Consider the following 57,671-nt stretch of genomic DNA (forward strand, 5'->3'; position numbering starts at 1 on the left):
TCGCCGCGGTCGAGGTCCACCGCGGCCACCGTCGTCTCATTGCCCAGATTGTCAACCACGTACTCGTACAACTGGTTTCCCCGGTCATCGGCGATGCCGATGTGCGGTGCCGGATAGTCGCCGAGGCGACCCTCGCGGTCGTCGAGGGTCATCACGATCCGAATGTGCGCCACCCCCTGCGGTACCGCGGCCAGACTGACGGCGACGGCGTTCTGACCGGGCACGAGTTGTACGCCGGGCCCGGCGGGTTGGTTGTAGAAGATCAGATCATTGTCACCACGGACCATGCCGCGGTCGGTGAGCATCAGCGCGGACAGGTCGATACCCGCGCTGAAATGCACCGTCACGGTGACGTCCGCGACGCCTAGTTCCCCGGTCTGCCCCTGGGTGAGAAGTGCGGCCACGCTCCCACTCTATGGGAATGCTGGATTACCCGACCGAAACGAAGCCATATCGCTTTAGAGCGCCGCGTACGAGAGACCTCAATTTCCGGGGCTTGTGTCTGATCACAGTATTGGTCGACAACGGCCGACGAGGACTGTCTGAGTCAATTCACTTGGGCGACAACGTGAGTCGACGCGGCACCGTAGGTGATGACCCCTCGCAAATCAATGCCGGGCGAAATGGAATACCGCACAAAACTAAGCAAGCGTCCATCTCTACCCTCAGGTAAGCTACTCGCCAGTATTCGTTCCAAGTAACGGTCCAGCGTGGGCACGGTGGACAGTCCGACGGGGAGGTCGGGCGAAGCAAGGCAGGGTAGGGTGCAGGTGTTGATCAGCCAGTCGGGGTTGTCATTTGCCGTGCGGCGCGGCGTGATAACGATCAGCCGCGCCAGACTGGACTTGAATGTTGTTGCGCGCGAATAGGTGTGTGGCGTCACATCTAGCCGAAATCGCGGGGTGCGTTCCCGCACATCACTTCTCGGGGGGATTCGAGTTACCGAGGAGACTCTGTGCATGACATTGCCACTGCCGTAACGGACCGCTGGGCAATCTCGAACAATCCCTGAATCTTGTGGTTGCAGTACCCATTTCACACATGCGCGGTGACGAGATGCGCAGGTGCGTGCTCGTCGTGAGAGAGGTTCTCGAGTGGTGACCCGGTCGGATTTCCCTGTAGCTGTCGTAGGAATGGCGTGTCGGCTGCCGGGAGTTGCTGATCTCGACGATTTCTGGCGGCTGCTCGGCGCGGGACGCGCCACCGTCGGCTCCGCCCCGGCGGCGCGGGCGAATCTCGGTGAGCGCGCGAGTTTCCTGGATTCCGTGAGCGATTTCGACGCGGAGTTCTTCGGTATCGCCCCCACCGAGGCCCGCTCGATCGATCCCCAGCAATTGCTCGCATTGGAGCTGAGTTGGGAGGCGCTCGAAGACGCGGGGCTGGCCGGGGTGGCACGCGAATCGCGGCGGGGCGGCGTATTTCTCGGTTGTACCGGCGGTGACTTCGCGGAACTCGTCACGGCCGCCGAAGGGCCCGGCATCACGCGGCATTCGCTATGGGGCGCGACGCGCGGCATCATCGCCAATCGGGTTTCGAACTATTTCGGATTCACCGGCCCCAGCCTCCTGGTCGACAGCGCTCAGGCCTCCTCGCTCGTCGCGGTGCACCTGGCGTGTGAGAGCCTGCGGGCGGGCGAGACCGATATCGCGTTGGCCGGTGGCGTCAATCTGATCCTCTCGCCGACCAGCGGTGAACGAATCGAGCACTTCGGTGCGCACTCGGCGCAGGGGCGCTGCTTCACCTTCGATGCGCGCGCCGACGGATTCGTGCGCGGCGAGGGCGGCGGCATGATCGTGCTGAAGCCGCTGGCACAGGCGATCGACGATGGCGACCGGATTCACGCGGTCATCCGCGGCAGCGCGGTCACCACCGGCAACGAGCGGCGGGTGCTGAGCGCGCCGAGCCGCGAAGCCCAGGTCGCCGCGATTCGCTCCGCGCTCGAGTCTGCCGACGTGCCCGCCGATTCCGTGCAGTACGTCGAATTGCACGGCACCGGAACGCCTGCGGGCGACCCGGTCGAGGCCGCCGCACTCGGCGCCACTTACGGCGTCGACCGCGCCCCGAACTCGCCGCTGGCGGTGGGATCGGTCAAAACAAACGTCGGCCATCTGGAGGGTGCCGCCGGAATCATCGGCCTCATCAAAACCGCACTGTCCCTACGACACCGCGAACTCGTAGCCAGCCTCAACTTCGAACGCCCCAACCCAGCGATTCCCCTCGATGAACTACGCCTACGAGTAGTCACCGCCCCCGAGCAATGGGCCGCCCCCACCGTCCGACGTGCGGGCGTCTCCGCCTTCGGCATGGGCGGTTCGAACGTCCACCTCATCCTCGACGAGGCCCCGATCACGGACTTCGCGCCAACGACCCTCGCGCCCGAAGATGCCGACGGGGTACCGATCCTGATCTCCGCACGCGATGAGGTCGGCCTCCGCGAGCAAGCGAGCAGGCTGCGGGACTGGCTGGTGCACCACCCGGAATCAGCCCTCGCCGATGTGGCGCATTCGCTACTCACGGCACGCGCCCATATGGACTGGCGTGCAGGCTTTTTCGCGTCCGACCGGGATCAGTTGCTCGTCGATCTCGAGGCGCTCGTCGGTGGCGGCTCGGCGGCGGTCGCTCAGCAGGACGGCAGCCCCCGGCACTCGCGCCGATCGCTGCTCGAGGCCTACCTCGCCGGCGGACCGCTGGATCCGAAGGCCTGGGCGATCTCCGGTGGCCGGGTGGAGTTGCCTCCCTATGCGTTTCGCCGCCGGGACAACGCCGAGTCGCGCGCGTCGGTCGAGTCGCCGCCGGTTGCCCCCGCCCCGGCGGACCTGGCTCGCGATGCCGGTGACGACACCGAACGCGGCACGCCCGCCGACAGCGTCTTGGCCCACCGGCTGCGGGCGCTGCCCGAGTATCAGCATCGCGCAGCGGTTCTCGGCGTGGTCCGTGAGCAGGCGGCGGCGGTGCTCGGGTACGAGTCGGCCGAGTCGATTCGCGGCGACCTGCCGTTCACCGATCTCGGGTTCGACTCGCTCAGTGGCGTGGAGCTGCAGAAACGCCTGAGCCGGGCGACGGGTGTGGAATTGCCGCCCTCGCTCATCTTCGATCACCCCACTGCCGCCTCGGTGGCGGACCTGCTGATACTCCGCGCCACCGCGGCCGGTGTGAAGCGCGGCCGGGTCGCGCGGCGTACCTCGTCGGAGGAGCCGATCGCGATCGTCGGTATGGGGGCGCGGTTTCCGGGCGGGATCTCGTCCGCGGAGGAGCTGTGGGAGCTGGTCGCGGCCGGACGGGATGCGATCGGGGACTTTCCCGAGGATCGCGGGTGGGATCTGGATCGGCTCTATGATGCCGATGCCGACAAGGCGGGGACCGTGTACACGCGGCGGGGTGGGTTCCTCGGCAGCGCAGGGGATTTCGATCCCGGGTTCTTCGGGATCAGCCCGCGTGAAGCGCTGGCGATGGATCCGCAGCAGCGGGTGTTTCTCGAAACCGCCTGGGAGGCACTCGAAGACGCTGGGATTGATCCGACCACGCTGCGGGGCACGGATACCGGAGTCTTCGTCGGAGCCTGCGCGTCCGGGTATTCCGGTCTCGTCACCGGCGAGTTGGAGGGTTTCCGGCTGACCGGCACCTCGCACAGCGTCATCTCGGGACGGCTCGCCTATGTCCTCGGCCTGGAGGGTCCGGCGGTGACGGTGGATACCGCGTGCTCGTCCTCGCTGGTGGCGCTGCATTCGGCATGTCAGGCCCTGCGCCGGGGCGAGAGTTCGCTGGTGCTGGCCGGAGGCGTGACGATCGCCGCGACTCCCGACCTGTTCGTCGATTTCTCCCGGCAGCGTGGGCTGTCGCGCGACGGCCGCTGCAAGGCTTTCTCCGCCGCTGCCGACGGTGTCGGCTGGTCCGAGGGCTCGGGAGTGCTCGTGCTGGAGCGGCTCTCCGATGCTCGCCGACTCGGGCACCAGGTCCTGGCGGTGGTGCGGGGTAGCGCGGTCAACCAGGACGGCGCGAGCAACGGTCTCACCGCACCCAATGGGCCGTCGCAGCAACGTGTGATCGAACAGGCCCTCGCCGACGCCGGTGTTTCGGCGGCCGAGGTGGATGCCGTCGAGGCGCACGGCACGGGGACCAGGCTGGGCGATCCGATCGAGGCGCAGGCACTGATCGCCGTCTACGGACAAGATCGCGGCGATCGGGAACCCCTGCGGATCGGTTCGCTGAAATCGAATATCGGCCATACCGTGGCCGCCGCCGGTGTCGCCGGTGTGATCAAGACCGTCCAGGCAATGCGGCATCGACAACTGCCGCGCACCTTGCATGCGGAAACGCCGTCGCCGCATGTGGATTGGCATGCGGGTGCGGTACGGCTGCTGGCCGAGGCCGAACCGTGGGAGCACGGGGATCGGCCGCGCCTGGCGGGGGTGTCGTCGTTCGGGATCAGCGGAACGAACGCCCACGTGATCCTCGAGGAAGCGCCCGTCGACACGGCGACCTCGGAGACGCCCGGCGACGGCCGGGATCTCCCGCACGAGGTGCCGCTGGTCGTCTCGGGTAGGAGCGAAGCCGCGCTGCGCGCACAGGCCGCCCGCCTGCGCACGTGGTTGTCGGCACGCCCGGAGCTGAACGTCGCCGAAGTGGCCGCTGCGCTGACTTCGACTCGGGCACAACTGGATTCGCGCGCGGTGGTGTTCGGAAGCGATCGGGACGAGCTGCTCGAACGATTGCACGCCCTCGCCGAAACGGGCAGTGGCGCAGCCGATGCGGGCGTTGACGTCGTCACCGGAACCCCTGTCGCAGGACAGACCGCGTTCCTTTTCACCGGACAGGGTGCGCAGCGTGTCGGCATGGGTGCCGATCTCTACAACGCTTTCCCCGCCTTCGCGACCGCGCTGGACGAGGTGTGCGCACACCTCGATCCGCTCCTCGGGGCATCCCTGCGCGAGGTGATGTTCGCCGATGCGACCGGCGTGCTCGATCGCACCGAATGGACGCAACCCGCGCTCTTCGCCTTCGAGGTCGCGCTGTTCCGACTGCTGGAATCCTTCGGTGCCACACCGGATGTCCTGGTTGGTCATTCGATCGGCGAGCTGGCTGCGGCACACGTCGCCGGAGTGCTGTCGCTGCCCGACGCCTGCGCGCTCGTGGCTGCCCGAGGCCGGTTGATGGGCGGGCTGCCCGAGGGCGGAGCCATGCTCGCCGTCGGGATCGACGAGTCACGCACGAACGACATCATCGCCGGATTCGATCTCGATACCGGACGCACAGGCCGCCTTTCGCTCGCGGCGGTCAATTCCCCTGGCGCGACGGTGCTTTCCGGTGACTCCGACGCTATCGACGCCGTCGAACGAGAGCTCTCCGCCGAAGGAATTCAGACCACCCGACTACGCGTCAGTCACGCTTTCCATTCGGCACGCATGGATCCGATGCTGGCGGAGTTCCGCACGATCGCGGAGCGCCTCACCTACCACCCGCCGCGGGTGCCCATCGTTTCCACCGTCTCCGCGGACCTCGCGGGCGAGACCATCGCGACCCCCGAATACTGGGTGCGGCAGGTGCGGGACACCGTCCGCTTCGCCCCCGCGATCGGTGCGCTGCTCGCGAGCGGCGTGCGGCGATTCGTCGAAGTGGGACCGGATGCCATCCTCAGCGCGGCGACCAACCGGTACCTGGCGACCGACCCGGCCATCGAGTCATCGACGTCGGTCGTGGCCACCTCGCGACGGTCGAATGATCCGGTACCGCAGCTGCTCTCGGCCTTGGCTCAGTTCCATGTCACCGGCGGCTCGGTCGACTGGCGGCCGCTGCTGCCCGCCGCCGAGCGACGAATCCCATTGCCAACCTATGCGTTCCAACATCAGCGCTTCTGGCTGCGCCCGGCTCCCGCCGCGGGCACGTCCGGCGCCCACTCGATACTGACCGGTGTCGTCGGTGTCGCGGGCACCGAGGAGTGGCTGTTCACCGGCCGGCTGTCCCTGCGCGAACACCCGTGGATCAACGACCATGCGGCGCACGGCGTCGTGGTCGTCCCGAGCGCGGTCCTGGTGGAATTCCTGCTCGTCGCGGGCACGCGGATCGACTGCGCCGTGCTCGACGAGCTCACCTTGCAGGTGCCGATCGTGCCCGCCGACGACGATGAGATCGAATTCCAGGTCGCTGTCCGGGCTTCCGAGTCCGGGCGTCGGCCCTTCGACTTCTACTTCCGGAAGTCCACGGATGCTCCGTGGGTGCTGAACGCGACCGGCGCGCTCGCACAGCAAGATTCGGGCGAACCGGAGGCATTGCGGTTGCTCGGCCAGGCGTGGCCGCCCGCCGCCGCGCAAGCGCTCGACGCGACGGAGATTCCGCGACTGATGACAGAGGGCTCCGGGCTCGAATACGGCCCGGCGTTCGGCGGCATCGATGCCGTGTGGCGACAGGCCGACGCCGTCTTCTCCGAGATCTCCCTGCGCACCGAGCCGGGTGACGCGGCCGACGCCTTCGGTCTGCATCCCACGCTGCTGGATATGACGGTGCACGCCGGACTCGCCGAATTGCTTTGGCGTGGAGCGGATCACGAGCCTGGCTCGGGCAAATTGCTGTTCCGCTGGGGCGGTGCACGATTCCACCGGCCGATGGCCGACCGATCGCCGCTGACCTCGCTTCGAGTCGCCGCGGTTGCGACGGGGCCGGAGACCATCTCGGTCGCCGCAGTCGATTCCGCCGGCCGGCCGATCGTTTCAGTGGATGCCGTCGTCATGCGCCCCTATGACGTGCGACGGTTCTTCGAAGGGCTGTCCGAGAACACGGCCGATCTGTATCGGGTGCGCTGGGAGCGTGCGGGCGACGAGGTGCTCGGTGACCCGATTCCGACCCCGGTGGCACACCGGGTGGAGGTCCCCAGCGGCGCAGCGGCCGATATCCCCTCGACGATCCGACAGGTCGTGAACGAGACGCTCGCCCTGCTGAATTCGTGGCTCGCGGAAGAACGGCCCTCGGAGGCCCGGCTGGCCGTCATCACCAGCGGCGCGGTGGGAGTCGCCGACGAGACCCCCGATCTCGTCGCGGCGGCGGTGTGGGGTGTGGTGCGCACCGCGCAGTCGGAGAATCCGGATCGCTTCGTCCTCGTCGACGAGGACCCGGCGGCGCCACTGGATGCCGAAGCGCTTGTCGCCGTGGCCCGTACGGGGCAACCGCAGGTCGCGATTCGCGGTTCCGAGGTGCTCGTACCGCGATTGGTTCGCGCCGAGACCTCCGCCGCCGAGGCCGACACCACCCCGTTTGGAACCGGAACGGTGCTGATCACCGGCGGGACAGGCGGATTGGGCGCCTTGTTCGCCCGGCATCTCGTGACCGAATACGGCATCCGGGACCTGGTATTGACCTCGCGCCGCGGCCTCGACGCTCCCGGTGCGGCGGCCCTGCTCGAAGAATTGGCCGACTTGGGGGCCAAGGCTCGGATCATCGCCTGCGATATCGCCGACCGGGAATCGGTACGCCGGCTGGTGAATAGCCTGGAGCTGAGTGCGGTGATCCACACCGCGGGTGTCCTCGACGACGGCACCATCGGTTCCCTCACGACCGAGCAGGTCGACCGGGTATTGGCGCCGAAGGTCGCGGGTGCGTGGAATCTGCACGAAGCGACCGAAGGTATCGACCTCTCCGCCTTCGTGCTGTTCTCCTCGGTCGCGGGAGTGATCGGTTCGGCCGGACAGGGCAACTATGCCGCCGCGAACAGCTTCCTGGATGCGCTGGCCGAGCAGCGACGCGCGGCCGGATCGGCCGCGATGTCCTTGGCGTGGGGGCCGTGGGGTGAAGCGGGCGGAATGACCGGTGAGCTCGACCGCGTTGCCGTCGCGCGGTGGGATCGCCTCGGGCTCGGGCAAATTGCACGCGCCGAGGGATTGCGCCTGTTCGATGCCGCACTCGCACATCGGGCAGCGCGGCTGGTTCCGCTGCGTTTCGATGCCACCGCACTGCGTCGCGGATCCGACGGTCGCACGCTGCCGGCGGTCCTGCGCGGGTTCGTGCGCCGTCGAGCCGCGATCGTGAAATCCGTCGGTGCGGTGCACCGTAGTACCGAGGTGACCCTCGAGACGGTGCTCGCCCAGGTCGCCGCTATCCTCGGACACGACTCCGGGGACACCATCGATGCCGGGACGCCGTTCCGGGAATTGGGTCTCGATTCGCTGGGTGGAGTGGAGCTGCGGAATCGGCTCGGTAAGGCCACCGGTCTGTCCCTGCCCTCGACGCTGGTCTTCGATTATCCGACGCCTGCGGCGGTGGCGAAGCTGGTCCGGTCGAGAGTCGCGCCGGAGCCGTCGGCGAAACGAGCCCCGAAGCAGGTGGTTTCGAGCCAGTCGCGCACCGACGAGCCGATCGCGATCGTCGGTATGGCCTGCCGCTACCCGGGCGGTGTCGAATCTCCCGACGCACTCTGGGATCTGGTGTTCACGGGGACGGACGCGACCAGCGACTTCCCCGCCGACCGCGGCTGGGAGCTGGACCGGCTGATCGACCCGGACCCCGATCACCCGGGCACCACCTATTCGGGCCGTGGCGGATTCATCAGCAACGCCGCCGATTTCGATGCGGGCTTCTTCGGCATCGGCCCTCGCGAGGCGGTCGCCATGGATCCGCAGCAGCGATTGCTGCTCGAAGTGTCCTGGGAGGCACTCGAACACGCGGGAATCGACCCGACCTCGTTGCGCGGCAGCGATACCGGCGTCTATGCGGGCGTGATGTACCAGGACTATGAAACGTTGACCCGCAACGCGGGTCCGGAGGTCGAGGGTTACGCGCTCACCGGATCGCTGGGCAGCGTGGTCTCGGGGCGGATCGGCTACGCCCTGGGACTGCAAGGCCCCGCGCTGACGGTGGACACCGCGTGTTCGTCCTCGCTGGTGGCGCTGCATCTGGCGTGCCGTGCGCTGCGGGACGGGGAAAGTTCCCTGGCCCTGGTCGGCGGGGCCACGGTGATGGCCACGCCCGCGGTCTTCCTCGACTTCTCCCGGCAGCGTGGTCTCGCCTCGGACGGGCGGTGCAAGTCGTTCTCCGCGGCCGCCGACGGCGTGGCGTGGTCGGAGGGCGCGGCCGTGCTGGTCGTCGAACGGCTCTCGGACGCACAGCGGCTCGGGCACACCGTGCTCGCGGTCGTCCGGGGCAGCGCGGTCAATCAGGACGGTGCCAGCAATGGCCTGACCGCGCCCAACGGACCGGCGCAGCAGCGGGTGATCGCCGAGGCGCTGGCCGCGGCCGGTCTGACGCCCGCCGAGGTGGACGCCGTCGAGGCGCACGGCACCGGAACCACCCTGGGCGACCCGATCGAGGCGCAAGCGCTGATCGCCACCTACGGGCAGGATCGAGCCGAGCCGCTGCGGATCGGCTCGCTCAAATCCAATATCGGGCATGCGCAGGCGGCCGCGGGCGTCGGCGGCATCATCAAGATGGTGCAGGCCATGCACCATGGCGTCCTGCCGCGCACCCTGCACGCGGAAGAGCTTTCACCGCATGTCGATTGGTCGGCAGGGGCCGTGCGCGTGCTCACCGACGCCGAGCCGTGGACCGGCGGTGACCGGGTGCGCCGCGCCGGTGTCTCGTCGTTCGGCATCAGCGGGACCAACGCGCACGTCATCTTGGAGGAGCCGCCGGCCACCGCCGAACCCGCTGTCGCCCCGGCGAACCCGACCGTCGCCGGCCTGATGATCTCCGGGCGCTCCGAGGCGGCCCTGCGCAGCCAGGCGGATCGGTTGCGGCAGTGGATGATCGAACGCCCGGCACTCGCCGCGCGGGATATCGCCTCGGCACTGGTCGCCACCCGGGCACGACTGGACTGGCGCGGCGGGGTCATCGGCCACGACCGTGCTGAACTGCTGGCCGGATTGGCGGCCCTCGCCGACGGGCAGGCCACCATGACCGCCGTCGCGGGCACGGCGACACCGGGGCGAGTGGCGTTCCTGTTCACCGGACAGGGTGCGCAGCGCCGCGGCATGGGCGCCGGGCTCTACCGCGACTACCCGGCCTTCGCGAGCGCCCTCGACGAGGTGTGCGCCGAATTCGACGGCCGGCTCGGCGGATCGCTGCGCGCGGTGATGTTCGACGCGCCCGAAAGCGGTTTGAATCGAACGGAATTCACGCAGCCCGCGCTCTTCGCCTTCGAAGTGGCGCTGTTCCGGCTGTTGGAGTCCTTCGGTGTCGTGCCGGACGTGGTCGCCGGACATTCCATCGGTGAGCTCGCCGCGGCGTATGTCGCGGGCGTGTGGTCACTGCAGGATGCGTGCGCCCTGGTGGCGGCACGCGGACGGTTGATGGGTGGCCTGCCCGAAGGCGGGGCCATGCTCGCAGTTGCCGTTTCCGAGGAGGAAGCGGTCGCGGTGATAGCCGATCATTCCGATCGTCTCTCGGTGGCCGCAGTGAACGGTCCTGCCGCCGTGGTGCTCTCGGGCGATGAGGACGCCGTCGCCGAGGTCGACCGGCTGTTCGAGCAGCGCGGTGTCCGGACGAGTCGGCTGCGGGTCAGCCACGCGTTCCATTCGGCGCGCATGGACCCGATGCTGGCCGAATTCCGCACCGTCGCCGAAGGATTGAGCTATCGACAGCCGCTGCTGCCGATCGTCTCGAATGTCACCGGCACCGAAGCGGGCGACGCCGTCCTCGACCCGGAGTACTGGGTGGCGCAGGTGCGCGGCTGTGTGCGCTTCGCGCCGGGCGTGGACACCCTGATCGCCGGCGGCGTAAGGAAGTTCATCGAGGTCGGCCCCGGCGCGGTGCTCACCGCCATGACGGCGGCCTGCCTGGCGCAGCACCCCGAGGTGGAGTCGAGATCCCTTGCGGTGGCGGCCTCGCGGCGATCGACGGACGAGCCGACCGCGTTCGTCACCGCGCTGGCGCGGGTGGACGCCGCCGGTGTTCCCGTCGACTGGTCGCAGGCTCACGAACAGCCTGCGGTCCGTGTCGGCCTGCCCACCTACGCATTCCAGCGTCAGCGCTACTGGGCGCGGCCCGTCGTGGCCAACGACGTCCGGGGTTCCGGACTCGAAGCCGCCGGACATCCGCTGCTCGGCGCGATCGTCCGGGTGCCGGGTTCGGAGCAGGTGGTGTTCACCGGCAGGCTGTCGCGCAGCACGCAGCCCTGGCTCGAAGACCACATGGTCGCGGGCACGGTGCTCTTGCCGGGAGCCGCCCTGACAGAGCTCGCGCTCCACGCCGGTGCGGTCACCGGACGGCCGCGTCTGGCCGAACTGGTGATCGAGGCACCACTGCCCATACCGGCTGCTGCGGGGATCCAATTGCGCCTGGTGGCGGGCGCACCCGATGACTCGAACAGCGTTACTGCACAGGTCTATTCACGCATCGAGAACGCCGGACAAGACGAATCGCAGTGGGTGCGCCACGCCACCGCGACCCTCACCGACGCTGTGGCACCGTCGACCCCGGGCGGCTCGCATGAATGGCCGCCCACGGACACGATTGCGATCGCCGTCGAGGACGGATACGCGGCGCTCGAGGAACGCGGCTACCGATACGGCCCCGCCTTCCGAGGTGTGCGGTCGTTGTGGGCGCGCACCGGGGAGGCGTTCGCCGAGATCGCCCTCCCGGATTCGGTGCGCGACCAGGCCGGGGAGTACGGAATGCACCCCGCTCTCCTGGATGCGGCGCTGCACACCATCCTGCTGGGCGGGCTGATTCCCGCGCCGCCGAATGGTGCTGTCGCCGTGCCGTTCTCCTGGGAACGCGTCGACCTGCGCGGCACCGGATCGACCGCATTGCGGGTGCACGCCAGGGTTTCCGACTCTGGCACCGAGCGCATCACCTTGTCCTTCACCGATCAGGCGGGCACACCCATAGGTGAGGTGGGGGCACTGAGCCTGCGTGCCATCGCGACCGGCGCGCTCACCGAATCCCAGCGCGACCGCCCGGGCTACCACGTCGATTGGGTGGCCCCGACGCAAGCGGACGGCGGCACAGTGGATGTCGTCTGGGAGGACACCACGCCCGACGCGGACTATGAGATCGCCACGATCGGCGGGCGCAAGCATGTGGTCGCCTACGTCGCACCGGCGACCGGGCCGAGCGTGCCGGATTCGGTGTACCAGAACATCATCGGCGTCGCCGCGCGCATGCGGCGGCTGCTGGAGTGTGATGATCCCGTTGTGGTGGTCACCCGGCGAGCAGTCGCGGCCGAGGCGGGCGAGCACATCGATCCGGCGAGTGCCGCGGTGTGGGGCCTGCTGCGCACCGCGCAGAGCGAGAACCCGAACCGGATCAGGCTCGTGGACGTCGGCGGGGACCGTGCCCATCGCGCGGGCGTGGAGTCGGCTGCGGCGATCGCCGACGAATCCCAGCTGGCCGTGCGGGGTTCGACGGTCTACGTCCCGCGAGTTACCCGCGAATCCGGTGCCCTGACCGCCCCCGACGGTGCGGCCTGGGCGCTGACCCTCCGTGACCAGGGCACCCTGGCCGCGGAGAACTTCGGACTCGACGAAACCACCGGCGCGACAGCCGCTCTCGAACCGGGCCAGGTACGGGTGAGCATGCGGGCGGTGGGCCTGAACTTCCGCGATGTGCTGATGGCGTTGGGCACCTATCCGGATCCGCTCGGCCGCATCGGCGGCGAGGGCGCGGGCGTCGTGCTCGAAGTCGCGGCCGATGTCACCGAATTCGCCATTGGTGATCGCGTTTTCGGCTTCACCCCCGGTATGGGTTCGGTGGTCGTGGTGGACCGGCGACTGCTGGCACCGATGCCGCAGGGCTGGTCGTTCGCACAGGCCGCCGCGGTTCCGATCGTGTATGCGACCGCCTACTACGGTCTGGTCGACCTCGCCGACGCCCGCTCGGGTGAGACGCTGCTGCTACACGCGGCGACCGGCGGCGTCGGCATGGCCGCGGTGCAACTCGCCCGACATCTGGGGCTGCGCGTCCTGGCGACGGCGAGCAAACCCAAGTGGAGCGTACTGCGCGACATGAATTTCGACGATGCGGATATCGCCGACTCCCGAACCCTGGACTTCGAGAAGGAGTTCCTGGAGCGCACCGACGGCGCGGGCGTGGATATCGTGCTCGATTCGCTGGCCGGTGAATTCGTGGACGCCTCGCTGCGCCTGCTCCCCCACGGCGGCCGATTCGTCGAGATGGGGATGATCGACCGGCGCGATCCGGTCGAGGTCGCCGCGACGCACCCCGGCGTGCGCTACGCGAGCTTCATGCTGATGGAAGCGGGACCCGAGCGGCTGCGGGAGATCCTCACAGCCCTCGTGGACCTGTTCGACCGCGGCGAGCTGACGGTTTATCCCATCACCGCATGGGACCTGCGGCGAGCCCCCGACGCCTTCCGCTACCTCAGCCAGGCCCGCGGTGTCGGCAAGAACGTGCTGACCGTCCCGGCACCGCTCCACGTCGACGGCACCGTGCTGATCACCGGCGGCACCGGCGGTTTGGGTGTGGTGGTCGCACGCCACCTCATCACCGCCCACGGTGCGCGCAGGCTCGTGCTCGCGAGCCGGCGCGGGGCGGAGACGCCCGGTGCGTCGGAAACGGTCGCCGAACTCACCGCGCTCGGCGCGCACGTGGAGGTCGTCGCCTGCGATGCCGCCGATCGGGCTGCGCTCGACCGGCTGCTCGCCACGATCCCCGCGCGGCATCCGCTGACCGCGGTCGTGCACGCGGCCGGTGTGCTGGCCGACGGCCTGCTCGCCACCATGACCGACGAGCAGATCACTCGGGTCCTGCGCCCCAAGGTCGATGCCGCCTGGAATCTGCACGAAGCGACTGCGGGCCTGGACCTCTCGGCCTTCGTGCTCTACTCCTCGATCGCGGGGGTGCTCGGTACGGCGGGCCAGGCCAACTACGCCGCCGCCAACACCTTCCTCGACGCACTGGCACACCAACGGCACGGCGAAGGACTGCCCGCGACCTCCATCGCTTGGGGGCCGTGGCAGCAGAGCAGCGGCATGACCGGCGATCTGACCGAGGCCGATCTGGCGCGGCTGCGCCGAGAGGGCCTGCTCCCGCTCGACGCGGAGCAGGGCATGGACCTTTTCGATGCGGCGACGACTACCGGCCGTCCCACCTTCGTGGCGGTCCGAATCGATCGCGACGCGCTGGGCGAGGGCGATCCGGCCGGTGTCCGCCCGATCATGCGGGCACTGTCCAGGCCCACGGTGCGCCGCGGGCCGGTCGCCGAACCGGCGACGGCGGAGACCGCCGCCGGCTCGGATCAGTTGGTCGCTCGCCTGCTGGGTCGGTCGGCCGAGGAGCAGAAGCGGGTCCTGCTCGGCGTGATCGGCGTGCACGCCGCGGCTGTCCTCGGACACTCCGGTGACGGGACCTTGGAGCCGGATAGACCGTTCAGCGCGATCGGGTTCGACTCGCTCGGGGTGATGGAATTCCGCAACCGGCTGAAATCGGCTGCGGGAGTGCACCTGTCGGCCACCGCGATGTTCGACCACCCGACACCGGCGGCGTTGGCCGAGTTCCTGCGTCAGGAGCTGGTGCCCGCCGACGCGGCCGCGCGAGCGCTCGCCGCCGAAGTCGACTCGCTCACCCGAAGTTTCACCGATGCGGCACTGACCACGTCGGAACGTTCCGACCTGGCCAAGAAGGTGTCCGCGCTACTACGCAAGCTCGAGGACGTAGCGGCCGATCGAACCGATCCCGGCGATCACGCCGACGATCTCGAATCCGCCGACGACAACGAGCTTTTCGATTTCATCGACAGCCTCTGAGCTGATAGACCAGGAGTTTCACCGATGGCTGACGACGACGAACTGCGCCGGTACCTCAAGAAGACGGCGAAGGAGCTGTACGACACCAAGCAGCGGTTGCGCACGCTCACCGATCGCCTGCACGAACCGATCGCCATTGTCGGTATGGCGTGCCGGTACCCGGGCGGGGTGCGCTCCCCCGAGCAGCTGTGGCAGCTGACCGCCGACGGCGTCGACGCCATCGGCGGCTATCCGACCGATCGCGGCTGGGACCTCGCGCGGCTGTTCGACCCGAACCCCGACGCGGCGGGCACCATCTACACGCGCGACGGCGGATTCCTCGACGACATCGGCGATTTCGACGCCGCCTTCTTCGGCATCGGTCCGCGCGAGGCGGCGGCCATGGATCCGCAGCAGCGGCTCATGCTGGAGGCCGCCTGGGAGGCCCTCGAGGACGCCGGGATCGACCCGATATCGCTGCGCGGCAGTGAAACCGGTGTCTTCGCGGGTGTCATCCATCAGCACTACGGTCCGCGCATCGGTTCGGCCACCATCGGTGCGGAGACCGAAGGCCATGCCTACCTGGGTGTTTCGAACAGCGTCCTGGCCGGGCGCATCGCCTACACCTTCGGGTTCACCGGCCCGGCGATCGCGGTCGACACCGCGTGTTCGTCATCGCTGGTGGCGATCCATCTCGCCTGCCAGGCATTGCGTTCCGGCGATACGGACGTGGCGCTGGCCGGTGGCGTCACCGTGATGTCGGACCCGTCGCTGTTGATCGCCTTCGCCCGGCAGCGGGCCCTGTCCGGCGACGCCCGGTGCAAGGCGTTCGCGGCCGCCGCCGATGGCACCGGCTTCTCCGAGGGACTCGGAATGCTGGTGCTGGAACGACTCTCGGACGCCCAGCGCGCGGGCCACCAGGTGCTGGCGGTCATTCGCGGCAGCGCGGTCAATCAGGACGGTGCGAGCAACGGTCTCACCGCGCCCAACGGCCCGTCGCAGGAGCGGGTCATCGTCCAGGCGCTGGCCAATGCCGGATTGGATCCCGCCGACGTCGACGCGGTCGAGGCACACGGAACCGGCACGATGCTCGGCGATCCGATCGAGGCGCAGGCGCTGATCGGCGTCTACGGCGCGGGTCGCCAGGGTGAGCCGTTGCGGCTGGGCTCGCTGAAATCCAATATCGGTCACACCTCGGCCGCCGCGGGCGTGGGCGGCGTGATCAAGATGGTGCAGGCCATGCGTCACAGTGTGCTGCCGAAGACGCTGCACGTGGATGAGCCGACGCCGCACGTGGATTGGTCCGCCGATACCGTCCGGCTGCTGCAGGACAGTCACCCGTGGCCGCAGGGGGAACGGGTGCGCCGGGCGGGCGTGTCCTCCTTCGGTGCCAGCGGCACCAATGCGCACCTCATTCTCGAGGAAGCTCCGGCCCCGATGGAGATCGAGGCCGAGTCCGTTGCCGCGCCGCGTGTTTCGGCCGACAGTGTCGCGCTCGTGGTCTCGGCCAAATCCGACGCCGCCGTTCGGGCGCAAGCGGATCGGCTGCGGCACTGGCTGACCGAGCGTCCCGAGGTGAATGTGCACGAGGTGGCGCGGGCCTTGGTGAGCTCGCGGGCGTTGCTCGAGTGGCGCGGCGCGGTCACCGGGCGCGACCGGGCCGAAGTGCTGGCCGGTTTGGCGTCTCTGGCCGCGGATGCGCCGGTGGCGAAGGCTGATTCCGGTGCCACCGCATTCCTGTTCACCGGGCAGGGCGCGCAGCGCGCCGGGATGGGCGCTGACCTCTACCGCGCCTACCCGGCCTTCGCCACCGCACTGGACGAGGCGTGCGCGGTGTTCGATCGGGTGCTCGGACGGTCGCTGCGGGAGGTGATGTTCACCGATTCCGAGGGCTTGCTGGACCGCACCGAATGGACCCAGCCCGCGCTGTTCGCCTTCGAGGTGGCGCTGTTCCGGCTGCTGGAATCCTTCGGCGTCACACCGGATGTGCTGGCCGGCCACTCCATCGGCGAGCTGGCGGCGGCACATGTCGCCGGGGTGCTGTCGCTGCCGCACGCCTGCGCGCTGGTCGCGGCCCGCGGCCGCCTGATGGGCGCACTGCCCGAGGGCGGCGCGATGCTGGCCGTGGCCGTCGACGCGACGCACGCGTCCGAAATCATTGCGGCAGTGTCTGATCGCGTCTCGATCGCCGCGGAGAACGGTCCCACCTCGACGGTCGTGTCCGGCGATGCCGACGCGATCGAGGGCCTCGAGCGCGAACTCATCGCCGCGGGCGTCCGGGCCAAGCGCCTACGGGTGAGCCATGCCTTCCACTCGGCTCTGATGGAGCCGATGCTCGACAAGTTCCGCGTGGTCGCAAGGAAACTCACCTACAACGCCCCCACTCTGCCGATCGTCTCGACCGTGACCGGAGAGTCGGCCGGGGCTTCCGTGACCGATCCCGAGTACTGGGTTCAGCAGGTCCGCGTCGGCGTGCGCTTCGCGCCCGCGATCGACACCCTGCGCGCCGACGGGGTCACCCGCTTCATCGAGGTCGGGCCCGACGCGGTACTGACCGCCATGACCCGCGAATGCCTGGGTGAGAACACCGATCTCCCGGCTCCCCCGGCCACGGTGGCCCTGGCGCGACGGTCCGCCGAGGAAGTCGGGCAGTTCGTCGCGGCGTTGGCGCAGATCCAGGTCACCGGCGCGCGCGTCGACTGGCGCTCGACCTTCGCCGAGCGGGGTGCGGCACCGATCACCCTGCCCAAGTACGCTTTTCAGCGTCGCCGCTACTGGCTGAACCAAGACCACGGGGTGGCCGCGGACCTGTCGGATCATCCGATCCTCACCGGCGTGCTCGGATTGGCGGGTTCGGACGAGTGGCTGTTCACCGGCCGACTATCCGTGGCGACGCATCCGTGGATCGCCGACCACCGGTCGTACGGCACGATGGTCCTGCCGAGCGCCACACTGATCGAGTTCCTGCTCGTCGCCGGTGGCCGAATCGGTTGCCAGGCAGTCGAAGAGCTCACCCTGCAAGCACCGATTGTGCCCGCCGACGGCGATGAGATCGAACTTCAGGTACTGGTGCAGGCCCCCGATGCCACCGGGCATCGGTCGTTCGAATTCCATTTCCGCACATCGACTTCCGATGAATGGATCCACAACGCGACGGGATCGCTCGCCACGACCGCCGGGCCCGAACCGGAAGTGCTCTCCCGGCTGCGCGCCGAATCATGGCCGCCCGCCGACACCCAGCACCTCGACAGTGCCGGGCTACCCGCGCAGATCGCCTCGGACGCCGGGCTCGAATACGGTCCGGCGTTCCTCGGCGTACAGCAGGTGTGGGAGCGCGACGACGCCGTCTTCTCCGAAATCGCCCTCAACTCGGATCTCGGCACGGCCGCAACACATTCGGTGCGCCATACCCTGCATCCCGCGCTGCTCGACATGGTCATGCATGCCGCCTTCTCGCGGCTGATCTGGCGTGACGGCAACCCCGATCCGAACACCGGCAAACTGCTTTTCCGCTGGGCCGGGGCGCGATTCCACCATGCCTCGACCACCGCGCCCGTCGACGTGACCGCCCTGCGGGTCATCGCGGTCACCCAGGGGCCGGAGGCCGTGGCAGTCGCGGCCGTCGACCCGGACGGCAATCCCGTCGTCTCGGTGGACGCCGTGGTGATGCGGCCCTACGACGTCAAGGAATTCCGCAGTGGGCTGTCGGCCGACGCCGCCGCGCTCTACGAGGTGCGTTGGGAGGAGGTCTCCGATCTCGCCGCCGCTGAACTCCCGCAGGCCGAGGTCATCCGTGTCGGTTCGTCCTCGGCCACAACGGATTCCGGTGGGCCACAGGAGGTACGGGAGTGGGTGCTCTCGACCTTGGCGCACCTGCGCTCGTGGCTCACGCAGCAACGACCGGCCGACTCCCGGCTTGTAGTGGTGACCGCGGGCGGGGCCGGTCTCCCCGGGGAAACCCCCGATCCCGCAACGGCCGCGGTGTGGGGGCTGCTGCGTAGCGCGCAGTCGGAGCATCCCGATCGATTCGTACTGATCGACGAGGACCCCACCGAACCCGCGAACCCCGATCGGATCGACGCCGCACTGGCCGCGCGCGCACCACAGGTCGCGCTGCGTGCGGACCGGATGCTGGTGCCCCGGCTCCGGCGCGCCGACGAACTGACCGGTGCTGCAGGGGGATCCGTCGCCACTGCGGCGACCTTCGACGGAGCCACGGTACTGATCACCGGTGGCACCGGCGGCCTCGGTTCGCTGTTCGCTCGGCATCTGGTAGCCGACTACGGTGTGCGCGAACTGGTTCTGACCTCGCGCAGTGGCCCTGATGCGGTGGGAGCCGCCGAGCTGGTAGCGGAATTGGCCGGGCTGGGGGCGCGGGCGCGGGTGGTCGCGTGCGATGTCGCCGATCGCGAGGCGGTGCGCGCCTTGCTCGACGACATCGGGTCCGATACTCCGATTGCGGTGGTGCACACCGCCGGTGTGCTCGACGACGGAACCGTCTCCGCACTGACCGACGCGCAGATCGACCGCGTATTCGCGCCGAAGGTCGACGGCGCTTGGTATCTGGACGAATTGACCCGGGGCCGGGATGTCCGGGCCTTCGTGGTGTTCTCCTCGATCGCGGCCGTCCTCGGCACCTCGGGCCAAGCGAACTACGCCGCCGCCAATGCCGCACTCGACGCCCTGGCCCAGCGCCGCCGCGATGCGGGTCTGGCGGCGACCTCGCTGGCGTGGGGGCCGTGGAATCAGTCCAGCGGTATGACCGGCGTACTAGATCGTGGTGCGCTGGCGCGGTGGGAACGGCTGGGGTTGAGCCCACTCGCCGACGCCGAGGGTGTGCGCCTGTTCGACGAGGCCCTCGTGCACAGCTCGGCGCGACTGTCGCCGATCCGGTTCGATGCCGGTGCACTGCGCACCGCTGATGAGTCAGACCTACCCGAGGTCCTGCGCGGATTCCTCCCCCGCAAGACTCGTGCCGCCACGCCGACCACGGTCGCGGCGGCCGGGACGCTCGCTGCTCGCCTGGCCGAACTACCCGAGGCACGCCGCGGCGACCTGGTGCTGGAGACCGTGCTGTCCGCGGCTGCAGCGGTCCTGGGTCACGACTCCGCGGCCGACATCCGCCCGGATCAGCGTTTCGACGAGATCGGTTTCGATTCGCTCGGCGGCGTGGAGTTCCGCAACCGGCTGGGGAAGGCCACCGGTCTGCAACTGCCGTCGACGCTGGTGTTCGACTATCCGACTCCGGCGGCGGTGGCGAAGCTGGTGCTGGCCCGTGTCGAGCCGGCAGCAGGCGAACCCGTCAAGAAGGCGGTGCGCCGGGTCAAGGCCGATGAGCCGATCGCCATCGTCGGCATGGCCTGCCGGTTCCCCGGCGGTGTCGAATCACCCGATCAGCTCTGGGATCTCGTTGCCGCCGGAATCGACGCGACCGGCGACTTTCCGACCGACCGGGGCTGGGATCTGGAGCGACTGTTCGACGCGGATCCGGACAAGCCCGGGACCGTCTACGCGCGGCGCGCCGGATTCCTCGACAAGGCAGGTGATTTCGATCCCGGCTTCTTCGGGATCGGTCCCCGCGAGGCGTCGGCCATGGACCCGCAGCAGCGCCTGCTCCTCGAAACATCCTGGGAGGCACTGGAAGACGCCGGTATCGATCCGAACTGGTTGCGGGGCACCGATACCGGTGTGTTCGTCGGGGCGGGCGCATCCGGCTACGTCGACCTGGTGGGCGGCGATCTGGAGGGCTATCGGCTCACCGGCACCACGAGCAGCGTGATGTCGGGGCGGGTGGCCTACGCGCTGGGGTTGGAGGGTCCCACGCTCACCGTGGACACCGCCTGCTCCTCCTCGCTGGTCTCGCTGCACCTGGCCGCTCAAGCGCTGCGCAATGGCGAGAGCTCCCTCGCGCTGGCGAGCGGCGTGACGGTCGCGGCCAGCCCGTATCTGTCCGTCGATTTCGCGCGGCAGCGCGGACTCTCGCCGGACGGCCGGTGCAAGGCGTTCTCCGCGGCGGCCGACGGCGTCGCCTTCTCCGAGGGCGCCGGGGTGCTGGTGCTCGAGCGGCTCTCCGACGCGAAACGCCTGGGGCACACCATTCTCGCCCTGGTGCGCGGCACGGCCATCAACTCCGACGGCGCGAGCAACGGCCTGACCGCGCCGAACGGCCCGTCCCAGGAACGCGTGATCACCGCGGCGCTGGCGAATGCCGGGCTGTCGCCGTCGGATATCGACGCGGTCGAAGCGCACGGCACCGGCACCACGCTGGGTGATCCGATCGAGGCGCAGGCGCTGATGGCGGTCTACGGTCGCGACCGCGCACGGAACCCGCTGCGGATCGGCTCGCTCAAGTCGAATATCGGCCACACCGTCGCCGCCGCGGGCGTCGGCGGCGTGATCAAGATGGTGCAGGCGCTGCGGCACGAAACCCTGCCCAGGACACTGCATGTCGACGAGCCGAGCCCGCACGTGGACTGGACCGCCGCCGACGTCGCACTGCTGACCGAGGCGCACCCGTGGCCCGCCGGTGACCGGCCGCGGCGCGCCGGGGTGTCGTCGTTCGGTGTCAGCGGCACCAACGCGCACGCCATCCTCGAAGAGGCGCCCCGCACCCTCGTTCCGACGCAAACCGTTGCGCAGCAGCTCGGTACGGTGCCCTGGCTGCTGTCGGCCAAGAACGACACCGCACTGCGGGCGCAGGTGGCGAAACTCCAGCGGTGGCTGATCGAGCACCCCGACACCGATCCGGCGCAGGTCGCGCACGCGCTCGCCACCACCCGCGCCCAGCACGAGGTGCGGGCGGCGGTGCTGGGCGCCGATCGCGACGAACTGCTCACCCGCCTGGCGCAATTGGCGGCCGGAACGGCTACTGCCGGAGTGGTTTCCGGCACCGTGGGTGCGGGGAAGACCGCCTTCCTCTGCACCGGCCAGGGCGCGCAGCGGGCCGGGATGGGCGCGGGACTCGCCGCGACCTTCCCCGTCTTCGCCGCCGCGCTGGACGAGGTGTGCGCGCAGTTCGATCCGCTGCTCGACATCTCCCTACGGGAGGTGATGTTCACCGGAGAGCTGATCGATCGCACCCGTTTCACCCAGCCCGCGTTGTTCGCGTTCGAGGTGGCGCTCTTCCGGCTGCTGGAGTCCTTCGGCGTGACACCCGATGTCCTGGTGGGACATTCGATCGGCGAGCTGACCGCGGCGTACCTGTCCGGCGTCTGGTCCCTGGCGGATGCCTGCGAGCTGGTCGCGGCCCGCGGCCGCCTGATGGACGCACTGCCCGAGGGCGGTGCCATGCTCGCGATCGCCGCACCCGAGGACGAAGTCGTCGCCGCGATCGCCGGGTACCGTGATCGGGTCTCGATCGCGGCGGTGAACGCGCCTGCGGCCGTGGTCATCTCCGGTGACGCCGACGCCGTCGACATCCTCGACGCGCGGTTCACCGAGCGGGGCCGCCGGACGAACCGGCTGCGGGTGTCACACGCCTTCCATTCGCACCTGATGGAGCCCATGCTGGGCGAGTTCGAGACCGTCGCCGCCGCGGTCACTTTCAACCCGCCGCGGATTGCCCTGGTATCCAATGTCTCCGGCGAGATGGCCGATGACGAGATCCTGAAGCCGAACTACTGGGTGGCGCAGGTGCGTGGCGCGGTGCGGTACGCACCCGGCGTGGAGACGCTGGTGGCCTCGGGCGTGCGCCGCTTCCTCGAAATCGGACCGGACGCTGTCCTGGCGACGATGACCCGGCAGACCCTGCCCGCCGATATCGAGGCCCGCGCGGTGGTCGCGGCGGCGGCTCGCCGCGACCGCGACGAGGTCGAGCAATTCGTGACCATGCTCGCCCACGCGCACACCGCCGGACTGGCCATCGACTGGAAGCCCCTGTTCGGCGACCGCCCGGCACCGCGAACAGCCTTGCCCACCTACGCCTTCCAACGCGAGCGCTACTGGCTCGAACCCGGCGTCGGCGGGATGCCCGGGGGATCCGCCGGCCGAGGTGCTGCCCAATCGTTCGGCCTCGTCACCACCGGACACCCACTGGTTCCCGCGGTGATCGCACAACCGGACACCGGCGGGGTCATCCTCACCGGCCGCCTGTCGGTCCAGACGCATCCCTGGCTGGCCGATCACGCCGTGCTGGGCACGGTGCTGTTCCCCGGAGCCGGTCTGGTCGAACTCGCCCTGCGGGCCGGCGACCGGGTGGGCCTTTCGACGCTGACGGACTTCGTCCTGCGGGCGCCACTGGTACTGCCGGAGGCCGGTGGGGTCGCGGTGCGCAGTGTCGTCGGTGCCGAGGACGAGACGGGCCAGCGCGTGGTGCGGGTCTACTCCTGCCCCGAAGGCGAGATCGACCCGGCAGCGTCGTGGACGTTGCATGCCGAGGGCACGCTCACCGCCGACCCCTCGGCGGCTTCGGAGGCTGCCGAACTCACCGCGTGGCCGCCGATCGGAGCGCAGCCGCTGCCGGTCGGCGGCGTGTATGACGAACTCCTCGCCGGTGGGTACGAGTACGGGCCCTCCTTCCAGGGTTTGCGAGCGGCATGGCGGCGCGGCGACGAAGTGTTCGCCGAGGTCGCGCTTGCCGACCCGCGGGAAGCCGCGAACTACGGTATCCATCCCGCACTGCTCGACTCCGCCCTGCATGCCCTGCTCATCGGCGACTCGGGGCCCGCTGACGGGGCCGGACCGGCGTTGCCGTTCGAATGGTCCGGGGTCACCGTGCACGCGGCGGGAGCCGACGCCTTGCGCGTTCGGGCGACCCGCATCGGCGACCATACGGTGAGTGTGGATCTCGCGGATCCGACCGGTGCGCCGGTGGCGACGGTGCGCCGACTGGCCGCCCGGCCGATCGATCCCGCGCAGCTCGCGGTGAGCGTAGCCACCGTCGATAACGCCCTGTACCGGGTCGAATGGACACCGATGTCGGTGTCCGACAGCGAGATACGCACCGTGTCGTGGGCGGATCTCGGTGACGAGGTTCCGGCCGCGGTGGTGCTGGATGGTCCGGAAGGGAATGATCCCGACGCTGTTCGTGCGGCGACTCACGCCGTGCTGCGGGTACTTCAGGCCTGGACCGCCGACAGTCGATCCATCGACTCCACGCTGGTGATTCGGACCAGCGGCGCGGTTTCCGTTGCCGGGGAGGATATTACGAATCTCGCCGGCGCCGCCATCGCCGGCCTGGTTCGCTCCGCCCAGGCGGAGAGCGCGGGTCGAATCGTCCTGGTGGACATGGATTCCGACGCCGCCGGGCCGTTGGGCGGCATTCTGGCTTCCGGGGAACCGCAGGTGGCCGTGCGCGGCGGGCAAGTGCACCGGGCGCGACTGGTCCGGGCGGCGACAACCGGGTCGGCCCCGAGCGTCGCTTTCGGTCCGGACGAGACCGTGCTGATCACCGGTGCCAGTGGATTCCTGGGCGGGTTGTTCGCCCGGCACCTTGTGCACACCCGCGGCGTCCGGCACCTGCTGCTGCTGAGCAGGCGTGGTGGATCGGCTCCCGGAGCCGCCGAGTTGGCGGCCGAGCTACGCGGTGGTGGCGCCGAAATCGACTTCGTCGCCTGCGATGTCGCCGACCGTGCCGCGCTCGACGAGGCACTGTCCGCCATCCCCGCGAACCGCCCCCTCACCGGTGTGTTCCACCTGGCCGGTGTGCTCGACGACGGCGCCATCACCTCGCTGACCCCGGGTCGGATGGATGCGGTGTTGCGGCCCAAGGTCGATGCGGCCCTGCACCTGCACGAGCTGACCGCCGAGCTGCCGCTGAAGGCGTTCGTGCTGTTCAGCTCGGTGGCCGGAGCGCTCGGCAATCCGGGGCAGGGCAACTATGCCGCGGCCAATGCCTGCCTGGACGCGGTGGCGGCGCACCGCCGGGCATCCGGGCGCCGCGGGCAGTCCCTGGCGTGGGGGCTGTGGAACAGCGACGGCGGCATGGGCGCGGAGCTCGGTGACGTCGACCGGCGGCGCGTGGCCCGTTCGGGGCTGCTGCCGCTGTCGGCGGAGCAGGGCTTGGCGCTGTTCGACGCCGCCGCCGAAATCGACACGGCGACAACCGTTCTCGCCCGGTTCGACCGGGCAGGACTGCGCGGCGCGGGGTTCGCGACAACCCTGCTGTCCGGGCTCGTCCCCGATCGCCGCGCAACCGCGTCGGGAGCATCGGACGCCCCGGCCGCACTGCGGGCTCGGATGGCCGACACTCCCGAGGGCGAACGCCTCGGTGTGCTCACCGGCTTCGTTCGGGACCATGTGGCTGCGGCGCTGGGGCATCGGAACGCGAATGCCATTGCGGCCGACCGGGCCTTCAACGAGCTGGGCTTCGATTCGATGACCGCCATCGAATTCCGTAACGCCCTCAAAACCGCTACGGGCCTGCCCTTGCCGGCGACCCTGGTATTCGACTACCCGTCACCGGAGATGCTGGCCGAATACCTGGCCGAAGAGTTCATCGGCCACCACCCCGACGCGTCCGCGGATCCGTCGGAAAACGAGATTCGCAGTGCGCTCCAAACGATTTCGCTCACCCAGCTCCGCGAAGCCGGTCTGCTGGAGGCACTGCTGCACCTCGCTCACGGGCAGCAAAACCCCAGCGAGATCGATGAGCACGGCACCGACGAATTCATCGACGAACTCGATATCGACGACTTGATCAATCTGGCTTACAACTCCGAGGACTGACAGCGATATGACCAATACCGAGAGCACCGCAAAACTCGCCGACGCGCTACGGGCCTCGCTGAAGGAAACCGATCGGCTGCGGGCGCGCAACCGGCAGCTCGACGCGGCCCGACGTGAGCCGATCGCGATCGTGGGAATGGCCTGCCGATACCCCGGCGGCGTCGAATCACCCGAAGACCTGTGGCAACTGGTGTCCGACGGCGTCGATGCCACCACCGATTTCCCCACCCACCGCGGCTGGGACATCGACCGCATCTACGACCCCACCGGCGAACAACCCAACCGCTCCCACACTCGATCCGGCGGATTTCTGCACACCGCAGGCGATTTCGACCCGACGTTCTTCGGTATCAGCCCGAATGAAGCGGCAACCATGGATCCGCAGCAGTTCCTCCTGCTCGAAACCTCGTGGGAGGCATTCGAACGCGCCGGAATCGCCCCGGCGACCCTGCGCGGCAGCGCAACCGGCGTGTGGATCGGCAAGATGTATCACGACTACCCCGGCGACGCGAACACGGGATCGCTGGCGTCGGGCCGGGTCTCCTACACCTTCGGCCTGCAGGGGCCGTCGGTCACCGTCGACACCGCATGTTCGTCATCGCTGGTAGCCATGCATTCGGCCGCCGCCGCGCTGCGCTCGGGCGAGTGCGACCTGGCCCTGGCGGGCGGCGTGACCGTGATGGCGGGTCCGGATACGTTCGTGGAGTTCAGTCGACAACGGGGACTGTCCATCGATGGACGCTGCAAGTCGTTCTCCGACAGCGCCGACGGCGTCGGCTGGGCGGAAGGCGCCGGTGTGCTGGTGCTGGAACGACTCTCGGACGCGCAACGCAACGGCCACCGAATTCTCGCCTTGGTGACCGGTTCGGCGGTGAACTCCGACGGCGCCTCGAATGGTCTGACCGCGCCCAACGGTCCGGCGCAGCGGCGCGTCATCGAGCAGGCCCTGACCAATGCCGGAATATCCGCCATCGACGTCGACGCGGTCGAAGGGCACGGCACCGGAACGACTTTGGGCGACCCGATCGAAGCACAGGCCTTGCTGGGCACCTATGGCCGGGATCGGGCGCCGGGGCGGCCGCTGTGGCTGGGTTCGCTGAAGTCGAACATCGGGCACGCACAGGCCGCCGCCGGTGTGGGTGGCGTGATCAAGATGGTCATGGCGATGCGCCACGGAACGCTGCCGCGCACCCTGCATGTGGATCGGCCGTCGACCAAGGTCGACTGGTCCGCGGGCGAGGTGCGGCTGCTGACCGAGCCGATGCCGTGGCCGTCGGCCGATCGTCCACGCCGCGCGGGGGTTTCGTCCTTCGGCATCAGCGGCACCAACGCGCACGTCATCCTCGAACAGGCTCCCGTCCTCGAACAGGCGCCCGCCGCCGCGACCACCCCGGCCGAGCCGGTCACCCCCTGGGTGCTGACCGCCGCCAATGCACGTGCACTCGGAGAGCAAGCGATTCGCTTGCGGACGCACGTCCGCGAAAACGACCTGGCGGCACAGGATGTCGGATACTCCCTCGCCGCCACCCGCGCCACGCTCGGCCATCGAGGGGTGGTCCTGGGTGCCGATCGCGACGAACTGCTGTCGGGTCTGGAGGCATTGGGCCGCGGAGACTCCGGACCCGGTGTGGTGTCGGGTCGCGCGGTGTCGGGCTCGACGGGATTCGTCTTCTCCGGTCAGGGCGCGCAGTGGGCCGGTATGGCCGGGCAGCTGCGTACGCATCCGGTTTTCGCGGAGACGTTCGACACGATCGTCGCGGAGCTGAATCCGGCACTCGATCAAACGATTTCGCTCGATGACGCGCTGAACGACACGGACCTGATCAACCGGACGGTCTTCGCGCAAGCCGGACTGTTCGCCTTCGAGGTCGCACTGTATCGCCTGCTCGAGGCGTGGGGACTGCGCCCCGACCTGGTGGCGGGTCACTCGATCGGCGAGATCGCCGCCGCGCATATCGCCGGAGTGCTGTCGCTGTCGGACGCCTGCACCTTGGTGGCCGCGCGCGGCCGGTTGATGCAGGCATTGCCCGCGGGCGGCGCGATGCTCGCGGTGGGAGCTCCGGAATCCGAGGTCGCACCGCTGCTCACCGATGGTGTGTCGATCGCCGCGGTGAACAGCCCCAGTTCGGTGGTGGCGTCCGGCGTCGACACCGAGATCGACGCGCTGGCCGAAGTATGCGCCGAGAAGGGTTGGCGGACCAGCCGTTTGCGGGTCTCGCATGCCTTCCATTCCGCGATGATGGAACCGATGCTGACGGAGTTCGCGTCGGTGGTCGAGGGATTGAGCTTCGGTCGACCCGCCATCCCGCTGGTATCGACCGTGACCGGCGCTCGGGTGACCGATGAGATGTCGGACCCGGCGTACTGGGTGCGTCAGGTCCGCGCCACGGTGCGGTTCGCCGACGCGGTGACCACGATGGCGGCCGCGGGTGTAGTGCGCTTCGCCGAGGTCGGACCGGACGCGGTCCTCACGCCGATGGTGGCCGGGACCGTCGACGACGGTCCTGGGGAAGCCACCGTCGCCGTCGCGCGCCGTGACGAGGCGTCGACCGCCACCGTGGCGGCCGCGGTAGCGAAGCTGTTCGTGTCGGGCGCCGAGGTGGACTGGCCCGCGTTCTATTCAGGTGCGCAACCGATCGACCTGCCCACCTATGCGTTTCAGCACGAGCGGTTCTGGCTCGATGCGAAGCGGTATCTGTCGACGACGTGGCTGGGCGCCGACGGCACCGGCGCCGCGGGCTTGGATCCGGTCGCCCACCCCTTGCTGGGAGCGGCTGTCCCGCAGCCCGATTCGGGCGGGATCAGTTTCGTCGGCCGCTGGTCACTGGACTCGGTCGAATGGTTGGCCGATCACAGCGTGCTCGGCACCACGCTGCTGCCGGGAACCGGTTTCGTCGAGCTGGCTACCCAGGTGGGCGGACTGATCGGTCACCCCGTGGTGGACGAGCTGATCCTGCAGGCGCCCTTGACGCTCCCGGCGCACGACGGAGTGACGGTACAGGTGGTGGTCGGCGCGGCGAATGATTCCGGCCGACGGCGCATCAGGATCCACTCGCGCCAGCCGGATGCCGTCACCTGGACATTGCACGCGGAGGGTGACCTCACCGCCGAGGACGTCCAGCCCGATTTCGACCTCGCGAGCTGGCCTCCGGCCGACGCCGAGACGATCGACGTCGCCGACGCGTACACCGAGATGCTCGATGCCGGTTACGGATACGGCCCCTATTTCCAGGGCCTGCGGGCAATGTGGCGACGCGGTAATCACGACGCCGATGGTCACGAGCTGTTCGCCGAGGTGGCCCTGCCGGACGCGGAGGCCGCCGCGGGATATGGACTGCACCCCGCATTGTTCGATGCGGCGATGCACGCGGTCATCGTGCATCGCATGCGCACCGGCGGCGTCGACGCGCCCGAACTACCGTTCAGTTGGCGCCGCATCGCACTGCATGCGGCCGGATGTAGTGCCGTCCGCGTGCGAATCCAGTTGCACGACAGCCGTTTCGCGCTCCAGCTGGCAGACGGCACCGGCAGCCCGGTGTTGTCGGTCGACTCGCTGGACACGCGACCGGTTTCCGCGGGCCAACTGCGTGCCGACAGCGTGGCCGATGCCTTGTTCACCGTGGAGTGGACCGCCCCGACGTCGGCCACCGGCTCGGTCGCCCCGGCGCGCACCGCGATCATCGGCGCACCGGGCGGCTATCCCGACCTCGCGGCGCTGGTCGACGACCTCGACACAGCCGGCGAATCCGCCGTCCCCGAACTCGTATTGCTCCATTGCGCCGATACCGGCGTCGCCTCCCCGCACGCCGCCCGCGAGGCATTGAACAGCGTGCTGGCCACGGTTCAACGGTGGTTGGCAGACCCTCGATTCACCGAATCCCGCCTGGTGATCCTGACCAGCAACGCGGTACGCACCAGCGAGTACGAGCAGCTGCGCCCGGCGCAAGCACCGGTCTGGGGCCTGGTGCGCGCGGCCCAGGCCGAACATCCGAACCGGTTGCAACTACTGGACCTCGAGGGTTCGGCCGACCACGATCCGGCCGCCGTCACCACTGCCGCCGCAGCCCTGGCGACCGAGCCGGAGGGCGCCCTGCGCGGCGCGAAACTCCTGGTGCCGCGGCTGGTTCCGCATCAACTCACCGAGGCGAACCGCGAGCCGGTCGAGCCATTGGACACCGGCACCGTGCTGATCACCGGCGGAACCGGCGGGCTGGGTGCACTGTTCGCACGGCACCTGGTCACCGAATACGGTGTGCGGCGACTGGTTTTGACGTCCAGGCGGGGGCCGCAAGCTCCCGGTGCCGACGAATTGTGCGCCCGGTTGACCGAACTCGGTGCGCAGGTGACTGTCGCCGCCTGCGACGTCTCCGATCGCGACGCACTGAAAGCACTACTCGACGAGATCGGGTCCGAGCACCCGCTGACGGGTGTCGTGCACGCTGCGGGCGTCGCCGACAACGGCCTGATCGAATCGATGACGAGCCGTCGCATCGATGCCGTCTTCGCGCCCAAGGCCGACGCCGCATGGCATCTGCACGAACTCACCGCTGACAAGCCGCTGTCGCTGTTCGTCCTGGTGTCCTCCGCCGGTGGTTTGGTGCTGGCCGCCGGGCAGGCCAACTACGCGGCGGCCAACGTGTACCTCGATGCCCTCGCCACCTACCGCCGGGCGGCCGGGTGGACGGCCACGTCGATCGATTACGGCCTGTGGGAACGATCGAGCGGTCTGGGCACGGAACTGTCGGAAGAAGACTTCGAACGGATGCGGCGACAAGGCTTTCCGGCGCTGTCCGAATCCGACGGACTGGCCCTGTTCGATGCCGCGGTGGCCTCCGGCGCCGCCCAGGTGGCCGCGCTGCCCGTCGACCGGGCCGTGCTCCGGACGCGGGGCGAACACGCACCCGCCCTGGTCCGCGGGCTGGTACCGCTGACGGCGCAGCGTGCGGTGACGTCACCGCTGCTGCAGCTGGCCGGTCTGTCGCCCGATGAGCAGCTTTCGCGACTGGTGGAGTTCGTGCGCCAGCAGGCTGCCGCGACGCTCGGCTACGTGGACGTCGAACTCATCGAGGTCGACAATGTGTTCGGCGAAATGGGATTCGACTCTGTCACCGCGATCGAATTCCGCAACTCACTGCGCGACGCTACGGGCGTGCAGTTGCACGGCACCCTCGTCTTCGACTATCCGACGCCTCATATTCTCGCGAAGCATCTCGCGGAAAGATTGGCGGGCAACGAATCCGCTCTTGCCACCGATGTCCGCACGGCCACCGAACGAGATCGGATGGAAGGCGTCGCCGACGACTCGCTGTATGGAATGTTCCGCACCGCGGTGGGGCGGGCGCAGTACACGATCGGCTTCTTGCTCCTGTACACGGCGGCACAGACGCGCGACCAATTCCACGCCGAGGACGAGCAGCCCATCAATCCGGAGATCATCCGATTGACCTCGGGCGCAGCCACGCCGCGCATCATCTGCATCAGCCCGCCGATGGCGGCGGGCGGTGTGCGCCAGTACGCCAGAATGGCGGCCAAACTGCGGACCGCCCGCGACGTGGTCGGCGTCGCACCGATCGGGTCCCACGCGGATCAGCCGCTGCCCGCCGACCACGCCGCCGCCACCACGGCCTTGATCCAGCCCATCCTCGATGCCGCCGAGGGTGAGCCGTTCATCCTGTTCGGTTTCTCCTCGGGCGGGGTGCTCGCCCACAACGTCGCCGAGCGAATGGAAGCTCTCGGCGGACCCGCACCGGTCGGAGTGGTGCTGGTGGACAGCTACCGGGCGGACGAGGCCGCGGGAACCGAGTGGATTCTCGGCCCGGTCGCCGAGAACATGGTGACCAACGAAGCGGCGTTCGATCGATTCGACCCCGCCAGATTGACCGCCATGGGTCAGTACACCCAGGTGCTCCGTGCCATCGCACCGGGCAAGATCACCGCGCCCGTCCTGTTCCTTCAATGCGCACAACGCATTCCCGGAGTCCCCGAGGACTTCCTGGAGTGGCAAGCCCAGCCGTGGAACGACAGCCATCACGTGGTCGAGGTGGACGCCCATCACTTCACGGTGCTGCAGGAGGGCTCAGGTCAGGTCGCCGCGGCGATGGACGAGTGGCTGGAAAGCCTGGAGTGACGATTCGGCCGGGAGGGCGATTCGCCCTCCCGGTCCGATCATGCCGTCGGATCGGCTGCGTGCGTAAGCCGAACCGCCGCACACCACGGCAGCCACGAGGTGCCGGCCGGTTTCCGGGGGCCTACGGGCACGAAAGCGCACGACCACAGGACCGCGGGCAACCGGCGGAATCGGGCTGCCGCACGGAACAATCCGACTACCTCGTCCGAGGTCCAGCCCTTCCCGGCGAAGAATCGCAGCGGATCGGCCGGGCCGAACCGCCACGGTGAATTCTTCAGCAGATTCTTGTTCGCTCGATTGTTCCGATCGACAATGGATCTGTTGATCACATCCATGATCCACCAGTTGATTTCGGGCCGGGCGAGTGCCGCCGCCAATCCCGAGACCTCGTCTTCGGACAGGTAGTACACCAGCCCTTCCGTCAGTACGAGCGCCTTCTTCACGCCGTCGAGCGACTTATCCAGAAATTCCTCGCGCGCTGCCGGGTCCGCGAGATCCACTGCGACGCGGGTCAGGTCGCAGCGAGGGGTCTCGCCTTCCAGCAGACGATTCTTCTCGGCGATCAAGTCGGGGAGGTCGGCTTCGATCCAGCGGAGGTCAGCGGGCAGGTCGAGACGATACGGCCGCGCATCCAGGCCCGCCGCCAGATTGATGACCAGATCGCAACCCTCGCTGACGGTTTCGGCGATCAGATCATCGATGACCTTGGTTCTGGTGACCAAGGACCAGCGGATCAGCGCGTACCATTTCTCGTTCGCGACAATCGCCTTACCGGTTTCTCCGGCGAGCCGCTCCGCGAGCGGATCGCGAAAGAGCGCATTGGGCCGGGCGGTTTCGATCGCGCGGTGCGCGGCCACCCAGTGGGCGGTGTCCGAAACATGCGAAACAGGGCCAGCGGTCTCAGGCATAATTGCTTTCTCTCTGATCACGAATCAGTTGGGCCACACCGTGCGAATTGGCATCGATGTAGAAGTGGCCACCGGGAAACGACGTCTGCGTGAACGGTCCGGTGGTGTGCGTCCGCCACTCGTTCAGGTCGGCGATGCTGGTGGCGGGATCGCTGTCGCCGACCAGTGCGACGAGCGGCGACTCGACCGCGGCTTCCGGTGCGCACGTGTAGGTTTCGATTGCGCGGTAGTCACTTCTCGTGACCGCGAGAATGATCGACCGGAACTCGGGATCCTCCAGCAGCGCCGTCGGCGTCCCGCCGAAGTCCAGCAGGTGCCGGATCAGTTCCTGATCGCTGTACCGGTGGACACCCTGAAAGCCCTTCCGTGCCGGTGCGATTCGACCCGACACGAACAGCGTGCTCGGCGGCATCGCCCGATCCTGTTCGAGACGACGGCAAGTCTCGAACGCCACCACCGCACCCATACTGTGGCCGAACAGCGAGTAGCCCGCGGTCTGCGGAAGCAGTTCACGAAGTTCCGGCAGCACACCCTCGACAAGGTCGGCGATGTTGTCCAGCAACGGCTCCCGCCTGCGATCCTGACGCCCGGGGTATTGCACGCCGAGCACACGGAATCGCGGCCCCAGCGTTCTGGCCAGCGGTCCGTAGGAAAGGGCCGATCCGCCCGCGTGGGGAAAACAGATCAGAGTGTGGGCGTCAGGCTCCGATGCGGCAGACAACGAACGCAACCAGCCGGCGTTTCCCATGCAACCTCCTAGAGCAGGACGGGGACCGACTGGTGACCATTCGAAACGAAGCTGCCCAGTGGCCGGAGTTCGGCGGGGTCCACCGCCAGTCGCATGTTCGGAAACCGCGCGAACAGTGCCGGTAGTGCGATCCCCGCCTCGAGCCGGGCCAATGGTGCGCCGAGACAGTAGTGAGCTCCGTGCCCGAAGGCGAGGTGCTCCTTGTTTTCCCGGTGCACGTCGAACTCCCCGGCGGTGCCACCGTGAATCCCCGGGTCGCGGCTCGCAGCCCCGTAGGAGGCGAGGATCGGCTCGCCCGCGGCGATCCGGACGCCGGCGATCTCGATCTCCTCGACCGCGTATCGCAGGGGCAGGTGCGTGAACGGCGACTGGTAACGCAGCGATTCCTCGATCACCTCCGACCATGGCACCCGGCCGGCGAGTACTTCGGCCCGTTGTTCCGGGTTGGTCAGCAAAGCGACGATGGCATGGTCGAGCAGATTGACCGTAGTCTCGTGACCGGCGTTGATGATCAGAATCAGGGTGTCGATCAATTCCTTCTGCGACAGCCGGTTGGCGTCCTCGTCGCTGGCCGACAGCAGCGCACTCGTGATGTCGTCACCGGGGTTGGCGCGCCGGTAGAAGATCAACTGCCCCATCAGTCCGACCATTTTGAAGACGCTGGCCCGCATCTCGGCCGACGACAGGGAAGTGTCGAAGAACCTGTCGACGCACGCATGGATCCGGGCATCCAAATGCTCTGGCACGCCGAGCAATTCACCGATGACTCGAATCGGCACCGGGTATGCGTAGGTGGACCGCAAGTCGACGGCCGCACCGGCGGGCATGGCCTCCAGTCGGCTCAGCAGCCCGTCGACGATGGCTTCGATCCTCGGGCGCATCAAGGTGGTTCGACGATTGGTGAACGTCGGCGCCACGAGTTTGCGGAGGCGGCGGTGCTCGGGACCGTAAGCGGTGAACATACTGTCCGCCGCCACCCACGGGTGCAACGGCCACCGCTGATCGATCTCACCGTTCTTGAACGCATTCCAGTGCTGGCGTGGATCTTTGGATACCCGGGGATCGGCGAGCAGCTCTTTCAGCACCGCCGCATCGGTGACCGCCCACGCCGAAACCCCGCCGGGCAGCCCCACCAGCGCGACCGGCCCGCGCCGGCGAATCCGCTCGTTCTCGGCCTGTACATCGGCGCCGGTCGGATCCAGCACGATCGCCTCGGTATTCAAGGACCCTCCCGAGCCTCGGGGCGAACCCCGCACTGCCTCAATCTTTTCCATCAAAGGTGATGCGGGACGACCCGCCTCACCGACACCACTTCAATGGGGATCGTCGTATTACAGCGGGAACTTACCACCGAGTATCAACGGGACTTCAGCCGAACGGGCATCTGTGAGTAACCCCGCACATTGAACAGTCGGCGGCGGGCCGGCTCGCCGTCGAGGCGGATGTCGGGGAAACGTTCGAAGAGGGCGGGCAAAGCATGCAGGACCTCCAGGCGCGACAGGCTCGCGCCGAGGCACGCGTGGATGCCGCTGCCGAAGGACAGGTGTTCCCTGGCATTGGGGCGGGTGATGTCGAAACGGTGCGGGTCAGGGAATTTGACCGGATCGCGATTGGCGCCGGACAGGGAGACGAGCACCGACTTTCCCGGCACGAGGGGAGCGCCGCCATCGAATTGCACGGGTTCCAGGGCGCGACGGGCGGTCATCTGGAACGGCGGGTCGAAGCGCAGCAGCTCCTCGATCGCCAGCGGCCAGCGGTCGGGCTCGGCGCGCAGCAGCTCGAGCTGATCGGGGTGCGACAGCAGGAGCGCGACGCCATTGCCGATCAGGTCCATGGTGGTCTCGAAACCCGCGGCCATCAGCAGGTTGGCGTTGGCCATCAATTCGGCGTCGGTCAGATCGCTCGTGGAGACCAGGACGCTGAAGATATCGTCCCCCGGTTCACGGCGCAGCTTCTCGATGTGGGCGACGAGGTATGCCTGCATCGCCTCGCTCGCGGCCATGGCGCTGCGGTAGGTCCGCCAGGAGACTCCGACATCCATGAGCGGAGCGCCCGTGGACCCCCAGCGCAAGAACTGCTCGCGATCGGCCGCCGGGAAACCCAATATCTCCATGATGACCGCGGCCGGCACCTGCGCGGCGAAATTCGCTATCAGATCCACGGATTCGTGCGCGGCCATCGCGTCGAGCTGCTGTGTGGTGACCTCGCGGACCAGATCGCCCAGGCGCGCGACGGCGCGGGGAGTGAAGGCGGAGGCGACCGGCTTGCGCAGGCGTTCGTGCGCTGGCGGATCCTCCGCGAGCATGGACGGCGATTCGATCGGGCTGGGCGGCAACACGACTCGCTCGGCATAGCGGCGCAACGGCCCGGGCACGCCCGGATCGATCGACCGCCGCACCCCGAATCGCCTGTCGCGCAGAATTTCCCGACACAGCTCATAGTCGTAGACGGCATAACCCACCGGGGTGGCCCGCACCCCGCCCTCACCGCGCAACTCATCGATCAGCGGATACGGATCCGTAGCGCCTTCGTCCCCGCTCATCAGCCGCGCGAACGTATCCCCTCTGCCACGCAGCACGAGAAACGACAGCCGCGGCAACCCGTGCTCCGCGACCCACCTGATCCTGTAACTCGCGTCCATCAAAACCCCTGTGCCGTAAGGAGAACCGCAGGCGGCAATGCCTGGGGATCTCAATATAGGCCGCTGGGACCCACTCGCAAGCCCCGATGATCACCGGCTTTTCAGATTGCGCGGGCCACGGTCTGCCGGAGTGCGAACACCGCCCACAGCGCCAGCCCCACCGCCGCGGCGACAGCACCGATACCGCACACCAGCGCCCAGCCGCCCGCCTGATAGGCCACGCCCGCCGTCACCGAACCCGCGACGCCGCCGAGGAAGTAGGTCACCATGTAGGCGGTGGTCAAGCGGCTGCGCGCGGCCGGGTCCAGGGCGTAGATCGCACTCTGATTGGTCAGGTGCGAGCCCTGGATGCCGAAGTCGAACACCAGCAGCGCGGCGATCAGCGCGATCACGTTGTGCCCACCCCAGGCCACCAGCGCCCAACTCGCCAGCAGGACAAGCCAAGTCAGGGTGGTCACCCGGCGCAGGTGGCCACGGTCGGCCAGGCGGCCCACCACGGGTGCGCCGAGCGCGCCGAGCACCCCGGCCAGGCCGAACAGGCCGATGACGAATTCCGAGTAGTGGTAGGGACTTCCGTGCGATCCGGCCAGCAGGAACGCGATCGCGGTCCAGACCAGCGAGAAGCTCGCCATCACAAGGAATCCCAGCGCCATGCGATGCCGCAGTACCGGATGCCGCCGGATCAGGGTGAGGATCGAGGCCAGCACCTGCCGGTAGCTCTCGCCCGACGCGGCGCGCGGAGTGGCGGGGGCGAGCAGGTAGAGACTGATCGCCATCACCACCTGTAAACCGGCCGCCACCAACAGCACCGACCGCCAGCCGCCCACCTGCGCGACCGCCCCGGCCAGCACCCGGGACAGCAGGATGCCCAGCAGCAGACCGCTCATCACCGTGCCGACCACCTGCCCGCGCCGCTCCGGATGCGCCAGCGCGGAGGCCCACGGGACCACCACCTGCGCCGCCGAGGCCGTCACGCCGGTGGCGACGACGCCCGCGAACAACACGGGGAAGTTGGGCGCGAATGCCGAGATCGTCAGGGCCGCAACGGAAGCCACCAGTAGGGCCGGGACCATGCGGTGGCGGCGCAAGAAGTCACCCAGCGGCACCAGGAAGGCCAGTCCGCACAGGTAGCCGATCTGGGCGGCGCTGACGAGCAGGGCGGCGGTCGCCGTGGAGATACGCAGGTCTCCGGAGACCTCGTGCAGCAGAGGCTGCAAGTAGTAGTTCCCGGCCGCGGACGAACCGGCCGTGATGGCGAAGACGAGCACGGTGGTCCGGCTCAGGGCCGTGCCGACCTCGGGTAATGCGGTGCCGACCTCGGGCCGAGCCTCCCCGGCCCCACGGGTCATCGAAACAGTCACCACCTCATGGTGAGCGCTCGCCGGGATCAACAAAAGCGATACATTTTGATGGCGCTATCTCTACTATCGATGGCACGGGTAGGCTGCCCGACATGGAGTTGCGTCAGATCGAATGCTTCCTGGCCTGCTGCGACCACCGGTCTTTCACCGCCGCCGCCCGCGCCCTGAACCTGGTGCAGTCGGCGGTCTCCACCAGCGTCGCCAAACTCGAACACGAACTCGGCACCCGGCTGTTCGATCGCACACCCCGGACGCTGGAGTTGACCGAGGCGGGCCGCGCCATGATCGCCCCAGCCCGCACCCTGCTGCGTGCCCGCGCCGACATCGTCGACGCCATCGACGCCGCCCGCGGCGAGATCCAGGGCGAAGTGGTCATCGGCAACCTCATGAACGTCCACAATTTCGATCTCGCGGGCAGCATCGCCGAACTGCACCAACGCTTCCCGCGGGTCACCCTGCGCATGCGCCAGAGCATCTCCGGCATGGCGGGCAACCTCGCGGGCCTGCGCGACAACTCCCTCGAACTGGCCCTGCTGGCAGGCCGTACCGACCAGTTCCCTGGTATCACCACCCACCTCATCACCGCCGAAACCCTGGTGCTGTGCACCGCCCCCGGACACCCATTGGCGGGCAAACCCTTCCGAGCCCCGGACCTCCACCACGTCCGGTTCATCGACTACCCACCCGGCTGGGGCATCCGCAGCATCGCCGACGACCTCTTCCCCACCCGCGACCCGGTCATCGAAGTGGCCGACCAATCCTTCGCGGTCGAACTGGCCGCCAAGAACTTCGGCGTAGCGCTGATCCCCCGGTCGGTAGCGCTCCTCTCCCCCGAAGTCCCCTACTCCGACTTCGCCCCCCGCCCCCTCCCCTGGAAACTCTGCATCGGCCACGCCACCGACCGCACCCCCTCCAACGCCGCCCGCACCGTCATCGACGCCCTCACCGCCTGATCACGCGCCGCTGGGCATCGGGGGTATCACCCAACGGGCATAGGTGTTTTCAGGGTTCACGGTGATCACGTCCGCGGCCTTGACCAGATCGGTCAGCGCCGCCTCACTGTCGAAATGATCGGCGGTTGGCACGACCACTGCCTCGGCGGCCAAGCGCGTGACCGTCGCCTTCAACACCGCCAGGGGAGACTTGCCCGAGCGACCGTCGACCACGACCATCTTCGCGAAGTCGTATCCCAATCGCCTTGCCAGACTTCGGATCTGCTCCTCGTCCCAGGCTTGTCCCGCGCCCGAGATATCACTGCGCACGTATCCGACAGCCGTTGGCCTGAACTTCATCGCCCGCTCCTCCTTCCGAAGTTCGTCTCCGATGTCGTATGCCGAACCTAGAAACCCCAGCGATCGTGAACATCGATTTTGCAGCATTTTGCGCGGTAACTTTGGGTGCATGGCTTTGACCTGGTCGTATCCTGAATACACGGTGCATACCTACGACTGAGATCGAGGTTCTGTCATGCCTGTTCAGCTTCTCGGCGGACCGACCCAGAACAGCGGATCACCTAGACTCTGGGTGGACGACGAACGTCAGCTGTACATCGTTCAGGGCTACCGCGTCCCCGGCCACGACAACCAGGTCGAGATCCCCCAGATGCTCCTGCGATGGTTGAGACCCGGAACGTATATCGGTGTGCGGCTTCATGATTCCGGACGGGGGGCGTTCACCGTCACCGGCACACCCGTCGCCGACACGGAGGCACTACGGCAGATGGACATCCCCGCACACGAGACCGCCGTCGAGGCCCCGATCGCCAAGAGTCGCTGGAACTGGTGAAACATGCTCCACCTCACGGCTTCCGAGACCAACGATCTGATCCGCACAGCCCGGCACGACGCGTTCCACCTCGAGGTCTCCGACGATCACTCCGACGTCTCCGACGAGAGCGGACCCATGCACCGGGTGCTGGCCGGACTGCCGCCGTTCGAGGACGGCGACTACCCGCCGACCTGGAGCGCTTGGGAAGACCTCATCAGCGAGGTGACCGGCCGTGGCGTCACCATGCGCCGCGTCCGCGTCGTCACCGAACCATTCACCGACTACGTGCGATTCCTGCATGCCCTCACCGGACGGAACCAGCGCTACGGCGAAGACATCCGCTGGCTGCCACGCCACAGTGTCGACGAAACCGAGTACACCGCCGACGAATGGTGGCTGATCGACGACGCGACCGTCGCGTTCACGCTCTTCGGCAGCAATGGCGACTTCACCGGGGTCGCCGTCACCACCGACCCGGTCATCGTGTCGCGGTGCCGAGAAGTCCGCGACAAACTGTGGGGCATGGCCAGCCCCCATGACACGTACGCACCGGGCGCGTGACGGGAGTCGAGCAAGCACGCCAAGCCTTCGGTGCCCGTCTGCGGCAGATCCGCAAGGGCGCCGGTTTGTCCGGCGTCCAACTGGCCGACCGCGCCGGATGGCATTCCGCGAAGATCTCCCGAATCGAACTCGGCCGCCAGATGCCCAGCGACATCGACCTGGTCGCGTGGTGCCAGATCTGCGACTCACGACTACTGCTCCCCGACCTGCGCGCCGCCCTGTCCAATGTCGAAGCGCTGTGGGCGGAATGGCGTCGCCTGGCGGCCGCCGGGCATTCCCAGGGTCAACGCCGCCTGATCGAGATCGAGGCGCAGGCCCAGACCTTCCGCAACTACGAACCGACGATCATCCCCGGATTGCTGCAAACCGAGGCGTACGCGCGCGCGATCCTCACGACGTGCATCGAGTTCGTCGGCGGCTTGGACGACATCGACCGCGCGGTTTCGGCGCGATTGGATCGGCAGCGGATTCTCCGCCAAGGCAAACGACAGATCTCCATCCTGCTCGCGGAGCAAACCCTCTACTCGCGCGTCGGCGACGACGCGACCATGACAGGCCAGCTCGAACACCTCCTCGAGGTGATGGCACTCCCCCGGTTGAGCATCGGGATCATTCCGCGCGCCGCACCGTTCGTCTACACCACAACGTGTTTCGTACTGTTCGATCGACGGATGGCGATGGTCGAGACCATCTCCGCGGCACTGACCATCACCCAGGCACGCGAACTCGATTTCTACGAGAAGGCCTGGACCACCCTGCACAAGCAAGCCGCCTACGGTGCGCGCGCCCGCGCGTTGATCGAGACGGCATTGCGGTCTTGAGGTTTCAGCCTCAGGAACCAGCGATCGAGGGTGGGCCGGTGACGGTCAGGGGTGGGAGTTCGGCTGTGTAGGGCTCGATTTCGACCAACGAGAGTTGGCCGGTGCAGCCCTGGCTGAGGCGGGAGGTGCCACGGTCGTTGGTGACCGCGTTGGGGTTGCCGTGCCGGCAGAAGGTGGGGTCCGAGGGGTCGGGGTCGTACCAGGCGCCGGTCGACAGCTGTGCGACTCCGGGACGAACGCCGTCGCTGATCACCAGTCCGGCCAGGCAGCTGCCGCGGTCGTTGAAGATGCGGACGATGTCGCCCTCGGCGAGGCCGCGGGCGGCGGCATCGTCCGGGTGCAGGCGGACGGGTTCGCGGCCGGAGATCTTGGTGGATTGGCTGTGCGCGCCGATATCCAGTTGGCTGTGCAGTTTGGTGCGAGGTTGGTTGGCTACCAATTGAATCGGGAAGCGAGCGGCCTTCGGACTGCCCAGCCACTCCTCTGGCTCGAACCACACCGGGTGACCGGGGCAGTCGTCGTAGCCGAAGCCCGCGATGGTCTCGGAGAAGATCTCGATGCGGCCGCTCGGGGTGTGCAGCGGGTGGGCCGCCGGGTCGGCGCGAAAGTCGGCGAAGGCGATGTGCTCTTCGGCTTCGATCGGCAGGTCGAGGGATTCACCGGCCCAGAAAGTGTCGAAGTCCGGCAGCGCGTGGCCCTTGTCGCTCAGCCGCTCGCGCCATTCGTCGTAGAGGTGGCGCAGCCACTCCCCGGCCGTCCGGCCCTCGGTGAATTCCTTTCCGACGCCGAGCCTTTCGGCCAGCTCACCGAACATCCAGTAGTCGTCGCGGGCCTCGCCGTGCGGCCGGGTCAGGGCGGGCATCGGGAACAGGAAGCGGTCACCCTCGCCGGAGCCGTAGTCGTCGCGCTCGATCGTCATGGTCGAGGGCAGCACGATATCCGCGTGCCGCGCGGTGGCCGACCAGAACGGATCGTGCACCACCACGGTGTCCGGGCGGCCGAAGGCGGTGCGCAGGCGGGCCAGATTCTGGTGGTGGTGGAAGGGATTGCCGCCCGCCCAGTAGACCAGCCGGATATTCGGATAGATGCGGTGCTCGCCGTTGTATTCATAGGGCGCACCGGGATTCAGCAACATGTCCGCGATACGCGCGACCGGGATGAAATCGTCGACGCCATTGACGCCCTGCGGCAGCTTCGGCGGCGAGGTGAGGCGCACGGCCAGACCGACATTCGCGGCCGAACCGTAGCCGTGCCCGAATCCCCCACCGGGCAAGCCGATCTGACCGAGCATGGCCGCCAGCACCACGCCGAGCCACAGCGGTTGCTCGCCGTACTGGGCGCGCTGCAGCGACCAGCTCACCGTGACCAGCGTCCGGGTGCCCGCCATCTCCCGGGCCAGCGATCGAATCCGTTCCGCCGCAACACCGGTGATCGGCTCGGCCCATTCCGGATCCTTGACGACACCGTCCTCGTCGCCGCGCAGATAACCTGCGAAACGCTCGTAACCGACGGTGTATCGGTCGAGGAAAGTCTTGTCCGCCAACCCTTCCGCATCCAGTACCTGCGCCAGCGCCAGCATCAGCGCGGTATCGCTACCGGGCCTGGACGCGATCCATTCGGCCTGCGCCTCGCCCGGGATATCGTCGCGCAGCGGACTGACGGTGACGAAGCGGCACCCGTTCTCCCGAGCCGTCCGGATCCAGCCGCGGCCATTGTGCCGCGACACCCCGCCCGGCGAGACCGCCGCGTTCTTCGGCGACAGTCCGCCGAAGGAGACGACCAGCTTCGAATGCTCGGCGAGCACCGACTTCGTGGTGGCACGCGACATGATGGTGCCCATATCGGCGAGGATGTGCGGCAACAGCACGGTCGAGGCGCCCAGGCTGTAGCTGTTGCGGTGCGACACATAGCCACCGAGGCAGTTCAGGAAGCGATGCACCTGACTCTGCGCATGGTGGAACCGTCCGGCGCTGGCCCAGCCGTAGGAGCCGCCGTATACCGCCGAAGGACCGAAATCCCGGTACACCCTGGACAATTCACCGGCCAGCAGATCCAGCGCGGTCTCCCACGACACCGGCACGAACTCGTCCGCGCCGCGCGGAGCGGGCCCGGGACCGTTCTCCAGCCAGCCTTTTCGGACATAGGGTTGCGCGATGCGCGCCGGATGATGTTGCGCGGAGGCGACATTCTCGATCAGCGGCATGGGTTCCGGATCACCGCGCCAGGGCCGCACCGCGGTCAATCGGTCGCCGTCACTGTCCGCCTCGAAAACGCCCCAATGAGTGAGATGCGTGCCCATGTGACCAAGGTACGCGCGCCGGTGACATCATGACCTTGCGGAATCGGTAACCGGGAGTACGCTCATTTCTGAGTCCACTCAGTTTTCCCATCCGGGTTGGAGGTGTCCGATGGCTACGACGGTCCGATCGGCGCACGTCGGCAGGCGACAACGCACCATGCTCGACAAGCAGTCCAGGATCTTCGAGGCCGCCGCGGCACTGTTTGCCGAGTACGGATTCGAAGGGGTTACCACCCAGCAGATCTCCGATCGCGCGGACATCGCCGCGGGCACCCTGTTCCGATATGCGGCCTCCAAGGGCGAACTGCTGCTCATGGTCTACAACGAGGAATTGCGCATCGCACTCGAGGACGGCACGGCCGCGGCCCGGACGCGGACCGAGCCCGCCGAGGCGGTCTTCGCCATGGTGTCGCCGCTGCTGCGGGCCGCGGCGCGACGGCCCGAGAACACCATCGTCTATCAGCGCGAACTGCTGTTCGGCGCGCCGACGGACCGCTACCGCTCCGAGGGCCTGGCGCTGGTGGCCCGACTGGAGACCATGATCGCCGAACGCCTCGTCGCCGAGATGCCCGGCGGTGGAAGCGATTCGGAGCAGTACACCCAACAGGCCCGGATAGCCGGGCGCAGTATCTTCGCCGTGGTGCACCTGGCCCTGGTGCAACCGTCCACCGGGGCGCATCCCGGCCACGACGCCGTAGCGGATCTGCGTGCGCAGATCGATCAGATCATCGCCGGATATCTCACATCCTCAGGGAGGCAACAACAATGAGCATCGACATCCGCAAGGTCACCGTGCTCGGAACCGGTGTGCTCGGTTCCCAGATCGCGTTCCAGACCGCCTTCCGCGGATTCGAGGTGACCGCCTACGACATCAGCGACGAGGCGCTGGCCGCGGCCCGCAAACGCCTCGACAAGCTGGCCGTCGTCTATCGCGAGCAGGTGCCGGGCGGCGGCGACGGCAAGGCCGAGACCACCGCGGCCGGTATCACGCTGACTTCCGACCTCGCACAGGCGGTTTCGGACGCCGACCTGGTGATCGAGGCGGTGCCGGAGGTGCTCACGATCAAGCAGGAGACCTACGAGAAGCTGGGCAAGCTCGCGCCCGAGCGCACCATCTTCGCCACCAACTCCTCCACCCTGTTGCCCAGTGCCATCAAGGATTTCACCGGCCGGCCGGACAAGTTCCTGGCACTGCACTTCGCCAATCAGGTGTGGCACTTCAATACCGCCGAGGTCATGGGCACCTCCGACACCGACCCGGCGGTGTATCAGGCCGTCGTCGACTTCGCGACGGCCATCGGCATGGTGCCGATCGAATTGCACAAGGAGAAGGCCGGATACGTCCTCAACTCGCTGCTGGTGCCGCTGCTGGACGCGGCCATGAACCTGGCCGAGGGCGGGTACGCGAGCCCGGAGGACGTGGACAAGACCTGGTCCATCGGCACCGGCGCACCGGCCGGGCCGTTCCGGATCCTCGACATCATCGGGCTCACCACGCCATACAACATCATGGTCAACGGCGACGAGACCTCGCAGCGCATCGCGCAGTGGCTCAAGACCAACTACATCGATAAGGGCAAGCTCGGGATCGCCACCGGAGAGGGGTTCTACAAGTACTGATTCGACATCCTCGGCAGCGCAAGCACTTCCAACCTTTGGGACAGGAGTTCTTATGTACTACAGCAATGGCAATTACGAAGCCTTCGCCCGTCCGCGCAAGCCGGCGGGGGTGGACGGGAAGACGGCCTGGTTCGTGGGGTCGGGGCTCGCCTCGCTCTCGGGCGCGGCCTTCCTGATTCGTGATGGTCAGCTGCCAGGCAACAAGATCACCATCCTGGAGGAGCTGAAGCTCCCCGGTGGCGCGCTCGACGGCATCAAGGAACCCAAGAAGGGCTTCGTGATTCGCGGTGGCCGCGAGATGGAGAACCACTTCGAGTGTCTGTGGGATCTCTTCCACAGCATTCCCTCGATCGAGGTCGAGGGCAGCGTGCTCGACGAGTTCTACTGGCTCAACAAGGACGACCCGAACTTCTCCCTCGAGCGGGCCACCCTGAATCGGGGCCAGAGCGCCCAGACCAAGGACCTGTTCACGCTGAACGACAAGGCGCAGAAGGACGTAACGAAGATCTTCCTGGCCACCCGGGAGGAGATGGAGGGCAAGCGCATCAACGAGGTGTTCTCGAAGGACTTCTTCGAGAGCAACTTCTGGATGTACTGGCGCACCATGTTCGCCTTCGAGGACTGGCACAGCGCGCTCGAGATGAAGCTCTACCTACACCGGTTCGTGCACCACATCGGCGGGCTACCGGACTTCTCGGCCTTGAAGTTCACCAAGTACAACCAGTACGAGTCGCTGGTGCTGCCGCTGTATCGCTGGCTGCTGGATCAGGGCGTCGTGTTCAAGTTCGATACCACGGTCACCGATGTGGACTTCGACTTGAAGAAGGATCGCAAGCAGGCCACCAGGATTCACTGGGTCTCCGAAGGCGTCGAGGGCGGCGTGGACCTCGGCCCGGACGATCTGCTGCTGATGACCATCGGCTCGCTGACCGAGAACTCCGACGAGGGCGACCACCACACCCCGGCCAAGCTCGACGAGGGCCCCGCACCCGCCTGGGACCTGTGGCGGCGAATCGCGGCCAAGGACAAGGCTTTCGGCAATCCCGACGTCTTCGGCGGCCATATTCCCGAGACCAAGTGGGAGTCGGCCACCGTCACCACGCTGGATCAGCGCATCCCCGAATACATTCAGAAGATCTGCAAGCGGGATCCCTTCAGCGGCAAGGTCGTCACCGGCGGCATCGTCACCGTGAAGGACTCCAGCTGGCTGATGAGCTGGACGGTCAACCGGCAGCCGCATTTCAAGCAGCAGCCCAAGGACCAGATCGTGGTGTGGGTCTACTCGCTGTTCGTCGACAAGCCCGGCGACTACGTGAAGAAGACCATGCAGGAGTGCACGGGCGAGGAGATCACCCAGGAATGGCTGTACCACATGGGCGTTCCCGAGGCGGACATCCCGGAGCTGGCCGCCACCGCCGCCAAGACCGTGCCGGTCATGATGCCGTACGTGACCGCGTTCTTCATGCCCCGCAAGGCCGGTGACCGCCCCCAGGTGGTCCCCGAGGGCGCGGTCAACTTCGCCTTCATCGGCCAGTTCGCCGAAACCAGCCGCGACTGCATCTTCACCACCGAATACTCGGTCCGCACCGGCATGGAAGCGGCCTATCAACTCCTCGACATCGAACGCGGCGTCCCGGAGGTCTTCAACTCCACCTACGACATCCGCGTCCTGCTGACCGCCATGACCCGCCTGCGCGACGGCGACCCGATCGACCTCCCCGGCCCCGAACTGCTGTGGCGCGGCGTGGCGAAGCGACTCGGAAACAATGAGATCGGTGAACTTCTGACCCAATACGGTGTGATCTCCAAGTAGGCAACCAGGACGGCCCGGTCCCCCGTGGACCGGGCCTTCCTCGCGCCGGGCGTCGATTCCGCGCTACTATCGCATAGTCAATTAGTTGACTATGCGAATCGAGGGATCATGCACGCGTTCCGCAAGGCTGTCGAGGCTCGCGACGAGGCGGCGATGGAAGCTCTGCTGGCCGACGACGTGGTGTTCACGAGTCCGGTGGCCCACAAGCCGTATCCGGGCAAGGCGATCACCGCGGCCATTCTGCGCGGGGTCCTGCGGGTGTTCGAAGACTTCCGCTACGTGAAGGAGATCGGCGAGGAGAATGCCTCCGATCACGCCTTGATCTTCGAGACCGTCGTCGCCGGCAAGCAGATCACCGGCTGCGACTTCATCCACCTGAACGCCGAAGGCAAGATCGACGAGTTCATGGTGATGGTGCGTCCGCTGTCCGGGGCGAAGGCCCTGTCGGAGGCGATGGCGGCACAGTTCGAGCAAATTCAGCGTGAGGCCGTCGCGCAAATCGAACGGGAGGCGGCGGGTTCGTGACAGCAGGCGGCGGGCCGGTGAAATGACTCAGACAGGGCCCGCAGCTCCGCCGGTTTCCTGGGATGATCCACCCACAGTCACCGAAAGGCCGAACCGCCATGACCGATGGCACATACACCCGATATGTCGCCGTGGGCGACTCCCAGACCGAGGGTGTCGGCGATGGCGACGACCTGACCGGCCTGCGCGGGTGGGCGGACCGGCTGGCCGAACGACTCGCCGTCACCAATCCCGAACTGCGCTACGCCAATCTGGCGATCCGCGGCAAGCTGGCCCACCAGATCCGCACCGACCAGTTGGACGCGGCGCTCACCATGCGGCCGGACCTGGTCACGGTGCTGGCGGGCATGAACGATCTGCTGCGCCCCAACTTCGACGCCGATGAGATCGCTGGACACGTCGAGGCCATGTTCGCCGCCTTCGCCGCCACCGGCGCGGTGGTGGCGACCCTCACCTTCCCCGATATCGGCAACACCATTCCGCTGGCCCGGCCGATTCGCGGCCGAATCGCCCTGCTCAACGACCGCCTGCGCGCGGCGGCCCGGCGCAACGGGGTGATCGTGGCCGAAACCGGCAACCACAGTGTGGTTTCCGACCCGCGGATGTGGAATCCGGACCGCCTGCACGCCAGCCCGTTGGGCCATCAGCGCATCGCCGACGCCGTGGCCGAGGCGCTGCGCCTGCCCGGCGCCGACGACTCCTGGACCCGCCCGCTGCTGCCCGCACTGCCCGAACAGAACGCGCTGCGCACGATGGCGAACGAATTGCAGTGGGCGGCGGTCGCCTTGGGCCCGTGGGTGATGCGCCGGCTGCGCGGCCTGTCCTCGGGCGACGATCGCGCCGCCAAACGCCCGGAGCCGCTGCCGGTCTGGAACGGCGGAGCTCCCTCGTTCCCGCACTGAAACCGCCTGCACCGGCGGACAATCGACCTGGGCCCAGCGGGGGAAGGTCGGTGCGGATCATGGTCGTCGGCGACGAGATCTTGGCGGCGATCGGCCACACCCCGCTGGTGCGGCTGCACCAGGTGGTGCCGCGCGGTTGCGCGGAGATCCTGGTCAAGGTCGAGGGCCGCAACCCCACCGGCAGCATGAAGGACCGCATGGCACAGGCCATGATTCGAGTGGCCGAACGCGACGGCCGCCTGAAACCCGGTGCGACCGTGGTCGAATGCACCGGCGGCAGCGCCGGCGCGGCACTCGCACTGGTCTGCGCGGCCAAGGGCTACCGGCTGCGGATCGTGGATTCGGTCGAATCGGCGCGACGGCTCGGCCGCGAACCCGGCACCTTCTGGACCGATCACCTGCACAACACCGACAGCATCACCGGCTATCACTCGATGGGGCAGGAGATCTGGGCGCAGTGCGAGGGCCGGGTGGATGCCTTCGTGCAGGCGGTCGGCACGGCCGCGTCACTGCGCGGCGCGGCGTCGCTGCTGCGCTATCACCGGCAACGGCGGCTGCGCGTGGTCGCGGTCGAGCCCGCGGAATCGGCGGTGCTGTCGGGCGGTGAGCCGGGCGCGCACGGCATCGCGGGCATCGGCCTCGGATATCCGCCGCCGCTGTGGGATGCCAGTCTGGTCGACGAGGTGGTGACGGTGTCGACTGCGGACGCCGAGGCGATGGCCCGGCGGCTGGCCCGCGAGGAGAGCCTGTGCGCGGGCATCTCGTCCGGCGCGAATGTGCTGGCCGCCATCCGCATCGGATCCCGGCTGGGACCGGCAGCGCGGGTGGTCACCGTGCTGGCGGATCGCACCGTGCGCGAGCGAACCGCGCCGGTGGGTCAGACGTTGACGCCGTAATCGCGGGCGATACCGGCCAATCCGGAGGCATAGCCTTGGCCGATGGCACGGAATTTCCATTCGTTGCCGTGCCGGTACAGTTCGCCGAACACCATGGCGGTCTCGCTCGAGGCGTCCTCGCTGAGGTCGAAGCGGGTCAGTTCGGTGCCGGTGACGGCGTCGACCACGCGGATATAGGCGTTGCGGACCTGTCCGAAGGCCTGCCGCCGCGTCTCGGCCTCGTAGATCGATACGGGGAAGAAGACATTGGTGATGGTCGGCGGCATGGCCGCCAGATCCACATTGATCACCTCGTCGTCGCCCTCGCCCGCACCGGTGAGGTTGTCACCGGTGTGCTCGATGGTGCCCTCCGGCGAGCGCAGGTTGTTGTAGAACACGAAGTGCCGGTCGGACACGACCCGCTGATTCGGTCCACAGGCCAGCGCGCTGGCATCCAGGTCGAAATCGGCTCCGGTGGTGCTGCGGACATCCCAGCCCAGGGCCACCGCCACCTTCGTCAGATTCGGCGCCTGCTTGGACAGTGAGACATTGCCGCCCTTGGCCAAACTGACACTCATCGCATTGCCTTCCCTTCGCGAGCGATACCTCCATGACCGATCGTCCTCGCGCGCGGCGAGCACGGCCACCGAATCGGGCGGTGCGTCGGACCCGAGTTGGTCGGCGAGGACGGTGATCCGCCGTTGCAGCGCCAGCAGTTCGATCAGATCGCGGTTGACCGGCGGGCCCGTGGCCTCGGCGGCGGCCACCGCGCCCACGGCCTCGGCGTGTGCGTCGAAGATGGCCGACCGCAGCCGCTCGGACAGCTCCCGGCCGTCCGAGCGTGTCCGTGCCAGGCCCCAACGCGGTTCCCCCTGACCGAGCGTCACCCTTCGAATGTACCTGCACGACAGGTCATCCGAGCGAGCGCAGGAACTCCGCCAGATAGCGCCCGCTGTAGTCGGTGAGGCCGTTGTTCTGCACGGCGGCCGCGCCGATGGTGTCGACGTGGTTGTAGCCGGGCAGGGTCTGCACGACGGCGGTCGGCGGGACCGGGAAGACCAGGCCGGGGCCGAACTGCACCACGCTGTCCCCGGCCCACAGCACCAGATTCGGTTTGGTGCGTTCCATCCCGTGGTAGCGCAGGTCGCCCATGTCGCCGGTGCGGGCACCGCCGTATCCGGCCGCGATATCGAGCACGACGCGCAGCGGGAAGTAGGTCTCCCAGTAGGCGTAGGGCGCGCCCGCCGCCAATTGCCGTGCCACATCACGGATGTCGGCGACCTCGTGGCCGGGTGAGGTGTAGGGCACGCCCTGGACATTGTCGTAGTTCCGCCAGGTGTAGAGCACCGACCGGTCGGATGGGGCGACCCGATCCTGCGGTCCGGCACTCAGCCGCAGGTAGTTGCCGAGAATCGGAATCTGGGTCGCGTCACCGGGATTCGGAAAGCTCTTGGGCCGCACCGGCCCGCCGTCGAGTGCACCCATACCCTGTTGCAGCAGTTCGAAATTGCACGAGTTGTTGTCCAGCAGCTCACCCAGCAGCGCGGTATTGGTGAAGCGATAGTCGCGCATGGTCCCGGAACCGGCCGCGCCATTGGTGGCGAAATCGGCCCAGGTGGGGGCGAACAGGAAATTCAGCGTGGTGTCCATCTCGGGATCGCGCGGAATATGCGCCAGCAGTTGGCTTTCCCCGTCCGGATCCAGGTGTGCGGCCAATCCGGCCAGACGGTAGAGCAGGAACGCCTTGGTGCCGATGACCGGCGTCGAGCCGAGAGTGCGTGGCAGTACCCCGATGTTCTGGGTCGCCTTCAGCACATCGTTGACCGGCGAGATGATCGCATTGGTGAGGTCGTGCAGGAACGGCGTGTTCTGGATGGCCGCCGGGTCGGAGGACACCATCGAATCCTGCGCCACGAACGCCGCGCACTGGCTGTAGCCCGCGGTGTCGGGGTCACCGTTGCCGAAACCCAGTCCGCGAAGAATCCGGTCACCAGCCCGCCCAGGGAAATGCCGGTGCACACGTATTTGTGCTGCCGCACCACCTGATCCGGGATCTCGTGCAGCATGATCTCGTACTGATCCCGCAGCACCCGTTCGAGCCCCATCGAATCCAGCAGCGGCAGATCCTGGGAGTTCTTGAATCCCGGGAAGACCCGGCCGTCGATGGGCATCCCATTGAAATAGTAGTCGACGGCATCGAGGTAATTCCCGGTGCGCAGGGCGTAGTCGAATCCGGTGGTCTCGTCCAGGCAGCTGCTGCGGCGCGCCAGCGCCCAGAACTCCACCTTGCGCCCCAGCTGCGCCGCCGACCGGACCGTATTCGTGGCCACCCCATCGGAATTCATGGCCCCGCCATTGAGTCCCTGCTGCTGCACCACCACCGAATCGGCATCGGCGGAATCCGTCGGCCCATCCGCCGCGCGATACCGCAGAAATCCCGCCCGATCGCATTCCGCCGGATGCGCGGGCGCGTTCGCGGGCAACGGCAACAGGAAGCTGACCTGCGAGACGATCACCCCGTCCCGCCGATCCAGCACCGTCTCCTGCCGATCCGTCGCGGCACTCACCGGCGCGACCGCATGGGCCCGCGGCGACACCGGCAATACCAGGGCCGCAAGGGTTCCGGCCGCTACCGCTACCGTCGCCCACCCCAACGAAATTCTCACACCCAGCATGGTGTCCAGGGGCCGTGCCCGCGGTCATTGGGCAGTGCGAAAGCAATACCCCACCCCACCTGTGAACAATTCCGAATCCACCTCGAAAGCCCTCCCCCTTTCGGACAGTCCGCTATGTTCCGGCCCTCGTGCGTAGCCTGAATGGGTGCGGCATGCGGACTTGGGGCGAGGGGTCGGCGACGGGTGGGAGGTCGCCGGGGCCGGGGCTGCCATCCGCGGCGGGGCGATGATCGGGTACCGCGACGTGGGCGGGGCCGGGTTGGATCTGAAAGTCGCGGGGGCTGCGTCGGTGACGGTGCTGGTGGAGTTCGGGGACCGGGGACTGACCGTCGAGGATGCGGTGGGGCGGCGCGAACTCGGGGGATTCGTCGCCGGGCTCCCACTCGGCGCGATGCGGTTGCAGGGGGCGGGGGTGGAGTGCATCGAGGTGCGATTGTCACCGGAGCGGGCGTATTCGATGCTGGGGGTACCGCCGGGGAGTCTGGGGCGGGGCGCTGTCTCACTGGAGGAGTTGTGGGGTGCGCGGGCCGTGCGGCTGCGGGAGCGGCTGGCGGAGGCGGGGAGCTGGGACGAGCGCTTCGAGCTGATGAAATCGTTTCTGGCGCAAAGTGATCGGCAGCGCACATCGCCCGATCCCGAGGTACTCGACGGCTGGCGGAGGATCCTCACCTCGGGAGGGCAGGTGCGGATCGGGCAGCTGGTCGCGGATACCGGGTGGAGTTACAAGCGGCTGGGGGCGCGGTTCGAGGCTCAGATCGGCCTGACACCGAAGCGGGCGGCAATGCTGGTGCGGTTCCGGGCGGCGGTGGACGGGCTGCTGGCGGGGCGGGCCGCGGCCGAGGTCGCGGTGGATTGCGGGTATGTCGATCAAGCCCATTTGTGCCGGGATGTAGGGATATTCGCCGAGCTCACCCCCGGGTCGCTGACCGCGGAGTATCTGCCCGCCATCGCCCGATACCGGTATTCGCAGTGGGGGAATTTCTTCCAATACGGGGCGGTACCGTCCGGCCGATAGTGGTCCGCATGACCACCACATTCGATCCCGAGCAGCTACAGACCGCCCTCGAGGCCGTGCACCAGGCGGGTGTGCCCGGCATTGTCGCCGAGGTGCGCGACCGCGACCACATCTGGTGCGGCACAGCCGGAGTGGCGGATACCGCCACCGACGGTCCCGTCACCGCCGATATGCGATTCCGCGTCGGCAGCCTCACCAAGACGTTCACCTCCGCCGCGATCCTGCGCCTGGTCGACGACGGCGCGATCGGTCTCGATACACCCATCGGGGACTACCTGCCGGAATCGGTTCCCGGCGAACGCGGGTCGGCGATCACGGTCCGCATGCTGATCAGCCACACCAGCGGCCTGCACGAATACCTCCCGTACGCCTATTCGTCCCTCGCGGCCTTCCCGAACGTGGCACAGACCACGCCGGACAGCCTGGCGGACAACAGATTCACCGAATTCCACGCCACCGATCTGATCGCGATGGGCGTCTCGGCCCCCGCCACCGGAACCCCGGGCGGCCACCCGGGCGTGTACTCGAACACCAATTACCTGCTCCTGGGCCAACTCCTGGAGTCGGTGACCGGTATCGCGGCGGAGAAGTTCATCACCCGGGAGATCATCGAACGCGCCGGCCTGCGCGACACGGAGTTTCCGAGCGGAACATCGATCACCGGACCCCATGCCCTGCACTACGAGTCCTGGTTCGGCATGTTCGAGCCGCCTCGCGACTTCAGCGTGTACAACATGTCTTTCGTCGGCCCGGCAGCCTCGCTGATCTCGACGGTCTCGGACCTGAACCACTTCTACAGCCTGCTGCTGGCCGGTGACATCGTGAGTCGAGAAGCGTTGGAGCAGATGCAGCGCACGGCCCCGGTGGTGTCCTTCGAAGGCAAGCTCATCGACTACGGCCTGGGCCTGCAACGCACGACCCTCCCCGACTCCGGAATCCATTGGGGCCACGAGGGTTCGGTGTGGGGCGCCGGCGCGATATCGCTGACCAGCGCCGACAACACCCGTCAACTGACCCTCGCGGTGAACCTGCAGCGGTGGAACCGCCTCGACGGTTCCGGCCGCCCGCAGCCTCACCCCATCGACGAGGCGCTCCACACCGTCATCCGACTGGCACTGTGACCGTAGTGGTGACTTCGCCTGCGGTGGAGCGGAAACGGATGCTCGCCGCGATAACGCCGGCCGTCGCCGCGATGGCGATGGCGAGGTAGCCGCCGTGCACGCCGTGCAGGAAGTCGGTGTGCGAGCTCAATAGAACGGTGGAGGTCGCGGCGATCACCGTCGCGCCGCCGAATTCCCGGGCCGTTTCCATCAGGCCGGAGGCCGCGCCGAAATCGGTGGCGGCGGTGTCGGCCAGGGTCGCGATCTGGACCGACGGCGCGAACAGGCCGACCGCGACGCCCGCGGCGAGCAGTGCGGGCAGCAGGCGGAGGGCGAAGTCCGGGTGGGCCGGAACGGCCATCAGCCAGCTCGCGCTCGCGATCATGAGCAGCGAAGCGAGCGCGAGCAGGGGGCGGGCACCGAATTTGGGGACCAGCACCGCACCGGTCAGACCGGCGAAGGCGAAGGCGGTGATCGACGTCAGTAGCCAGGCGACGCCGGTTCGCGTCGGCGAGTAGCCGAGTTCCTGTTGCATCAGCAGGGTCGTCAGGAAGATGAAGCCGTAGAAACTGCCGAAGCCGGAGGCGGTGCTCAGGTTCGCCATGATCAGCGGACGGTTCTCCCGCAGCGAGCGGGGCACCAAGGGGATACGGGTCCGCAGCTCCGATCCGGCGAACACCGCCAGCAACAGCACCGCAGCAGCAGCGGTGGAAAGCGTTGTCGCACTCGCCCATCCGTGTACCACACCACTGTTGAGCGCGTACAGACCCAGCACCAGCGCTCCCGTCACCGACAGCGCGCTGCGCGGGTCGAAGCTGCCGCCCGGATGCGCGATCCGGTTGTCGCGCAACAGCAGATAGGTGGCCGCCACCAGCGTCACCCCGATCGGGATATTGACGAAGAAGATCCACCGCCAGCCCGGACCGTCGGTCAGGATGCCGCCGCCCAGCACCCCGACCGACGCGGCCGCGCCGCCCAGCGCACCGTAGATGCCCAGCGCGTTGTTGCGCTGCTTCTCCTCCGGGAAGGTGTCGGCCACCACCGCCAGCGCCGACGGCGCGATCAACGCCGCACCGATCCCCTGGACCGCGCGGGCCACGATCAAAACGACACTGCCGTCGGCGAATCCGGCCGCCAGCGACGCCGCCGTGAACACGACCAGCCCGGCCCGCAGCACGCGGCGGCGACCCCAGATGTCACCGAGGCGGCCCGCCAGCAGCAGCAGTCCGCCGAACGGCAGGCCGTAGCCGATCACCACCCATTGCAGGGCATCCTCGCCGAGCCCGAGCCGGACGGCCATGGTCGGCAAGGAGACATTGACGATGGTCAGATCGACCACCGTCATGAACATGGCGGCGCTCGCCAACGCCAGCACCGCAAAGCGATTGACGGATCTGCCGGGGCCAGCGAGCCCCTCGGTCGTTCCGGTTGGTTGCATGATTCCCGCTCCCTACATCGGCGTCTGTCGACGCGGACCAGAGCTCTGGTCCTGTGTGTGTAGGGCGGATTGCGAACCGGAACTAATCGCTGAACCGGATACCGGACCCCGGGCTCAGCCGGTGACCGGCGCCGTCGCGTGACTGACGAGCACGACGGTGCTGCCGTCGGCCAGGTCGCAACTGAAGGCGACCGAGTGCGACCCGTGACGGACCTTGGTGAGCACGATGACCGCGGTACCGTCGGCGGCGACGATGCCATCCGCCTTCCGGGCGAGCGAGTAATCCGTCAGCGTGCACGAGGCACCGGGTTCCAGCCCGGAGCCCTGCGCCGTGATAGTGCCGTCGCTCTTGCCTTTGACGGTCACGCTCGGCGCTGCCACGGCGGGCCCGGCCAACACCGCCAACATGGCTGCGGCAGCGGCGGATCCGGCGGCCAGCAGGGTAATTCGTCTGATCATCCGTCCATCGTCGAACTTTCGTCACAGGAAATTCACAGGACGAAAGAATTTCCTCTTGTGCCCCAGTCGATTCCGCGATCCATCGGCATTGCCGTAGCGGCACCGAATTTCCCAATGGTTATAACCACTGAACCCGTGATCGGCTCACTGCGCCAGGGTGTTCCAGAAGGCACAGTGATGGTCGGCGGCGAAGGCGTCGGTGAGTTGATTGCCGGTGGGACGCAGCGACAGATAGGTCGGATCGTCCGGGGAGTATTGCGGGATCGCTTGCAGGCCCTGCGGGTCGGGGGTGCCCGCGGTGATGAAACGGGTCCAGTAGCGCCGCATTTCGGCTTGCAGGCGCTGCTGGTCGGGGGTCATGACGGCGTGCAGCAACCAGCCGGCTTGTGCTAGGTCGAACAGCGAGGGCAGTTCGGACGCGTGGTACGCGCCCATCGGAAAGCTGCTGGGCGGGGCCAGCGCGCCAAGGTCGTCGAATTGGTAGACGTAGGTGGGGTTTCGGCGGCTGATGTCGCGAACCTGATCGATGAGGTTGCAGACGACCTTGTCGGTCCAGCCGCGCGTCAGTGCCACGGCAGGCTGGGCATAGTCGGAGAGCGGATACTCCCGCAGCACCTGATCGAGGCGGTCCCCGTCCAGGCTCAGCTGCGCGCCGAGCACCCGGGGATAGTCGGCCGCGTCGAGGCGTGGACCGAGCGGGTTGCCGTACTTCATCCACACCCACAGGGCCATTTCGTCATGGTTGGAGCCGATGACGGTGGGAATCCGCATCAGGCCACCGGATTTCACCAGGGCGGTCGGACTCTGGGGAAGAAAATCGTTGCCGTACACCACACTCGCGGTCTCCGGGGCCCGATCGATCAGCGTATCGACCGGCAGCGCGCGCAAGCAGGCGGCGGTATCGGTTCCGGCGCAACCGACTCCGGCCGCCCAGGCATCGCCCGCACGCTTCGCCGCCGGAAGCGACTGATCCGAGCACGGCCCGCTCTGCAGCATGGCCGCCCCGAACAACCCGGCGGAACCGGGTGCGGCCATCTGGGCGCAGATCGAAATCCCGCCCGCCGATTCACCATCCACGGTGACCCGGCCCGGATCGCCGCCGAAGGCCGCGATATTGCGCTGCACCCAGCGCAGCGCGGCCTGCTGATCCATCAGCCCGTAATCGCCCGCGCCCGCACCCTCGTCCAGCGCGGAAGCGGCCAGGAAGCCGAGTGTCCCGAGCCGGTAGTTGATGGTGACCACGATGCTGTCGCCGTCGGGCTGCGAGACCAGCGGCGCTGCGCCGTACATGCTTCCGGTGCCGACCTGGAGACTGCCGCCGTGCAGCCACACCATCACCGGGAGTCCGCGACCGTCGGCGGGCAGGGCGGGCGGGGTCCACACATTGAGGGACAGGCAGTCCTCGTTCGTCGAGCGCGGGCCGCCCAGGCCGGTGGTCTGCGGGCAGGTGGGACCGGCGTCACGCGCCTCCCGGACGCCGGGCCACGGCGCGACGGGCTGCGGCGGCCGCCAGCGCAGGTCTCCGACAGGCGGTGCGGCGTAGGGAATTCCATTGAACAGCCGATAGTCCGGCGTCACCACGCCGTGCAGACTGCCGCTGTCCACGGCGACCAGATCCGGGGCCGGTGCGGCCCGAGCCACCGAGGGATTCACCACGAAAATCGTGAGGAGGAGACCGACCGCCGCGAGCACCGCCGCGGTTCCGAATCCCACCCACTCCGGTCTGCGCACGATCACCCGAGCCTCCCGAGGCCAGCAGCGCTTTCGCGTAGGCGTTCGATACTAGTCGGCCGGTACAGACGCGGGTACGGAGTCTCGAGACGACGGCAAAACCCCAGCGTGCGAGTGGGACGATCACACAGCGGTGTCTCACCGCGAGACGGTCGTTGACAGCCGGTTCACGGCCGGGAAACGGTGGGCACACCAGACCTTCCACCGTTCGGAGTCCCAGCGATGACCGTGCCCGCCCTCGATGCGATCGACCTCTTCGATCCCGTACACCTCGACGATCCGTACCCGCTGTACCACCGCCTGCGCGCGGAGTCACCGGTGTACCGCATCCCGGGCTCCGACTTCTATCTGGTCACGTCGTGGGATCTGGTGACCGAGGCGGTGAGTCGCGTCGAGGACTTCTCCTCCCACCTGACCGGCGCGCTGCTGCGGCAACCCGGCCAGCCGCCCGCCACTTTCGATATGGACGGCGGCGGGCAGGCCATCCACGTGCTGGCCACCGCGGACGATCCGAGCCATCAAGCCCAACGCAAACTGGTCCAGCCGTTGCTGGCCAAACGGATTCGCGGCCTCGGCCCCACCGCCGCCGACCTGGTGGATCGCCTCTGGCAGGAGGAACTGCGCGGCGATCGCATCGAATGGGCGGCGGGCGTGGCCGACCGGCTGCCCCTGGCCCTGGTCGCCGACATCATCGGCCTGCCGGACGCCGATGTGCCGCAATTGCTTACGTGGGCCTACGACAGCACCGAGATGCTGGGCGGCATCGTCGAGGCGGATCGCTTCGGGCAGTTGGCCGCCGCCGCGGCCGACCTGGCGGGCTACCTGTACACCAAAGTCCAGGCCGCCCTGACGGATCCGGTCGACGACTCCCCCACCGACCTGCTCGGCGTGCTCGCCGCGGCCTGCCGCTCCGGGGAGATCACCGCACCGGTGGCCGTACTCGTGCTGGTCCAA

At 68.1% G+C, this 57,671-nt stretch carries 30 protein-coding genes (2 of these 30 only partly in view); 16 read left to right on the forward strand and 14 right to left on the reverse strand.

Annotated features, from left to right (window positions below):
• Positions 1-404, reverse strand: partial view of a TerD family protein gene (locus tag ACFXHA_RS17890; protein WP_379357919.1) — the 5' portion only. The gene continues 691 nt to the left of window position 1, outside the view; the window shows 404 of its 1,095 coding nt (coding positions 1-404); the start codon lies at positions 402-404; its stop codon lies off the left edge, out of view.
• Positions 405-1,097: 693 nt separating this feature from the next.
• Here ACFXHA_RS17890 and ACFXHA_RS17895 point away from each other — a divergent pair.
• The 3 genes from ACFXHA_RS17895 to ACFXHA_RS17905 are packed head-to-tail and all read left to right on the forward strand — an operon-like array spanning position 1,098 to position 31,458.
• On the forward strand, positions 1,098-14,687 hold the full coding sequence (locus ACFXHA_RS17895; protein WP_379357921.1) for an SDR family NAD(P)-dependent oxidoreductase: 13,590 nt from the start codon (positions 1,098-1,100) through the stop codon (positions 14,685-14,687).
• Positions 14,688-14,711: 24 nt separating this feature from the next.
• The gene (locus tag ACFXHA_RS17900; protein ID WP_379357923.1) at positions 14,712-25,331 is read left to right on the forward strand and encodes an SDR family NAD(P)-dependent oxidoreductase; all 10,620 of its coding nucleotides are present in this window, start codon (positions 14,712-14,714) and stop codon (positions 25,329-25,331) included.
• Positions 25,332-25,338: 7 nt separating this feature from the next.
• The gene (locus ACFXHA_RS17905) at positions 25,339-31,458 is read left to right on the forward strand and encodes a type I polyketide synthase (protein ID WP_379357925.1); all 6,120 of its coding nucleotides are present in this window, start codon (positions 25,339-25,341) and stop codon (positions 31,456-31,458) included.
• Positions 31,459-31,496: 38 nt separating this feature from the next.
• Here ACFXHA_RS17905 and ACFXHA_RS17910 read toward each other — a convergent pair whose 3' ends face one another.
• From ACFXHA_RS17910 to ACFXHA_RS17930, 5 genes are all read right to left on the reverse strand, one after another.
• Positions 31,497-32,366, reverse strand: a complete 870-nt coding sequence (locus ACFXHA_RS17910; protein ID WP_379357927.1) for a class I SAM-dependent methyltransferase — start codon at positions 32,364-32,366, stop codon at positions 31,497-31,499.
• A complete protein-coding gene (locus ACFXHA_RS17915) occupies positions 32,359-33,114 on the reverse strand; it encodes a thioesterase II family protein (RefSeq protein ID WP_379357929.1) in 756 nt (251 codons plus the stop codon). Before ACFXHA_RS17915 ends, ACFXHA_RS17910 begins: the two co-directional genes overlap by 8 nt.
• 8 nt (positions 33,115-33,122) lie before the next feature.
• A complete protein-coding gene (locus tag ACFXHA_RS17920; protein ID WP_379357931.1) occupies positions 33,123-34,337 on the reverse strand; it encodes a cytochrome P450 in 1,215 nt (404 codons plus the stop codon).
• Positions 34,338-34,471: 134 nt separating this feature from the next.
• Positions 34,472-35,656 carry a cytochrome P450 gene (locus tag ACFXHA_RS17925; RefSeq protein ID WP_379357932.1) on the reverse strand — a complete coding sequence of 395 codons (1,185 nt, stop codon included), beginning with the start codon at positions 35,654-35,656 and terminating at the stop codon, positions 34,472-34,474.
• 200 nt (positions 35,657-35,856) lie between these two features.
• The gene (locus ACFXHA_RS17930) at positions 35,857-37,104 is read right to left on the reverse strand and encodes an MFS transporter (protein WP_379358324.1); all 1,248 of its coding nucleotides are present in this window, start codon (positions 37,102-37,104) and stop codon (positions 35,857-35,859) included.
• Positions 37,105-37,208: 104 nt separating this feature from the next.
• Between ACFXHA_RS17930 and ACFXHA_RS17935 the strand changes: the two genes are divergently transcribed.
• Entirely contained in the window at positions 37,209-38,069 is an 861-nt protein-coding gene (locus ACFXHA_RS17935; protein WP_379357934.1) for a LysR family transcriptional regulator, read from the forward strand.
• Here ACFXHA_RS17935 and ACFXHA_RS17940 read toward each other — a convergent pair whose 3' ends face one another.
• Entirely contained in the window at positions 38,070-38,408 is a 339-nt protein-coding gene (locus tag ACFXHA_RS17940; protein WP_379357936.1) for a hypothetical protein, read from the reverse strand. It lies immediately after the preceding gene.
• A gap of 232 nt (positions 38,409-38,640) precedes the next feature.
• On the opposite strand from ACFXHA_RS17940, the gene ACFXHA_RS17945 reads away from it, so the two are divergent.
• From ACFXHA_RS17945 to ACFXHA_RS17955, 3 genes are read left to right on the forward strand one after another with little or no spacing between them, the layout of a single operon-like run.
• Positions 38,641-38,901 (forward strand): hypothetical protein, encoded by a 261-nt coding sequence (locus ACFXHA_RS17945; protein WP_379357938.1) that lies wholly within the window; start codon positions 38,641-38,643, stop codon positions 38,899-38,901.
• A gap of 3 nt (positions 38,902-38,904) precedes the next feature.
• On the forward strand, positions 38,905-39,444 hold the full coding sequence (locus tag ACFXHA_RS17950; protein WP_379357939.1) for a DUF6879 family protein: 540 nt from the start codon (positions 38,905-38,907) through the stop codon (positions 39,442-39,444).
• On the forward strand, positions 39,441-40,265 hold the full coding sequence (locus ACFXHA_RS17955) for a helix-turn-helix domain-containing protein (protein WP_379357941.1): 825 nt from the start codon (positions 39,441-39,443) through the stop codon (positions 40,263-40,265). The genes ACFXHA_RS17950 and ACFXHA_RS17955 overlap by 4 nt, the downstream gene beginning before the upstream one ends.
• A gap of 10 nt (positions 40,266-40,275) precedes the next feature.
• Here the strand turns inward: ACFXHA_RS17955 and ACFXHA_RS17960 are convergent, their stop codons facing one another.
• Positions 40,276-42,564 carry a molybdopterin-dependent oxidoreductase gene (locus tag ACFXHA_RS17960; RefSeq protein ID WP_379357943.1) on the reverse strand — a complete coding sequence of 763 codons (2,289 nt, stop codon included), beginning with the start codon at positions 42,562-42,564 and terminating at the stop codon, positions 40,276-40,278.
• Between the two features lie 109 nt (positions 42,565-42,673).
• On the opposite strand from ACFXHA_RS17960, the gene ACFXHA_RS17965 reads away from it, so the two are divergent.
• The 6 genes from ACFXHA_RS17965 to ACFXHA_RS17990 all read left to right on the forward strand — a co-directional run bounded on the left by ACFXHA_RS17965 (position 42,674) and on the right by ACFXHA_RS17990 (position 48,320).
• Complete coding sequence (locus ACFXHA_RS17965; RefSeq protein WP_379357945.1) at positions 42,674-43,333, forward strand: TetR/AcrR family transcriptional regulator; 660 nt, start codon at positions 42,674-42,676, stop codon at positions 43,331-43,333.
• Positions 43,330-44,184 carry a 3-hydroxyacyl-CoA dehydrogenase gene (locus ACFXHA_RS17970; RefSeq protein WP_379357947.1) on the forward strand — a complete coding sequence of 285 codons (855 nt, stop codon included), beginning with the start codon at positions 43,330-43,332 and terminating at the stop codon, positions 44,182-44,184. Before ACFXHA_RS17965 ends, ACFXHA_RS17970 begins: the two co-directional genes overlap by 4 nt.
• A gap of 52 nt (positions 44,185-44,236) precedes the next feature.
• The gene (locus ACFXHA_RS17975; RefSeq protein ID WP_379357949.1) at positions 44,237-45,997 is read left to right on the forward strand and encodes an oleate hydratase; all 1,761 of its coding nucleotides are present in this window, start codon (positions 44,237-44,239) and stop codon (positions 45,995-45,997) included.
• Between the two features lie 108 nt (positions 45,998-46,105).
• Entirely contained in the window at positions 46,106-46,522 is a 417-nt protein-coding gene (locus ACFXHA_RS17980; RefSeq protein ID WP_379358326.1) for a nuclear transport factor 2 family protein, read from the forward strand.
• 98 nt (positions 46,523-46,620) lie between these two features.
• A complete protein-coding gene (locus tag ACFXHA_RS17985) occupies positions 46,621-47,424 on the forward strand; it encodes an SGNH/GDSL hydrolase family protein (RefSeq protein WP_379357951.1) in 804 nt (267 codons plus the stop codon).
• 59 nt (positions 47,425-47,483) lie between these two features.
• Positions 47,484-48,320 (forward strand): PLP-dependent cysteine synthase family protein, encoded by an 837-nt coding sequence (locus ACFXHA_RS17990; protein WP_379358328.1) that lies wholly within the window; start codon positions 47,484-47,486, stop codon positions 48,318-48,320.
• Here the strand turns inward: ACFXHA_RS17990 and ACFXHA_RS17995 are convergent.
• From ACFXHA_RS17995 to ACFXHA_RS18005, 3 genes are all read right to left on the reverse strand, one after another.
• The gene (locus tag ACFXHA_RS17995) at positions 48,302-48,877 is read right to left on the reverse strand and encodes a TerD family protein (RefSeq protein ID WP_379358330.1); all 576 of its coding nucleotides are present in this window, start codon (positions 48,875-48,877) and stop codon (positions 48,302-48,304) included. The genes ACFXHA_RS17990 and ACFXHA_RS17995 overlap by 19 nt on opposite strands.
• A 334-nt stretch (positions 48,878-49,211) precedes the next feature.
• On the reverse strand, positions 49,212-50,195 hold the full coding sequence (locus ACFXHA_RS18000; protein WP_379357953.1) for a hypothetical protein: 984 nt from the start codon (positions 50,193-50,195) through the stop codon (positions 49,212-49,214).
• Positions 50,108-50,965 (reverse strand): hypothetical protein, encoded by an 858-nt coding sequence (locus tag ACFXHA_RS18005; RefSeq protein ID WP_379357955.1) that lies wholly within the window; start codon positions 50,963-50,965, stop codon positions 50,108-50,110. The genes ACFXHA_RS18000 and ACFXHA_RS18005 overlap by 88 nt, the downstream gene beginning before the upstream one ends.
• Before the next feature lie 154 nt (positions 50,966-51,119).
• Here ACFXHA_RS18005 and ACFXHA_RS18010 point away from each other — a divergent pair, with 154 nt between their 5' ends.
• Both ACFXHA_RS18010 and ACFXHA_RS18015 read left to right on the forward strand, forming a co-directional pair.
• Entirely contained in the window at positions 51,120-51,989 is an 870-nt protein-coding gene (locus tag ACFXHA_RS18010; RefSeq protein ID WP_379357957.1) for a helix-turn-helix domain-containing protein, read from the forward strand.
• An 8-nt stretch (positions 51,990-51,997) separates the two neighbouring features.
• Positions 51,998-53,110 (forward strand): serine hydrolase domain-containing protein, encoded by a 1,113-nt coding sequence (locus ACFXHA_RS18015; protein WP_379357959.1) that lies wholly within the window; start codon positions 51,998-52,000, stop codon positions 53,108-53,110.
• On the opposite strand, the gene ACFXHA_RS18020 is transcribed toward ACFXHA_RS18015, so the two are convergent.
• The 3 genes from ACFXHA_RS18020 to ACFXHA_RS18030 form a co-directional block, all read right to left on the reverse strand.
• Complete coding sequence (locus ACFXHA_RS18020) at positions 53,091-54,527, reverse strand: MFS transporter (protein ID WP_379357961.1); 1,437 nt, start codon at positions 54,525-54,527, stop codon at positions 53,091-53,093. The genes ACFXHA_RS18015 and ACFXHA_RS18020 overlap by 20 nt on opposite strands.
• Before the next feature lie 114 nt (positions 54,528-54,641).
• Positions 54,642-54,986, reverse strand: a complete 345-nt coding sequence (locus ACFXHA_RS18025; RefSeq protein WP_379357963.1) for a hypothetical protein — start codon at positions 54,984-54,986, stop codon at positions 54,642-54,644.
• A 144-nt stretch (positions 54,987-55,130) separates the two neighbouring features.
• The gene (locus tag ACFXHA_RS18030) at positions 55,131-56,723 is read right to left on the reverse strand and encodes a carboxylesterase/lipase family protein (protein ID WP_379357965.1); all 1,593 of its coding nucleotides are present in this window, start codon (positions 56,721-56,723) and stop codon (positions 55,131-55,133) included.
• Positions 56,724-56,939: 216 nt separating this feature from the next.
• On the opposite strand from ACFXHA_RS18030, the gene ACFXHA_RS18035 reads away from it, so the two are divergent.
• A protein-coding gene (locus ACFXHA_RS18035) for a cytochrome P450 (protein WP_379357967.1) crosses the window boundary here: on the forward strand, positions 56,940-57,671 show its 5' portion. It continues 501 nt past the right edge of the window; 732 of the gene's 1,233 nt are visible here — the first part of the coding sequence; the start codon lies at positions 56,940-56,942; its stop codon lies off the right edge, out of view.

Source organism: Nocardia sp. NPDC059240, from assembly GCF_042753865.1.
Lineage (GTDB): Bacteria > Actinomycetota > Actinomycetes > Mycobacteriales > Mycobacteriaceae > Nocardia.

Coding starts and splice junctions, on each gene's coding strand:
- ACFXHA_RS17900 (WP_379357923.1), top strand. CDS start 14,712: ATGGCTGACGACGACGAACTGCGCCGGTACCTCAAGAAGACGGCGAAG.
- ACFXHA_RS17905 (WP_379357925.1), top strand. CDS start 25,339: ATGACCAATACCGAGAGCACCGCAAAACTCGCCGACGCGCTACGGGCC.
- ACFXHA_RS17910 (WP_379357927.1), bottom strand. CDS start 32,366: ATGCCTGAGACCGCTGGCCCTGTTTCGCATGTTTCGGACACCGCCCAC.
- ACFXHA_RS17915 (WP_379357929.1), bottom strand. CDS start 33,114: ATGGGAAACGCCGGCTGGTTGCGTTCGTTGTCTGCCGCATCGGAGCCT.
- ACFXHA_RS17925 (WP_379357932.1), bottom strand. CDS start 35,656: ATGAGCGGGGACGAAGGCGCTACGGATCCGTATCCGCTGATCGATGAG.
- ACFXHA_RS17930 (WP_379358324.1), bottom strand. CDS start 37,104: ATGACCCGTGGGGCCGGGGAGGCTCGGCCCGAGGTCGGCACCGCATTA.
- ACFXHA_RS17935 (WP_379357934.1), top strand. CDS start 37,209: ATGGAGTTGCGTCAGATCGAATGCTTCCTGGCCTGCTGCGACCACCGG.
- ACFXHA_RS17940 (WP_379357936.1), bottom strand. CDS start 38,408: ATGAAGTTCAGGCCAACGGCTGTCGGATACGTGCGCAGTGATATCTCG.
- ACFXHA_RS17950 (WP_379357939.1), top strand. CDS start 38,905: ATGCTCCACCTCACGGCTTCCGAGACCAACGATCTGATCCGCACAGCC.
- ACFXHA_RS17960 (WP_379357943.1), bottom strand. CDS start 42,564: ATGGGCACGCATCTCACTCATTGGGGCGTTTTCGAGGCGGACAGTGAC.
- ACFXHA_RS17965 (WP_379357945.1), top strand. CDS start 42,674: ATGGCTACGACGGTCCGATCGGCGCACGTCGGCAGGCGACAACGCACC.
- ACFXHA_RS17970 (WP_379357947.1), top strand. CDS start 43,330: ATGAGCATCGACATCCGCAAGGTCACCGTGCTCGGAACCGGTGTGCTC.
- ACFXHA_RS17975 (WP_379357949.1), top strand. CDS start 44,237: ATGTACTACAGCAATGGCAATTACGAAGCCTTCGCCCGTCCGCGCAAG.
- ACFXHA_RS17980 (WP_379358326.1), top strand. CDS start 46,106: ATGCACGCGTTCCGCAAGGCTGTCGAGGCTCGCGACGAGGCGGCGATG.
- ACFXHA_RS17985 (WP_379357951.1), top strand. CDS start 46,621: ATGACCGATGGCACATACACCCGATATGTCGCCGTGGGCGACTCCCAG.
- ACFXHA_RS17990 (WP_379358328.1), top strand. CDS start 47,484: ATGGTCGTCGGCGACGAGATCTTGGCGGCGATCGGCCACACCCCGCTG.
- ACFXHA_RS17995 (WP_379358330.1), bottom strand. CDS start 48,877: ATGAGTGTCAGTTTGGCCAAGGGCGGCAATGTCTCACTGTCCAAGCAG.
- ACFXHA_RS18015 (WP_379357959.1), top strand. CDS start 51,998: ATGACCACCACATTCGATCCCGAGCAGCTACAGACCGCCCTCGAGGCC.
- ACFXHA_RS18020 (WP_379357961.1), bottom strand. CDS start 54,527: ATGCAACCAACCGGAACGACCGAGGGGCTCGCTGGCCCCGGCAGATCC.
- ACFXHA_RS18025 (WP_379357963.1), bottom strand. CDS start 54,986: ATGATCAGACGAATTACCCTGCTGGCCGCCGGATCCGCCGCTGCCGCA.